The following is a 56,055-nucleotide window of genomic DNA, read 5'->3' as shown; positions in this document are numbered from 1 at the left end:
GACGGGTTGGTCTCGATCAGCATCGCCTGCTTCTCGGCAACCTTGATCGCGATGTTGGCAACGACCGCGTCGGACAGCTTCGATGCGTCCTCGATCTCCGACATCTGGACCGCGGTCTCGGAGGCGAGCTTGCGGTTGAGCTTGGCGTAATTCTCGAACTGCTCGACCACCGATCGCATCAGTGCGGTGACCTCGGCGCCTTCGACCTCGGCATCGGCGACCGTCTCGACCGTGGCGGTCAGGAAGTCGCCGCTCTCGTCCAGCGTCTCCAGCGTCGCGCGCTGCTTGCCCTCGACCAGCACGCGGACGGTGCCATCGGGGAGCTTCAACAGCTGGAGCACGGTCGCGGTCACGCCCATGGAATACAGGTCGTCGCGCGAGGGATCGTCCTCGGCGGGGTCGACCTGCGCGACGAGATAGATCTCCTTGTCCGCCGCCATCGCCGCTTCGAGCGCGGCAACGGACTTATCGCGGCCGACGAACAGCGGCACGATCATGTGCGGGAAGACGACGATGTCGCGAAGGGGAAGGACGGGGTACTGGGTCATGAACGCTCCGGTGGGTGCCTGCATGGGGGCATTGTCTGTAGCTTATATGGTGAGGATGAACCGTCCATCAATTGGTTGGTGGCGGTTCTGGGTTTTCGCGCGGTAGCCTAGCCCAACCGTTCTCCTGCGAACGCAGGAGTCCAGGGTAACGGGCCACAACGTTCGTGATCCTGGGCTCCTGCGTTCGCAGGAGAACCGAAGAGGCGGGATCGCACTTGTGTGCGGGCCCCCCAGGCGCGAGAACGCCGCATGATCTCCCGTCTCCTGCTCGCCGCCAGCGCCACCGCGCTCCTTGCCGCCGCTCCGTTGCCGAAGAAGGGCGAACCGGCGATCACCGCGCAAACGCAGCGGTCCGGTGGGGTACTGACGCCGGAGCAGACCGCGCTCCGGTTCGACAGCGCAGACCTCGCCTTCGAAGTGCTGCCCGAGACGGAGAGCCTGAACGGTATCGCCACGCTGGTCTTCACCGCCAAGGCACCCCTCACCCGGCTACCGATCGACCTCGACCGTAATCTACCCGTCACCGCGATCACGATCGACGGCGTCCCGCTCGCCACCTCGGCGTGGAGCAATCCCGAGGGTCGGCTGACGATCACGTTGCCAAAACCCGTCCCCGCCGGCGGCAAGGTGACCGCGAAGATCACGTATGGCGGCACACCACACGTCGCGGTGAAGGCGCCGTGGGACGACGGGATGGTCTGGTCGAAGACGCCGGATGGCCGGACCTGGTTCGCAACGACCGCGGAAGGCTATGGCTGCGACCTGTTCTGGCCATGCCTCGATTTCCCGACCGGCGAGCCGGCGCTGGTGACGCTGCACATCACCGTGCCGAAAGGTCTGAAGGCGCCATCGAACGGCGTGCTGCTCGGCGTCGGTACGCTGGCGGATGGGCGGACGACCTGGAACTGGCGCGCCAAGCATCCCAACACCTATTGCATCGCACTCAACGTCGGGCCGTATGAGGAGATCAGCGGCGCGTACAAGAGCCGCTTCGGCAACAGCATTCCGATGTATTACTGGTACCTGCCGGGCGAGAAGGCGCAGGCGGAAAAGCTGTTCGCGGAGTTCGCGCCGACGCTCGATTTCTTCGAGAGCATGATCGGCCCCTACCCGTTCGGCGACGAAAAGCTCGGCGTGGTCGAGACGCCGCACAAGGGCATGGAGCACCAGACGATCAACGCGTACGGCAACGGCTATGAGAAGGCGCCGGAGGGGTTCGACTGGCTGTTCCAGCATGAGTTCGCGCATGAGTGGTTCGGCAACCAGCTGACCGCCGCCAACTGGGACGATTACTGGCTGCACGAGGGCTATGGCACGTACATGCAGCCGCTCTATGGCCAGTGGCGGGAGGGGCGTGCGCGCTATGCGGCGATGATGCAGGGCGAGCGCACCTCGATCATGAACCGCAAGCCGATCACGCAGCAGCGCGTCACCACCGAGGAGGAGGTGTACGAGCTCGACAAGGGCGGCGCCGGGCAGGACATTTATTACAAGGGCTCGTGGATGCTCCACACGCTGCGCGGGTTGATCGGGGACAAGGCGTTCTTCGACGTCACGCGGCTCGCGGTATATGGCCGCGCGGATCCGAAGCCGGGGAATTTCGCGCCGCGGTTCGGGTCGACGAAGGAGTATGAGGCGCTCGTCAGGAAGGTGACGGGGAAGGACTATACGTGGTTCTTCGACGTGTATCTCCGTCAGGCGGCGTTGCCCGAACTGGTCGAGACGCGGACGGGGAATATTTTGTCGCTGGCTTGGAAGGTGCCGGGTAACGGCCCGTTCCCGCTGCCGGTCGAGGTGCAGATCGATGGGAAGACCCGGACTCTGCCGATGACGGGCGGGAGGGCGAGCTTGTCGGTCCCGGCGGGCGCGCATGTCGTGATCGATCCGGACGCGCTGGTTCTGCGGCGGAGTGTCGCGCTGGAAGACGTGGCCGCCTGGAAAGCCGCGCAAGCCGCGAAGGCCAAGCCCCAATGACCTCTCCGCCGTTCCCCCGCGAACGCGGGGGCCCAGGAATCACAAACGCCGACCCGCGTGACCCTGGGCTCCTGCGTTCGCAGGAGAACATCTGGGGATCCCGCGCGGCGGAGATGGCGGCGATCTTCATGGTTGGGGACGGCCTCATCGGCCTGCTCCAGCCGCGTCGGCACGTCGATCTCTGGAAGGACGACGCACTTGGCACCGAGAAACTGGTGAAGCCGTTCGTCGGTCGGCCCGGTCGCCGCCGCCTCTATGCGATCGTGCAGATCGCCGCAGGCCTTGCCTTGGCTGCACGCCAGAGACGATGAAGGCCGCGGGTTGGCTCCTGCCGGCGCTAGCGCTCGCCGGGTGCGGTTCGGGCCCCGACGCCGGCGCGACCGACGAGATCGCGCGGGGCAAACGCGTGTTCAGCCGCTGCACGGCGTGCCACACGATCGGGCAATATGCTGGCGATACCGACGGCCCCAATCTCTACGGGGTGATGGGCGGCCCGATCGGTGAGCGCCGCCCGCGCTTCTCGTACACCGCCGGACTGAAGGCGCCTGGCGGCAAATGGGACGCGGAGCGCATGGACCGGTGGCTGGCCAACCCGCGCCGGATGGTGCCCGGCACGACGATGGCCTTCGCAGGGGTGCCCGACCCGAAGGACCGCGCCGACGTCATCGCTTATCTCTCGACGCAAGGTCCCTGAGGTTACGGCACCACCGTCGTGAACAGATACGCGGCGAAGATCACGAGGTGGACGACGCCCTGCAACACCGTCGTCCGCCCGGTGCCAAGCGACAGCGTGGCGACGAACAACGATAGCGCGAGCAGCGTCATGCTCTTCGCATCGATGCCGAGCGCGATCGGCAGGTCGAGCACCAGCGACACGATCGCCACGCTCGGGATCGTCAGGCCGATGGTGGCCAGCGCGGAGCCGAGCGCGAGGTTGAGGCTGGTCTGCAACCGGTTGCGCCGTGCGGACTTGTACGCGGCGAGGCTTTCGGGCGCGAGTACCAGTGCGGCGATGATCACGCCGACCACGGTCAGCGGCAGGCCGGCGCCTATGACTGCGGCTTCGATCGTCGGCGATAGGGTTTTTGCGAGCAACACCACCGAGACTAGCGCGACGAGCAAAGCCGCGAAGGCGATCCCGGTCGCGCGGCCCGATGGCGGCGCGGCGTGATCGTCCTTGTCGTCGGTCGAGGGCAGGAAATAGTCGCGGTGGCGCACCGTCTGCACCAGCACGAACGTCCCGTAGAGGACCAGCGACACGACCGCGACGAAGATCAACTGCGACGATGCGTAGGTCGGCCCCGCCGTCGACGAGGTGTAGTTCGGCAGGATCAGCGACAGAACCGCCATCGCCGCAAGCACGCCGAGCGCCGCGGTCATGCCCTTCAACGTGAAGCGCTGTTCGTGATGCCGCACCGCGCCCGCCAGCAGGCAGATGCCGATGATGAAGTTGAGGATGATCATGATCGCCGCGAACACCGTGTCGCGCGCGAGGGTGGCCGCGTCGCCGGCGTTGGACAGCATCAGCGAGACGATCAGCGACACCTCGATCACGGTGACCGCGATGGCGAGGACGAGCGTGCCGAACGGTTCGCCGACCTTGTGCGCGATGACCTCGGCATGATGTACGGCGGCGAGCACGCTGCCGATCAGGACGATCACGGCCGCCGCGGTGCCGAGCGTGCCCATCTTGGCGAGCCCGATCAGGACCGCGACGAGGCCGAGGCCCGGGGCGATCAGCGTCCAGATCGGAAGCGCCAGGCGGTCCGGCATCGTCTCCGCCACGTGTTCGTTCGGTCGGTCGGCCACTTCGATCGTCATGCATGCTCCCTCGTTCCACTTGGATAACGAATGCGTGAGGGCCGATAAGGGTCCGAGTCGGGGTGATTGCGGCGCGAGGAGGATCGCGTAGGTTGCGGCGATGTTGGCTCCCGATCTTCGCGAAACGCTGGTCATGGTGGCGGAAGCGATGCGTGATGCGCAGGACCCGTGGTGGGTCATCTCCAGCGCGGCGGTGGCGCTTCGCGGTGTCGGGCCGGTCGAGGTTGGCGATGTCGATGTGGTGGTGAGCGCGTGGTCTACGTGCCTGACCGTGCGGAATTGGCCGAGATTCTCAGGCTGTTCGGACGTCCCAAGGATCTGGAGCGGGTTCGGCTTTTGACCTGAGCACCGTAGTGGCGGCGACAGCCGCACGCGGGTCACGACGTCGTCTCCGCGGACCCTACAAGGTCCCCTAGACAGAAGAGACGCCAATGGCGTTGTGGGTGAAGACGGAGCGTATCGACCGTTCTCCATGGGTCAGGTCACATCCTACCGTTCCCCCGCGAAAGCGGGGGTCCAGGAGTCACGACCGCTATCGCCTGGTACCCTGGGCCCCCGCCTTCGCGGGGGAGCTGTCAGAAGAGCGGACCACGCTCGTCGACCCAACCGAAAAAGGGCGCCGATCGCTCGACGCCCTTTCCCGTACCCCAAAACCAACCCCGCGCTTAAGCAGCGTCGCCGGTCTTCTTCTTCTCGGCGTAGACGCGGATCGGTTCCTTGCGGCCTTCGATCACGTCCTTGTCGATCATCACCTCGTCGACGCCGTCCATGCCGGGCAGGTCGAACATCGTGTCGAGCAGGATGCTCTCGAGGATCGAGCGAAGCCCGCGTGCGCCGGTCTTGCGTTCGATGCCCTTCTTGGCGACCGAGACGAGCGCGTCGTCGGTGAAGCCGAGCGCGACGTCCTCCATCTCGAACAACTTCTGGTACTGCTTGACCAGCGCGTTCTTCGGCTCCTTGAGGATCTTCACCAGCGCGTCGACGTCGAGATCCTCGAGCGTCGCGATCACCGGCAAGCGGCCGACGAACTCGGGGATGAGCCCGAACTTCAGCAGATCCTCGGGCTCGACCGACTTCAGCGTCTCGCCGGTCTTGCGCTCGTCCGGCCCGGCGACATACGCGCCGAAACCGATCGACTTGCCCTGGAGACGATCGCCGATGATCTTCTCGAGACCCGAGAACGCACCGCCGCAGATGAACAGGATGTTGGTCGTATCCACCTGCAGGAATTCCTGCTGCGGATGTTTGCGCCCACCCTGCGGAGGAACCGAAGCGGTCGTCCCCTCCATCAGCTTGAGCAACGCCTGCTGCACGCCCTCGCCCGACACGTCGCGGGTGATCGAGGGGTTCTCGGCCTTGCGCGAAATCTTGTCGATCTCGTCGATGTAGACGATCCCACGCTGCGCCCGCTCCACGTTGTAGTCGGACGCCTGGAGCAGTTTGAGGATGATGTTCTCGACGTCCTCGCCGACGTAACCGGCTTCGGTCAGCGTCGTCGCATCGGCCATCGTGAACGGCACGTCGAGGATCCGCGCGAGCGTCTGCGCGAGCAGAGTCTTGCCGCACCCGGTCGGGCCGACGAGCAGGATGTTCGACTTGGACAGCTCGACATCGGCACCCTTGGCGCCATGGTTGAGCCGCTTGTAGTGATTGTGCACCGCCACCGACAGCACGCGCTTGGCGCGCTTCTGGCCGATCACGTAATCGTCGAGGACGTCGCAGATCTCCTGCGGAGTCGGCACGCCGCCGTCCTTCTTGGACACCAGCGCGGACTTCGTCTCCTCGCGGATGATGTCGTTGCAAAGTTCGACGCACTCGTCGCAGATGAACACGGTTGGACCCGCGATCAGCTTGCGTACCTCATGCTGCGACTTGCCGCAGAACGAGCAATAGAGGGTGCTCTTCGAGTCGCCACCGCTCAGCTTCGTCATTCAATCACCTCTCGCGCATGTCGGTGCACGTGCCGTTTCCGGGGCCGCTACCGTAACGCACCCCGGAGTTCCTACAATCAAATAAACCGGCAGGGCTTACGATTCGCCCCATGCCAGTGTCGGTTAAGCGGGTTTTGCCGCATCATCCGCCGGTGCCGGACGCTTGTCGAACACCTCGTCGACCAGACCGAAATCCTTCGCTTCGTTCGCCTCGAGGAACGTATCGCGGTCCATCCGGCGCTCGATCTCCTCGATCGGCTGGCCGGTATACTGCGAATACAGCTCGTTCATGCGCTTGCGGATGCGCAGGATTTCGCGTGCCTGGATCTCGATGTCGCTGGCCATGCCCTGTGCGCCACCCGATGGCTGATGGATCATGATGCGTGCGTTGGTCATCGCGACGCGCATGCCGGGCTCGCCGCTCGCGAGCAGGAAGCTGCCCATCGATGCGGCCTGGCCGATGCACACGGTGCCGACGCGCGGGCGGATGTACCGCATCGTGTCGTGGATCGCCATGCCCGCCGTGACGACACCGCCCGGCGAGTTGATGTACATGAAGATGTCCTTCTTCGGGTTCTCGGACTCGAGGAAGAGCAGCTGTGCGGTGATCAGCGAGGCCATGCCGTCCTCGACGCCGCCGGTCACGAAAATGATGCGCTCGCGGAGCAGACGCGAGAAGATGTCGAACGAACGCTCGCCGCGGTTCGACTGCTCGATGACGATTGGAACCAGGCCTGCTTGCGTCTGCTGCAGGCCGAGCCCGGCGCTGGCCAACGGGCTCGCGAAATCGCCGGTCTCGAACGGATTGTGCATGGAAATCTCTCTTATGCCCCAGTGAACCGCTAACATCGGCTGTCCGGGAGGGGAGTTCAAGCCCGTCCTGTGCTTCCCCTCGCCCCTTCGGGGAGAGGGGGGGGCCCGCACGCACTTGCGGGTGGGAGGGTGAGGGGCGGTTGGCGGATCCCAACCTCCCCTCACCCTCCCGTCGCCGAGTGGCTCCTCCTTCCCTCTCCCCGGAGGGGCGAGGGAATCAGATGCCTGGGGCTGGGTAGGCGAGGTATGCTAGCCTTCGCACTTCGCGGCGGCCTCTTACCACGGTGTCGAGGATCAGGCCGGTGAAGACGTTGAGCGCAGCGAAGATGCCGAGGCCGGTGATCAGGATCGCAGTCGGGAAACGGGGAACCTGGTGGATCTCGATATAGGTCAGCACCAACGGGATGCCGAGGATCAGCGCGAGCAACGCAAACACGCTGCCGATCGCGCCGAAGAACCACAGCGGGCGCTCGATCCGGTACAGCGTCATGATCGTCCGCAGGATACGCCAGCCGTCGCCGTACGTGCTGAGCTTCGATTCGGAGCCTTCGGGGCGCGCGTAATAGGGCGTCTCGACCTCGCCGATCGGCATTTTCAGTTCTAGCGCATGAACGCTGATCTCGGTTTCGATCTCGAACCCGGCCGACAGCGACGGGAAGCTCTTCACGAACCGACGCGAGAACACGCGGTAGCCGGAGAGGATGTCGGTGAAACTGCGGCCGAACAGGCGCGCGAGCATGCCGGTAAGCAGCGCGTTGCCGAATCGGTGGCCGCGGCGGTAGCTTTCCTGGACCTGGCTGATGCGTGAGCCGACGACCATGTCGAGTTGCTCGTCGAGGACGCGCTTTACCAGGTTCGGTGCGGAGGCGGCGTCGTAGGTCGCGTCGCCGTCGGCCATGACGTAGATGTCCGCGTCGATGTCGGCGAACATGCGGCGGACGACCGCGCCCTTGCCCTGGATCCGCTCGGTCCGGACGACGGCACCGGCGGCACGTGCGACCTCGATCGTGCGGTCGGCGCTGTTGTTGTCGTAGACGTAGATGACGGCGCTTGGGAGCGCGTCGCGGAACCCCGCGATCGTCTGCGCGATCGCGGCTTCCTCGTTGTAGCAGGGGAGGAGGACGGCGATTCTCGGTTCGGTCATGCCCTGCCCTATTGTGTCGGAAGCTGCCTTGGAGACGCTATTTTCAGCCACCGACCACCTACAAACGCACTTCCCCGGCGGAGGCCGGGGCCCAGTTGGGGAAGGTCCATAACGGAGCTTTGCGCGCCGTTACAGCTACCTTTCCAACTGGACCCCGGCCTCCGCCGGGGAGGTGACCCGATTATGGGTTGAGTGCCTCAGTCCTGAGGCACTCAGATAGTTTTACGCCTCGGTCTTGGTCGCGGCCTTCTTGGCAGCGGGCTTCTTCGCGGCGGGCTTCTTTGCCGGTGCGTCGGCAGCTTCGGTGCCCTCTGCGTTCTCAGCGGCAACCGGCGACGATTCCGTCACGGCCGTCTCGGCTTCGACGGGAGCCGCCTTCTTCTTGGCAGGGGCCTTCTTCGCAGGCTTGGCCTCTTCCGCAGCGTCCGAGGCAGGCGCCTCTTCCGTCACGGCCGCGTCGTCGGCAGGTGCAGCCTTCTTCTTGGCGGCAGCCTTCTTCTTCGGCTTGTGATTGTCGTGATCATGCGTGTGCGTGCCGCTGGCGAAACCGTCCTCGCTCTCGATCGCGGCCTCAAGCTCCTCGCGCGTGGCTTCGCGGTCGGTGATCTCGGCCTTCTCGAACAGGAAGTCGACGACCTTGTCCTCGTACAGCGGCGCGCGCAGCTGGGCGGCCGCCATCGGCTCCTGCTGGACGTACTGCATGAACTGCTGGCGCTGTTCCGCCGGATACTGCTGCGCTGCCTGGGCGAGCAGCCGCTGCATTTCCTGGTTGGAAACCTCGACGCCGTTCGCCTGGCCGATCTCGGACAGGAGCAGCCCCAGGCGCACGCGACGCTCGGCGATCTTGCGGTAATCGTCGCGCTCGCCTTCCATCTCGGCCATCGCAGCCTCGGGGTCGGCCTCGTGCGTGGCTTCGTGCTGGAGCTGCGACCAGATCTGGTTGAACTCGGCTTCGACCATCGACGGCGGCACTTCGAAGTCGTGACCCTCGGCGAGCTGGTCGAGCAGCTTGCGCTTCATGTGCGTGCGCGTGAGGCCGTTATGCTCCTGCTCGATCTGACCCTTGAGCAGCCCCGTGAGCTGCTCGAGGCTCTCGAGACCGAGCGACTTGGCCAGATCCTCGTCGATCTTGCTCTCGCCCGCGGTCTTCACCGACTTGACGGTGATGTCGAACGTCGCCGGCTGACCGGCGAGCGACTTCTCCTGATACTCATCGGGGAAGGTCACGTTGAGGACCTTGTCGTCGCCGGTCTTCACGCCGACGAGCTGATCCTCGAAGCCGGGGATCAGGCGACCCGCGCCCAGCTCGACGCCCATGTCGGTGCCGGTGCCGCCCTCGAACGCGACGCCGTCGGCGGTCTTGCCGACGAAATCGACGGTGACGAGGTCACCCATCTTCGCCTTGTAGGTCGGCTTGGCGTCGTCCCACTTCTTCTGCTGGTCGGCGAACTTCTGGAGCTGCTCGGTGACCGCCTCGTCGGCGACGGGCACGGTCAGGCGCTCGAGCTTCAGACCGTCGATCGCGGGAGCGGGGACCTGCGGCAGGACCTCCATCTCGACCTTGACCACGGCGTCCTTGCCGAGGTCATAGCCGTCTTCCAGCTCGACCGAAGGCTGCATCGCGGGGCGAAGCTGCTTCTCGGCGACGAGCGTCTGGACGCCCTCCTGGATCGCCGCGTTCAGCGCGTCCTGGGTCAGCGCCGGGCCGTGCATCTTGCGGATGAGGTTCGCCGGCACCTTGCCCGGACGGAAGCCCGGCATCTTCATCTGCGGCGCGAGGCGCTTCAGCTCGACATCGACCTTGGCATCGATATCCTTCGCGGTGATGGTGAGCGTAAAGGCGCGCTTGAGGCCCTCGTTCAACGTCTCGACAGTCTGCATGTCCGGCCTTTGTTATAAGAGCATTCGGGATAATTCGTCGGGCGGTCGCCTCGCCTGCGCGGCGGGCTGGTGCGGGCGAAGGGACTCGAACCCCCACATCTTGCGATACTTGGACCTAAACCAAGCGCGTCTACCAGTTCCGCCACGCCCGCACAGGACATCGCCGTAGCGGGCGCGTCTATACCAACGATGCATGCCGGGGCAAGCACATAGGCAACTCCCGCTGATTACGGGCGTTAGGCATCCAGAAGGAGAGACATCATGGCTACCCAACCCCCGGCAGAATTCCCGACCCCGACGCCGCCCGTCGAGCCGACCGCGCCGCCGCCCGAGTTCAACCCGCCCGCGCCGGATATCGACGTGCCTGCTCCGGGTACGCCGTCGAACGATCCCGCACCCGTGCAGCCCGAGTTTTGAGCGTGGCCGATCCCCATTCCGGGACGAACCCCGAAACGCTGCCCGAGGATCGTGACGCGGATACCCGCAGCGATATCGAACAAGCGGTGGAGTCGCGTTCCGACGCGGTCGAGCGCGGCGAAGGCGGCGACGAGCCCGGGACGTTCACCGACAGCGGCCTGCACGACGGAGTCGGCGGGACCGGTGGTGTCGTGAAGAACCAGGACGACGACGCGCAGTAATCGTTCTTCAGCAACCATACAGGCGGGCGTGGCTATTCAGATCGTGCCACTCCCGCCAATCAGGACCCGATAATCTCCACGATCCCAACCTTCGCCGAGCACCAGAGCCTCTATATCGCGCTCGGGCTTGCCCTCTTGGTCCTGATCGTTGCGCAGCGCATCCCCGTCATCCGAACGCTCGTGAACCTGGCGATGACGCTCGTCCTCGTCGGACTGCTGTTCATTGCGGTCGACCAGCGGCGGCAATTCGACCCCTATGTCGGCAAGATCGCGCGGTTCCTGAAGATCGAGGACCAGCAGGTGGTCGGCGGCGAGGTCCGTATCCGGATGTCGCCGGATGGACATTTCTGGGCACGTGCGACGATCGATGGGGTGAGCCAGCGGCTACTGATCGACAGCGGCGCGACGATTACGGCGATTTCGGAGAAAACGGCGGAGGCTGCGGGGATCGAGGCGCGGGTTGGCGTGATGCCGATCGTCTTGCAGACCGCCAACGGGTCTATCGCGGCTAAGACGGGGACCATCGCGGATTTGCGGCTTGGCGCGATCGTTGCGCGGGATTTGCAGGTGGTGGTTTCGCCGGCGTTTGGTGAGACGAACGTGCTGGGAATGAACTTCCTGTCGCGGCTGGCGTCGTGGCGGGTGGAGGAGAACACGCTGATCTTGGTGCCGCATCATCCGCAGAAGGTGGATGCGTAGTACGCCACGCTCCCTTTCTGCTTCCGCTTCCGCTCCGACCCAACACTACCACCACCCCGGCGAAGGCCGGGGCCCAATCGGAAAGGTTGCAGTAACGAAGCGCCGCCCCTCGTTAGCAGCGTTCCCCAATTGGGCCCCGGCCTTCGCCGGGGTGGTACGTGTTGAAGCTGGCACGAACTTCACTTCTCCTGTTCCCTCGCGAACGCGGGGGTCCAGGAATCAAGCAGCGCTGCGCTCCGTTACCCTGGACTCCCGCCTTCGCGGTAGAACAGGATGTGCGGGAGAACGCATCGCCAGCCAACCGCAGGCTTACGAAGCCACCGACTCCCCAAGCGCCGTCTTGAGCAGTTCGTTCACCACGGCAGGATTAGCCTTCCCCCCCATCGCCTTCATCGTCTGGCCGACGAAGAACCCGAACAGCTTGTCCTTGCCGCCACGATAGTCCGCAACCTTGTCCGCGTTCGCCGCCATCACCTCGGCGATCACGGCCTCGATCGCCCCGGTATCGCTGGTCTGCTTCAACCCGCGATCCTCGACCACCTTCGCCGCCCCGTCGCCGGTCTCGAGCATCACCTCGAACACCTGCTTGGCGAGACTCCCCGACAGCGTGCCGTCGGCGATCAGCCCGAGCAGTTCCGCCGCCTGGGCTGGCGAAACCGGCGAGTTCCCGATGTCCCTGCCGGTCCGGTTCAATGCCCCAAACAGTTCCGACGTCGTCCAGTTCGCCGCCGCCGCCGGCTTCACGCCCGCATCGAGCAACGCATCGAACCACCGCGCCGCCTCGACCTCGGCGGTCAGCACCGTCGCCTGGTACGGCGCGATGCCGAGAGCCTCGTACCGCGCGCGCTTCGCATCGGGGAGTTCCGGCAACGACGCGCGGCACTCGGCGAGGAACGCATCGTCGAGCACCAGCGGCAACAGGTCCGGATCGGGGAAGTAGCGGTAATCATGCGCGTCTTCCTTCGACCGCATCGAGCGCGTCTCGTTGCGGTCGGGATCATAGAGCCGCGTTTCCTGGACGATCTTGCCGCCGGCTTCGAGCACCTCGACCTGGCGCTTCGCTTCCTGCTCGACCACCGCCATCACGAAGCGCACCGAATTGACGTTCTTCGTCTCGGTGCGCGTACCCAGTTCGTCGCCGGGCTTGCGCACGCTGACGTTGACGTCGGCGCGCATCGATCCTTCCTCCATGTTGCCGTCGCACGATCCGACATAGCGCAGAATCGAACGCAGCTTCCGCAGGTAAGCCCCTGTTTCCGCAGGCGAAGCCAGATCGGGCTTTGACACGATCTCCATCAGCGCGACGCCCGAGCGGTTGAGATCGACGTAGGACTGGGTCGGATGTTGGTCGTGCATCAGCTTGCCGGCATCCTGCTCGACATGGATGCGCTCGACGCCGATCCGCTTGCCGGTCGCGTCGGGGTTCTTCTCGTCGAGGCTGATGTCGATCGCCCCCTCACCCACGATCGGATGATAGAGCTGGCTGATCTGGTAGCCCTGCGGCAGATCGGCGTAGAAGTAATTCTTACGGTCGAACCGCGACCATTTATTGATCTGCGCCTCGATCGCCATGCCGGTGCGGACCGCCTGACGGATGCACTCGCGGTTCGGCACCGGCAGCATCCCCGGCATCGCCGCGTCGACGAGGCTCACCTGCGTGTTGGGCTCCGCGCCGAACGCGGTCGCCGCGCCCGAGAAGAGCTTGGCGTTCGACGTCACCTGCGCGTGCACCTCGAGGCCGACCACGACCTCCCACTCGCCGGTTTCGCCCTGGATACGATAGTCGCTCATGTTACCACCAAGCCTCTGGTCGCGCGGTAAATCCTGCTCGCTGTTCGATCGCGAGCCCTGCGTTCAGCACGCCTTGTTCGTCGAGCGGCTTGCCGATGATCTGAAGGCCGAGCGGCAGGCCCTGCTTGTCGAGACCACCCGGCACCGACATCGCCGGCAACCCGGCGAGCGACGACGGCACGGTGAAGACGTCGTTGAGGTACATCGCGATCGGATCCGCCGACTTCTCGCCGAGCGCGAACGCTGCCGACGGTGCGGTCGGCGTGAGCAGCACGTCGCACGTCTCCCACGCCTTCTCGAAGTCGCGCGCGATCAGCGTCCGGACCTTCTGCGCCTGCGTGTAATAGGCGTCGTAGAAGCCGGCCGACAGCACATAGGTGCCGATCATGATGCGGCGCTTCACCTCCGGACCGAAGCCGTCGGCGCGCGTCGCGGCGTACATGTCCTGTAGCCCCGCGCCGGTCGGCAGGTCGCGGATGCCGTAGCGGACGCCGTCATAGCGCGCGAGGTTCGACGACGCCTCGGCGGGCGCGATGATGTAATAAGCCGGCAGCGCGTATTTGGTGTGCGGGAGCGAGACCTCGACGATCGTCGCGCCGGCGTCCTTCAGCCAGTCGATGCCCTGCTGCCAGAGCGCCTCGATCTCCTCGGGCATCCCGTCGACGCGATACTCCTTGGGAATACCGACGCGCAGGCCATTGAGATTGGCAGACAATCCTGCTTCCCATTTCGGCACGTCGAGCTGCAGCGAGGTGCCGTCCTTCGCATCGAACCCGGCCATCGCCTCGAGCAGGATCGCGCAATCCTTGACGTCGCGCGCCATCGGCCCGGCCTGGTCGAGCGACGAGGCGAACGCGATCGTCCCCCAGCGCGAGCAGCGGCCATAGGTCGGCTTGATGCCGCTGATCCCGGTGAAGGCGGCGGGCTGGCGGATCGAACCGCCGGTGTCGGTGCCGGTCGCGCCGGGGCAGAGCCGCGCGGCGACTGCCGACGACGAGCCGCCCGACGACCCGCCGGGCGCGAGCGACGCATTACCGCCGTCGTTGCGCTTCCACGGCGAGATCACGTTGCCGAACGCCGAGGTCTCGTTCGACGAGCCCATCGCGAACTGGTCCATGTTCAGCTTGCCGAGCATCCCCGCGCCCGCGTCCCACAAATTCTGCGAGACGGTCGATTCATAGGTCGGCGTGAAGCCTTCGAGGATGTGGCTCGCCGCGGTCGTCGCGACGCCCTTGGTGCAGAACAGGTCCTTCATGCCGATCGGCACGCCGGCCAGCGGCTTGAGCGTCTCGCCAGCTTCGCGCGCGGTATCGGCGGCGGTGGCCGCGGCGATCGCGTGTTCGGGCGTCTCGACAAGAAACGCGTTCAACGCCTTGGCCTGGCTCACCTTTACGATGAACGCGTCGGCGACTTCGCGGGCAGTGAAACTGCCGTCGCGCACGCCGTCGCGAATGCCGGCAACGCCCAGATCGGTAAGCTCGGTCATTATTCGATCACCTTCGGCACGGCGAAGAAGCCGTGTTCGGCCACCGGCGCGTTGGCCAGCACCTGCTCGCGGATGTTACCGCCGGTCAGCGGGTCGGCGTTGACGACATCGTCGCGCAGCCGCAGCGTGTTGGGAATGACGGCGGTCATCGGCTCGACGCCGGTCGTGTCGACCTCGCCCAGCATCTCGATCCAGCCAAGGATGTTTCCGAGTTCCGGCGCCATGCGGGCGGCGTCCTCGTCGGTGATCGCGATGCGCGCAAGGCTCGCGATCCGCTTCACGGTTGCAGTATCTACGGACATGCCGTGCGGCTAGCACCGCGCGGCGCGAGGGCGCAACATCTTTGGCGTAGGTGCTTCAGGCTGGCCGATTGAAATAGGGGCGTTGGCGACTCTTCTCCCCTCCCTGGAAGGGAGGGGTCGGGGGTGGGTCGGGCTCCCCATGTTCAGACGATGGTGGCTCAAGCGGGCCTACCCACCCCCAGCCCCTCCCTTCCAGGGAGGGGAGCAGAGTTGCGACCGCGACCACCGATATGCGCGCGCGATATGTTTCCCAACCTTCCTATCCTCCCCCGCCAGGGGGAGGTGGCGCGAAGCGTCGGAGGGGGCGGACACGGAACAGAGGTTGCCCTTTCCTCCCCCTCCGTCTGGCAAGTGCCAGCCACCTCCCCCTGGCGGGTGAGGATCGTGAGGGAGCCCGTTGCAACCAGCCCCCGCTTGCGGCACGGGAGCCGGATCGCCTGCACGGAAGGTCCCGCTTGGCCCGCAAGTTTCTCTATTTCGTCGCCGCGATGATCGTCCTCGCGATCGCCGCCCTGCTCGCCTACCGCCTGTTCGGCACGCAGTTGATGCGCGCGGTCATGGTTCCGAGCGAGAATTTCCAGGCGCAGCGCGAAGCCCCGCGCAACATCTACGCGCGAAAAATCCTGTGGCTCGCCCGCCCCGACGCACCCGGCAATCCCGCGCTCTGGACGCCGCCCGGCTATACGCCCGGCAAGCCCGGCACGGGCGCGGCGATCTTCTTCATCCATCCGACATCGTACATCAACCGCGATCACTGGAACGCGCCGATCGACGATCCCGAGACCAATGCGCGCGCCGAGTTGTTCCTGCGCGGTCAGGCGAGCGCGTTCAACGAGGCCGGTGACATCTGGGCACCGCGCTATCGCCAGGCGACGTTCGGCGCGTTCCTCACCAGCGAGGCCGACAGCGAACGCGCGCTGGCGTTGGCGTATGGCGACGTCTCCGCGGCGTTCGACCGCTTCCTCAAGGAGGCCGGCCCGACCCGCCCGATTATCCTCGCCGGCCACAGCCAGGGCGCGCTCCACCTCACCCGCCTGCTCCGCGACCGCGTTGCGAGCGATCCGAAACTGAAGGCACGGATCGTCGCGGCCTATGTCGTCGGCTGGCCCGTGTCGCGCACCACCGACCTGCCGCGCATGGGGCTCGCCGAATGCCGCACCGCCGAGCAGACCGGCTGCATCCTCTCATGGGAGAGTTTCGCGGAGCCCGCCGATCCGTCGCTGATCGTCGACACCTATGACCAGACCACCGGCTTCAACGGCCAGCCACGCAAGGGCACGTCGATCGTCTGCACCAACCCGCTGACCGGCACCATCGACGCCGCTGCGCCCGCCACCGCCAATCTCGGCACATTGGTCCCGTCCGCCGACCTCAAGACCGCGACCATGGCGATCGGCAGCGTCCCCGCGCGCTGCGCCGACCGCGGTTTCCTGCTGATCGGCGAGGGCCCGAACCTCGGGCCGTACGTGCTGCCCGGCAACAACTATCACGTCTACGACTACAGCCTGTTCTGGGCGAACATCCGCGCCGACGCCAACCGTCGCCTGAAGGCTTTCGCGCAATGATCACGCTTTCCGCCGCGCAGTTCCGCGACGCGCTCCCGACCGGCGGCCGGCTGATCGGCCTCGACGTCGGCACCAAGACGATCGGCACCGCGCTGTGCGACGCCGGCTGGTCGTTCGCGAGCCCTGCCATGCTCATCCGCCGCACGAAGTTCCAGAAGGACAAGGCCGCGCTCGCCGAGATCATCAAGGCGCAGGCCGTGGTCGGGCTCGTCATAGGCCTGCCGATCAACCTCGACGGCAGCGAAAGCCCCCGCTCGCAATCGACGCGGGCGTTCGCGCAGAATCTCAAGGACATGGGCCTCCCGATCCTGCTCCAGGACGAACGCTGGTCGACCGTCGCCGTCACCCGCACGCTGATCGAACAGGACGCGAGCCGCGCCAAGCGCGCCGAACTCGTCGACAAGATGGCCGCCGCCTATATCCTGCAAGGCGCGATCGACGCGCTGGTAACCGCGCAGATCTAGCGGGCGACGCGGTAGAGCGTGGACTCGCCGTTGGTCCATATCACGCGCAGGTCCGCCGCCTTTGCTGCGCCCGGCGGAAACCCCAGCGTCCAGACATGCGTGAATGCCGCACGCGGAAAATGTGCGATGGCGGCGGTGAAATTCGAGCCGATCACCGCACACTCGCTCGGCAGGACGAGTTGCGTCGGGTCGGCGGTGAACGGTGCGGCCTGCGCGTAGCGAATGCGCAGGAGTTGCTGGCCGGCCAGGGCCCATTGCGTGTTCGTGAACACGTCGCGCCGGACAATCGCCATGCCGGGCAGCGAATCGCGCCGGAGATCGGACCAGACGCCGCCGCACGGTCGGCTGACGAGCGCGAGCACCGCCGCGCCCCGCGGAATCGATGGGATCGCCGCGAGTTCGCGCTCCTGCTCGGTCGAGCGCTCGATGAAGCTGACGGTCGTGCCGGCAAGCCGAATCATCAGGAACGCGGTTCCGATGATGGCCAATATCGGGGCGAAACGAACGGAATCGGTCGGGTTCGATGCGGGCGGTGCGATCGCGATGACCGCCAGCATGAGTGCTGCCGGGGCCATCCGCATGTCGACATAGGCGCCGCCCATCATCAACCGCGGCAATATCGCGAACGCCGCCAGGCATGCGAGGGCCGGCCACCCGAGCATCGCGGAAAAGCCGAGCCGCGGGCTGCGCGCTGCGACGTACAAGATCGCCACCAAGACGCCGAGCGAGGCGAGGTCGTAGACCATCCATCGGTCGCGAAGGATCGACGCGACCCACAAGGCTTTGGCGGGCACGTCGAACCAGTCGGCCGCGCCCAAGCCGGCAGCGTCGCTCCCGGGGGGCGGGTGCAACGCAGAGGCGATCATGACGATCAGCGGCACTGCGAGCGGCAGGCAGCGAACCGCCACCGTCACGAACGCCGCGATCCAGGGCCGTCGATCACACCGCAATCTGGCGATTTCCGCCGCTGCCGCCATCAACCCGAACATGCCCCAGCCGAAGCTGTGCGCGATCCAGAGCGCGAAGGCGATCGGCACGAATACGACCGCCCTCAAGACCAATCGCTCCTGCCGTCCGAGCCGAACCCACAACGCCAGCGCGCAGAACGCCAGCGCTTGCGAGAGCGCGAAATTGACGAAGCCGAACTGGAACGGCCATGCATAGGCGAGCGGCAGCGCGAAGATCGCGGTCGGCGGTATCCGCCCATGCACCTCGCGTGCGGTCCACAGCAGTCCGGCGACGGTCAGCATCGGAATCGCGATGACCGCCAGCTTGGTCGCCGGTTCGAACCCGAACAATCGCGTGAGCGCCGGCACCAGCAGGTCCATCCCGAGGTTCGGGATCAGCGCCCAACGATAGGCGTAATAGCGCTGAAGATCGGGCGAGGTCGGCAGCGCCATCGCGATATGCCACCGCCCCATATGCCCCGGCAGGTCGCCAAGGGGTGGCAGCGCCGGCCACAGCAGAGGCACCGCCGACAGCAGGACGGCAGATAGGGCGAACCACCGCGTATCCCACCAGCGGCGCGTCGTTCTTGCCTCGGCGTCCTGCATCATGCCCCCCCTGTTCGCCCGAGCCATCCCATGATCGCGCTAAATTCGGGTTAACCATGCGGTTGCGGCGAAGCGTCGCGCGGCGCTTGCCCCCTGCCCCCGCGGCCACTATCCCGCGGCTTTAATGCGAACCTCAGATCACCGCCCCGCCGCCCTCATCGAAGGCGGCGCCGTCTTCCCGCACCGGCATCTCACCGGCATCGACGGGCTTCAGCCACACGAGATCGCGTTCCTGCTCGACGAGGCGGAGACCTGGGTCGGCGCGAACAGGACGCATGCGACGCCCGACAAGCGGCTTGCGGGTCTCACGCAGATCAACGCGTTCTTCGAGAACTCGACGCGGACTTTGCTGTCGTTCGAGATCGCCGGCAAGCGGCTCGGGGCGGACGTCGTCAACATGCACGCGGCGCAGTCGAGCGTGAAGAAGGGCGAGACGCTGATCGACACGGCGATGACGCTGAACGCGATGCGCGCCGACGTGATCGTGATCCGGCATATGTCGTCGGGCGCGGTGCGGTTGATCGCGGACAAGGTGGACTGCCCGGTGCTCAACGCGGGGGATGGGCGGCACGAGCACCCGACTCAGGCGCTGCTCGATGCGCTCACGATTCGCCGCCGCAAGGGCTCGATCGCAGGGCAGCGCGTCGTCATCTGCGGCGACCTGCTGCACAGCCGGGTCGCGCGGTCGAACATCCTCGCGCTGACCGCGCTCGCGGCCGAGGTTCGCGTCTGCGCGCCGTCGACGCTGATGCCGCCGATGATCGAGCGGATGGGCGTCACCGCCTTTTCCGATTTCGATAAGGCCTTGGAGGGCGCCGATGTGGTGATGATGCTTCGGCTCCAGAACGAGCGAATGGACGGCGCCTATGTGCCCTCCACGCGCGAATATCGGCTACGCTACGGGCTGACGCTCGACCGGCTGGCGAAGGCCGCGCCCGACGCGCTGGTGATGCACCCCGGCCCGATGAACCGCGGCGTCGAGATCGACTCCGCGGTCGCCGATCATGCCCGCTCGGCGATCACCGAGCAGGTCGAGATGGGGGTCGCGGTCCGCATGGCCTGCCTCGACGTGCTGACCCGAAGAGCGCGCGGCGTGGAGGGCTGGGCATGATTCTCGCACTGACGAACGCGACGCTCGCCTGCCCCGTCGGCGGCATGACCAAGGGCAATGTGCTGGTCCGCGACGGCGTGATCGTCGCGACCGGCATCGTCGATATTCCGTCGGACGCAGAGGTCGTCGACTGCGGCGGCAAGACCGTGGCGCCGGGGATCGTCGATCTCGGCGTCGCGAAGGTCGACCGTGCCGCGTTCCGTGCCGGCGGGATCGTCCGGATCGGCCTGATGCCCGACCAGTCGCCGGTGCTCGACGATCCCGGCATCGTCCAGCGCGCGGCGCTGATCGGCAAGCCCGACCTCTGGATCCACCCGATCGCCGCCGCCACGCGTGGGCTCGAAGGCCATGACCTTGCCGAGATGGCGATCTGCGTTTCGGCGGGGGCGAAGGCGGTCGGCACGGGCAAACACTGGATCGCCGACAGCGGCGTGATGCGGCGCGTGCTCGCCTATGCGCGCGACCTGGACGTGACGGTCGTCGCGCATGCGGAGGATGGCGGGCTGACCGCCGGTGCGGTCGCGACCGAGGGCGAGACGGCGACGCGGCTCGGCCTTCCCGCCGCGCCTGCGGTGGCCGAAGCGCTGGCGATCGCGCGCGACCTGATGCTCGCCGAGGATACCGGCGCGCGTATCCATATCCGCCAGGTGACGACCGCGGCGGGCTTCGACCTGATCCGCGCGGCCAAGCGTCGCGGCGTTGCCGTCACCTGCGGGATCACGCCGGCGCATCTGCATCTGTCGGAGATCGCGGTCAGCGATTTCCGGTCGTTCGCGCTGCTGTCCCCGCCGTTGCGTGCCGAGAGCGATCGACGGGCGGCGCTGGACGCGATCGCCGACGGGACGATCGACGTGCTGTGTTCGGGACACGAGCCGCGCGGGCCGGAGGAAAAGCGGCTGCCGTTCACCGATTCGAGCAGCGGGATGGCCGGTGCGGAGACGTTGCTGCCGCTGGCTCTGATGTTGGTCCGCGACGAGCTGCTGACGCTCGAACGCCTGTTCGCGCTGCTGGCGCGCAATCCGGCGCGGGTTTTGGGGCTCGATACGGGCACGCTGGAGGCGGGCAAGCCGGCCGACCTGATGCTGTTCGATCAGCAGGCGCCGTGGCAGGTCGTCGGGGAGGAGTTCCTGGCCGAGGCGGGGAATACGCCGTTCGATGGCTTGCCGGTCCAGGGGCGCGTGTTGCGGTTGTGGAAGGGTGGCCGCGAGGTTCGGTGAGGGGCCCCCACACGACCAACAGTGCACTCTCACGACCAACAGTGCACCACCCCGGCGAAGGCCGGGGCCCAAGTGGCAAGGCCGGAGTAACGGCACGCGGCGCTTCGTTATTATCGTTTCCCACTTGGGCCCCGGCCTTCGCCGGGGTGGTAGGAAGGGGGATCCAGAAGCGCTCGCTACGCCGCTCTGTTACCGCGACGCCATCTGCATCCCGGGCTTGCGCAACCACTGCGCCATCGCGTCGCCCGCACCCTGGCGGACGAAGCAGGCGCCGCCCTTGGCGCGGTACTGGCGACACATCGTATCCGCCGCCGACCGGCTGAATCCGCCGACCGAGAGGCGATAAAAGTCCTCGCCATTCGCCTTGAACATCATGCCGTTCGGCGAATGCCCGGCGAGCATCGCAAACCGGCGCGAGGCACGGCCCCAGGCGTCCCTGGCCACGCCCGCGCTCTCGAACGCGCCGAGTTGGACGTACCAGCTGCCGGTCGCCGGTGCCTTCACTTCATAGGCCGCGGTCGCCATGCCACGTCCAGTCGACGCGGGCGTCGATGCGAGCCTGACGGGACCAATCTGCGGGCGAAGCATCATCGTCGGCAGCGCCTGGACGACCTCCTGCCGCGGTCCGAACGACACCTTCGAAAATCCAGTGGTCGGCACGGAGACGACCTCGACCGGTACGGCTTCGGCGGGCGCGACCGAATCTACCGCCGCCAAGGCTTGCTCGGGAGCACCCGGCACCACCGGTACCGGAGTATTCAACGCCAGCGCGACCGGCTGGCCGGCGTCCGCCACCGCGCGCACGCCGAGCAGGCTCGCCACCTGGTCCGACGCGGTCGCCGGCTGTGCAAACAACGCCCATTGCTCGAGCCGCGCATCGACATCGGCCGGCGCCATGTCCGCCGCGGCGACCATCCTCGCCTCCTGCCAGCGGCCCGCCAGCGCGAAACTCAGCGCCAGATTCTGCCGGACCTTCGCATTCGTCTCGGGCGACCGCGCGACCTCGGTCAGCAGCGCGATCCCGCCCGCCGTATCCCCCGCCAGCGACAGGGCCAGCCCGCGATCGGGCGCCGGGATGATCGCCGCGTGCGCCGCCAGCGTCTGCCGGGCCGCCTGCCAGTCGCCCGTCGCGACCTGCGCCAGCGCGAGGTTCAGCGCCGCCTTGCCGTTGGTCGGCGACAGCTGGAGCGTATCCGCGAACGCGCGCGAGGCCGACGTGAAACGGCCGCCCTGCAGATAGCTCTGGCCGAGCAGCATGCGGTATTCCGCCGACTGCGGCATCAGCGCGACCGCGCCCTCCGCATAGCCGATCGCCACCGGCCCCTCGTGCCGGGCGAGCGCGGTCCGCGCCTTGCCCGCGTTCGTCGCCGCGCCCTTGGCCGCCAACGCATCGCTGCGGTCGCTTGCAGAGGCCATGCCACCGCCATTGGCCGCACATCCGACCATCGTACCGCCGAGCAGGAGGGCGGAGATGCCGCCGAGGAGAAGTGCGCGCGTGTTCATCGGGATGATCCCTGTTTCAACGTTTTGACGTAGCCGGCGGCAGCTGCGCGACGAGCGCATCCACCTCCGGTACCGTATGCAGAAAGGCGTCGAGCGCCTGCGTGACGAGCTGTTGCGACGAACGGCCGGTGACGGCGCTCGCCAGCCGCAGCCGGAGATGCCGGTCGGTATCGAGCCGAAGCGTGAAGGCGGCCTTTGCGCCCCCGGTCTTGGACACCGTCTCGCGCCCGATCCGCGCCACGGTCGCCTTCGACATGGATGCGACCGGCCGTTCGATCTCGACCTTCAGCGCCTCCCGATCGACCAGCACCTGGGGCTGCGGACCGCCCATGTCGTTCCAGCCGAGATCGTCGACCGCGCCTGTTGCCGGGGCGTCGAGATCCTGCTGGCGCATCGCCGGGCGCGCCGTGCCCTTGCGCGCCAGCAGCGAGGACGTGAGCGACGGGAGTGATCCGGGCCGTGCCATGGGGTCAACCGATGCCCCGGCGGCCGAAGCCCCCAGCGGCGGGACGCTGGCCGACCGCAGTCGGCACGCTGAACACGGTACGGCGGAAATTCTTCTCGAGCCGGTCGCAGACATAGGTCCACAGCGCCTCGATCTCGGCGGTCGACTTGCTGCGGGCATCGAGTTCCATGACCGTCCGGCCGTCGATCATCGAGACGGCGAAATCGGTGCGCTGATGGACGATGACCGGCGCGACCGTCCCGTGCTGCGACAGCGCCAGCGTGGCGTCGGCGGTGATCCGCGCTTTCGGCGTCGCGGCGTTGACGACGAAGATCAGCGGCTTGCCGGCGCGTGCGCACATGTCGACGGTGGCGCCGACCGCACGCAGATCGTGCGGGCTCGGCCGGGTCGGGACGACGATCAGCTCGGCGACCTGGATCACGCTCTGGATCGCCATCGTGATGGCAGGCGGGGTATCGATCATCGCCAGCTTGAAGCCTTGCTGGCGGAGAATCTCGAGATCGGCGGCGAGGCGCGACACGGTGGTCTGCGCGAAGGCGGGCTCCTCGGCGGTGCGTTCGTTCCACCAGTCGGACAGCGAACCCTGCGGATCGATGTCGATCAGCACCACCGGACCGTGGCCCGCACGCTCCGCCTGGACGGCGAGATGACCCGTCAAGGTCGTCTTCCCCGATCCTCCTTTCTGCGATGCGAACGCTAGAACGCGCATAAGTCCCCGACCCCCGGTATTCGCGAACGGCGTGCCATGCGGGGGTCTAAGAAGCGGTTAACGCGACTTCATAACGACTTAGGTTCGAGCAATATTCAGCCTATTGCCGCGCGCCCTTTGCCTTGCGCGACGAACGGCGGCATGGTGGCGGCGAGACGACATGGGGTAATGCGATGACGGTTGGGCGTAAGCTTCTGGTGGGTGCGATCGCACTGAGCGGCCTGTTCGCCGCCATCCCCGCTTATGCCGATGTGAAGGCCGGCGTCGACGCCTGGGCCAGGGGCGATTACGTGCGCGCCGTCGGCGAATGGCGGCCACTTGCGGTCGCCGGCGACGCCGATGCACAGTTCAACCTGGCACAGGCGTACAAGCTGGGACGCGGTGTGCCGCTCGATCCCGGCCTGGCCGAAAGCTGGTTCCGCAAGGCGGCGCTACAGGGGCATCTGCAGGCCGGCGACAATTACGGGCTTGCGCTCTTTCAGGCGGGCAAGAAGACCGATGCGCTGCCATGGCTCGAAAAGTCCGTCGCGCGCGGCGAGCCGCGGACCCAGCTCGTGCTGGGGACGATGCTGTTCAACGGCGACGGCGTGCCGCGCGATTTCCCCCGCGCCTATGCGCTGATGACGCGCGCGTCCGCATCCGGGTTGCAGTCCGCCTCGCAGACATTGGCGCAGATGGACCAGTATATCTCGCCCGCCGACCGCGAGAAGGGTACCGCGCTGGCGCAGAAATATGCGTTGCAGGCGACGCCCGCCGTGCCGTCGCGCTCGACCGTCGGAGGAGCCGGCTCGCGGGTCGACGTGCCGGCATCGCGGGTGGCCGAGACGCCGCGGCCCACGCGCCTGCCGCCGAGTTCGCTGCCCGCCCGCGTCCCCGCGCCGACGCGCGAGCCTGCGCCCCAGCCGACGACGCCGAAACCGGCGCCGGTGAAGGCGGTTGCCGCGAAGCCCGCGCCCTTCAAGGCGACCGGGAAATGGCGGGTGCAGCTCGGCGCGTTCCGCGACCAGGGCAATGCCGAGACGCAGTGGAACACGGTGCGCGGCAGGCTTCGCGGTGCGCAGCCCTTCTACACGAAGGCCGGCAAGGTGACGCGGCTCCAGGCTGGCGGGTTCGCATCGAAGGCGGACGCGGCGCGCGCCTGCTCGGCGGCACGCGTGCCCTGCGTGGTCGTCGCGCCCTGATTTGCGAGGCTGAAACGCGGCGATATTCATGACGATACTCGTGACGGGGATGTGCGAATGATCCTGCTGAGCTTGGCGCTGGTATCCGCGTCGCCGACCTGCGCGGAGATCAGGCAGCAATGCCGTGCGTGCCCGACCGAGGGCAGCGTCAAGGGATGTTCGACGGTCGGCATCGCCTGCCAGCCGACCCGTCGTATCTGCGAGCCCGCCGCGCCGACGAACATCGCGACCCGCCCGCCCCCCCGCCCGGACCGTGGCGTCGACAAAAAACGCCGCTGAAACAGCGCCTTTCACCTGTGCTAACGGGCAACATTGCGCGGCAGGGATCGAAATAGCCGGACCGGTCGTTTCGTTTCGACATCGACCGGGAGCTAGATGCATGATTTCGAAGACCTTGGCGCTGGCACTTGCCGGCGCAACGCTGTTGGCCGCGTGTTCCGGCGAGCAGCCTGTAACGACCAATACCGACATAATGACCGAAAACGGCGTATCGTTGCGCAACCTCGCCGAAACCGAGGTGGCCGTGCCCAAACCCGCGCAACTGACCGTCAAGGGCCGGTTGATCCCTACCCCGTCCGACCCGACCTCGCGCCATTTCCTGTTGCGCGAGCGCAAGGCCGTCGGCGGCACGATCATCGCGATCCTGCGGCAGGAGCATGCGGGCAAGGTCGCCTATGCGCGGACCGAAACCGATTGCGCGAACCGCCTGTTCCACGTGCTGGGCGTCGGGCCGAACCGCGCGCTGGTCGAGACCAACATCGCGCATGACGGCCCGCTGCGGCCGATCAAGGGGCTGCCGTTGCGCGAGGAACTGGCGACGTATGTTTGTGAGGCGAGCGGTACGCCTTTGGCAAAGGGGTAAACGCACTTCTGCGCCTCTCCCTGGAAGGGAGGGGTTGGGGGTGGGTCGGCCGGCTCGAGTCACTGGGGTTCGAACACGCGGAAACCCACCCACCCCCTGCCCCTCCCTTCCAGGGAGGGGTGAAGTTCTAGACCGTGACCCAGTCACGTCGCGCGATACCCTGCGCATAGAGAAGCGCGGTCAGATCCCCGTGATCGATCCGCGCAGCAGCCGCCGCCGCGACGATCGGCTTGGCATGATACGCCACACCCAGCCCGGCCGCCTCGATCATCGCCAGATCGTTCGCGCCATCGCCGACTGCGAGCGACTCTTCGACCACGATCCACCGCTCGGCGATCGCCGCATGCAACGTCGTCAGCTTGGTGTGCGACCCGACGATCGGCTTCGTCACCGTCCCCGTCAGCACGCCGCCCTCGATCTCCAGCACGTTGGCGATCGCGCGGTCGAAGCCGATCTCCTTCGCGACCGGCCTCGCGAACCGTGTAAACCCGCCCGACACCAGCACCGCCAGGGCCCCCCGCGCGCGCATCGTCCGGACCAGCGCCTTCGCACCCGGCATGATCGTCACACGCTCGGCGAGGCAGCGTTCGATGTCGCTCTCGGCCAGGCCCTTCAGCAGCGCCACGCGCGCGTCGAGCGCCGCCTCGAAATCGAGTTCGCCGCGCATTGCGCGCTCGGTGATCTCGGCGATCTGCGGTTTGATCCCGGCATAGTCCGCGAGTTCGTCGATGCATTCGACGGTGATCATGGTGGAGTCCATGTCGGCGACCAGCAGCGTCTTGGTCCGCGTAAGGCTGGACTGAACGACCACGTCCGCCCCGACGAACGCACCCTCCAGCGCGACCCGCGCCGCATCCGGCGCCATCGCGAAAATCAGGTCCGCCGCCGCGCCCTCGTCGATCCAGCCGCTTGCGCCCGGTGCGCAGCCGGCGTCGCGCAGGCGGTCCATCGCGGTCGAAATATCGCCTGCGGTCAGCGTGCCCGAGGCTATAAGCGTTGCCGTGAACATAGAACATCTCCCGAAGGTCGCGCTCATCGCAGGGCCGACCGCGAGCGGCAAGTCCGCGCTCGCACTGGCCATCGCCGCGCGCCACGACGGCGTCGTCATCAACGCCGACTCCGCGCAGGTCTATGCCGACCTCCGCATCCTCACCGCGCGGCCGTCGGTCGAAGAAGAGGCGAGCGCCCCGCACAAACTGTTCGGCCATGTCGACGCCGCCGATGCGACCTACTCCGCCGCGCGCTGGGCCGCCGAGGCGACGCAGGCGATCCGCGATACGCTGGCCGAGGACAAGCTGCCGATTCTGGTCGGCGGCACCGGCCTCTATATCCGCACTCTGCTCGACGGCATCGCCCCCGTCCCCGCGATCGACCCAAGCCTTCGCGAGCAGGTCCGCGCCCTCCCCGTCGCCGAGGCGCACGCCGCTCTCAGGCAACTCGATCCGCAAGCCGCTGCCAAGTTGAACCCTGCCGACACCACGCGCGTCGCTCGCGCGCTCGAAGTCGTGCGCGGCACAGGCCGCACGCTCGCCGACTGGCAGAACGAGAAGGTCGGCGGGATCGGCGACACGATCGATGTCCGCGCGCTGATCCTGATCCCCGACCGCGACTGGCTCAACGCGCGCATCGACCAGCGTTTCGCCGAGATGGCGGAAACCAGCCGCGACGAAATCACCGCACTCCTCGCCCGCCCCGACATCCCGCAGGACGCCCCGATCCGCCGCGCGATCGGCGTTCCCGAGATCGCCGCGCTGGTCCGAGGCGAGACGTCAGAACCCGACGCCATCGCCGCCGGATCGCTCGCCACGCGGCGCTATGCCAAGCGCCAATACACATGGCTAAGGCACCAGCCGCCTGCCGACTGGACCCGCACCGAAGCCCTCGACCTGCCAACGCGCCTGCAGCAATTTGAAACTATATTGCTCAAATGATGTTTGACACGCATCTTTTATATCGGTAGCCGGCCCCTCCACGAGACGCTAAAGGCAGCGTTCTCGCAAAGGATGATATGAAATGACCGAGAAGAGTGGAGCCGATATCCTGATCGAGGCGCTGTGCGATCTCGGCGTGGAGGTCGTCTTCGGCTATCCGGGCGGTGCCGTGCTGCCGATCTACGACGCGTTGTTCCGCAGCGGCCGGATCAAGCACATCCTCGTGCGCCACGAACAGGCCGCGACGCATGCGGCCGAGGGTTACGCCCGCTCGACCGGCAAGCCCGGCGTGGTGCTGGTCACCTCGGGCCCGGGCGCGACCAACGCGGTCACCGGGATCACCGACGCGCTGATGGATTCGATCCCGATGGTCGTGATCACCGGCCAGGTGCCGACCGCGCTGATCGGCACCGACGCGTTCCAGGAGGCCGATACCGTCGGCATCACGCGCCATTGCTCGAAGCATAATTACCTCGTGAAGGATCCCGCCAAGCTTGGCGACGTGATCCACGAGGCGTTCCACATCGCCACCTCGGGACGTCCCGGCCCGGTGGTCGTCGACATTCCCAAGGACGTGCAGGTCGCCACCGCGCGCTACAAGAAGCCCGGCCCGATCCAGCACAAGACCTATCGCCCGCAGGTGAAGGCCGACCAGGCGCAGATCGAGCAGCTCGTCGACATGCTCGCCGCGGCCGAGCGTCCGATCCTGTATACCGGCGGCGGCATCATCAATTCGGGCCCGGCCGCGAGCCAGCTGCTGTGCGAACTCGTCCGCATCACCGGCGCGCCGGTGACGTCGACGCTGATGGGCCTCGGCGCGTACCCTGCGAGCGGCGAGCAGTGGCTCGGCATGCTCGGGATGCATGGCACGTACGAAGCCAATATGGCGATGAACCAGGCCGACCTCGTCGTCGCGCTCGGCTCGCGTTTCGACGATCGCGTGACGGGGCGCCTCGACGCGTTCAGCCCGAACTCGCGGAAAGTGCATATCGATATCGATCGCTCGTCGGTGAACAAGACCGTGCGCGTCGATCTCGGGATCATCGCGGATGTCGGTCATGCGCTCGAGGACATGGTCCGGATCTGGAAGAGCCGCCAGCATCCCAAGCCCGACACCACCGACTGGCAGCGTCGGATCGCCGGCTGGCGCGCGGTGAAGTGCCTCGATTTCCCCGAGAACGATCCGAACGAGATCATGCCGCAGCGCGCGATCCGGGCGTTGTTCGAGGCGACGCAGGCCCAGTCGCCGATCATCACGACCGAGGTCGGCCAGCACCAGATGTGGGCCGCGCAGCATTTCGGGTTCGAAAAGCCGAACAAGTGGCTGACCAGCGGTGGTCTCGGCACGATGGGCTATGGCCTGCCCGCGGCGATCGGCGCGCAGCTCGGCAACCCGAACGCGCTGGTGATCGACATTGCCGGCGAAGCGTCGATCCAGATGAACATCCAGGAGCTGGCGACCGCGTCGCAATACCGGTTGCCGGTAAAGATCTTCATCCTCAACAACCAGTATATGGGCATGGTCCGCCAGTGGCAGGAGCTCACCTATGAGAGCCGCTATGCCGAGAGCTATTCGGATTCGCTGCCCGATTTCGTCAAGCTCGGCGAGGCGTATGGCTGGAAGGGTATCCTGATCGAGACGCGCGACCAGCTCGATGGCGGGATCGCCGAGATGCTGGCGCATGACGGCCCGGTGATCGTCGATTGCCGCGTGTCGCAGCTGACCAACTGCTTCCCGATGATCCCGTCGGGTGCTGCGCATACCGACATGATCCTGCAGGCGAACGAAGTGTCAGGTACGATGGACGACGAAGCGAAGGCACTGGTGTGATGGTGCTGTCGTTTCTTCCCCCCTCCCGTAAACGGGAGGGGCCGGGGGTGGGCTCGCGCTCAATCCCGGCCGGCATCGCCTGCGGTCATCCGCGCGCCCACCCCCTACCCCCTCCCGCAAGCGGTAGGGGGGGAGACTGAACCATGCACATTTCCCAGGAAAAGGCCGAGCGGCATACGCTCGCCGTCATCGTCGACAACGAACCGGGCATCCTCGCCCGGATCGCCGGCCTGTTCACCGCACGCGGCTATAATATCGAGAGCCTGACGGTGAGCGAGATCACCGCCGACAAGTCGGTCAGCCGGATCACCATCGTCACCTCGGCAAGCGCGGCGACGATGGAGCAGATCATCGCCCAGCTCGACCGGCTGGTACCGGTGCACAAGGTCACCGACCTCACCGCGATGGGCGCACACGTCGAACGCGAACTTGCGCTGGTGAAGGTGCGCGGTACGGGCGATCACCGGATCGAGGCGCTGCGCCTCGCCGACGTCTACCGCGCGCGCGTGGTCGATGCGACGACGTCGAGCTTCGTGTTCGAGGTCACCGGCGGCATCGACAAGATCGACAAGTTCGTCGAACTCATGGGCGAAGTCGGCCTGATCGAAGTCGCCCGAACCGGCATCGTCGCGATCGCCCGCGGCAAAGAGCCGGCCTGAGTTTCACTACCCGACTTCATCAACACCTAGTTCGATCACCCGCCCCCCATCCGTCACCCCAGCGAAAGCTGGGGTCTCCCCCGGCTCCTGTCCCGCAAGAGCCGCATGAGATACCAGCTTTCGCTGGCATGACGGGATTTGCCGCTGGCGTGGCGAATATACGGGCTTCGACGCTTCAAGTTTTAACGCTTCCAGAAAGGACCTTTCCAATGCGTGTCTATTACGATCGCGACGCCGACCTGAACCTCATCACCGACAAGAAGATCGCGATCGTCGGTTACGGCTCGCAGGGCCATGCCCACGCGCAGAACCTCCGTGATTCGGGCGTCAAGGACGTCGCGATTGCCCTGCGCGAAGGCTCCGCCACCGCCAAGAAGGCGATCGAGGCCGGCTTCGCGGTCAAGTCGAACAAGGAAGCCGCCGCCTGGGCCGACATCGTCATGATCCTCGCCCCCGACGAGCATCAGGCCGCGATCTACGCGAGCGACCTGCACGACAACCTCAAGCAGGGCGCGACCATTGCGTTCGCGCACGGCCTCAACGTGCATTTCGGCCTGATCGAGCCGCGCGCCGATCTCGACGTCATCATGATCGCACCCAAGGGCCCCGGCCACACCGTGCGCAGCGAATATGTCCGCGGCGGCGGCGTCCCCTGCCTGATCGCGATCGACCAGGACAAGTCCGGCAACGCGCATGACATCGCGCTCGCTTATGCGTCGGGCGTCGGCGGCGGTCGCTCGGGGATCATCGAGACCAACTTCCGCGAGGAATGCGAGACCGATCTGTTCGGCGAGCAGGCCGTGCTGTGCGGCGGCATCACCCACCTGATCCAGGCCGGGTTCGAGACGCTGGTCGAGGCCGGCTATGCGCCCGAAATGGCGTATTTCGAGTGCCTCCACGAGACCAAGCTGATCGTCGACCTGCTGTACGAGGGCGGCATCGCCAACATGCGCTACTCGATCTCGAACACGGCCGAATATGGCGACATCACCACGGGTCCGCGGATCATCACGGCGGAGACCAAGGCCGAGATGAAGCGCGTGCTGGCCGACATCCAGTCGGGCCGGTTCGTGAAGAACTTCATCCTCGATAATCGTGCGGGGCAGCCTGAGCTGAAGGCGGCAAGGAAGCAGGCGCTGGCGCATCCGATCGAGAAGATCGGATCGGAACTGCGCGGGATGATGCCTTGGATCGGGAAGAATGCGCTGGTTGATCGCGAGCGCAACTGAGCGAAGCGAATGCGCGCGAGCGCGGCCGGCACGACGGAGCCTGCCCATAGGGCACGGCTTCGCCGGGTCCGACGGGTTGGCGTACGGAAAGTGACTAGCTCGAAGTCACGCCCAACCCATACCCACCCCGGCGAAGGCCGGGGCCCAGTTGGGGGACGTTGCTAACGGACGACGACGCTCCGTTACCTCGACCTTTCCAACTGGGCCCCGGCCTTCGCCGGGGTGGCGGCGTTTTGGGGGAAGAGTCATTCGCAGCCTATTCTGTTCCCTCGCGAACGCGGGGGTCCAGGGTCTCGGGCGGTGATCGTGGTTTAGCTGGGCCCCCGCGTCCGCGGGGGAACTAGTGCAGCCGCTGTCCTTACCCCGCGCGCCCACCTCACAGACCCAATACCGAAACACACCGTTGGCATAACGTCATTTGACGCGCCCCCTCACCTCGGCCAGCATCGCGCGATCAACAGGAGACCCCGCATGCGCCTAGTCCTAGCCACCATCCTCGCCCTCACCGCCGCCCCCGTTCTCGCCCAGAACGCCGCAATCCCCGGCGCCCCCGTCAAGGCACGCGTCGCTGCCGGCACCTACGCCGTCGATCCCAACCACACGCAGGTGACGTGGCAGGTCAACCACATGGGCTTCTCGATGCTCGAAGGGCAGCTCGGCGCATCGGGGGGCAGCATCACGATCGATCCGGCCAAGCCGAACGCGACCAAGGTCGAAGTCTCCTTCGCGATCGACCAGCTTTCGGTCACCTCGGCACCGTTCGCGGGCCATCTCAAGTCGAAGGATTTCTTCGACGCCGCGACCTACCCCACCGCCAAGTTCGTCTCGACCAAGGTCGTCGCGACCGGCGACAAGGCGACGATCACCGGCGATCTCACGCTCAAGGGCGTCACCAAGCCCGTCGTGCTCCAGGCGACCTTCATCGGCGCGGGCGCGAACCCGATGAACAAGAAGCTGAACTTCGGCTTCCGCGCGACGACCTCGATCAAGCGCAGCGACTTCAATATCGGCGCCTACGCCCCGGTCGTATCGGACAAGGTCGACCTGACGATCAACGCCGCCTTCTCCGCGCAATAATATACCAAAATGCCTATCGCGCTGGACACGGCACGTGTCGGCGCGATAGGACGCCATCAATGACGCACGGCCGCCTCCTGCTGCTTCGACTTACGCGCCCTTAGGCGCGCCGATCGTTTGCGCGGTGGCCATGCCCCGCGCCTCGCGCCTAAGGGCTGACCCGAACGCTCCCGACGACACGAGAGACTGGCCATGCTGCGCGACCCATCGACCAAATACCGACCCTTCCCGCAAATCGACCTGCCCGACCGCCAATGGCCGTCGAAGACCATCGTCAAGCCGCCCCGCTGGCTCTCGACGGATCTGCGCGACGGCAACCAGGCGCTGATCGACCCGATGGACGCGGAGAAGAAGACGCGCTTCTTCGACCTGCTCTGCAAGGTCGGGCTGAAGGAGATCGAGGTCGGTTTCCCGAGCGCGGGCGCGACCGAGTTCGACTTCATCTCAGGCCTCGTGAAGACCGGCCGCATCCCCGACGACGTGTCGATCCAGGTGCTGACCCAGTCGCGCCGCGACCTGATCGAGACGAGCTTCGCCAGCTTGGTCGGAGCGAAGACTGCGATCGTGCATCTGTATAACGCGGTCAGCCCCGCGTGGCGGAAAATCGTGTTCGGGATGGACCGCGCGCAGGTGAAGCAGATCGCGATCGACGGCGCCAAGGTGCTGCGCGACGAGGCCGCCAAGCAGCCGAACGTCCGCTGGCAGTTCGAATACAGCCCCGAGACCTTCTCGACCGCCGAACTCGATTTCAGCCTCGAGGTCTGCGAGGCGGTGATGGACGTCCTGATGCCGACGCCCGAAAACCCGATCATCTTCAACCTGCCCGCCACCGTCGAGTGCGCGACGCCGAACATCTATGCCGACCAGATCGAATGGTTCGGCCGCCACATCCGCAACCGGGACTCGGTCGCGATCTCGCTGCACACGCATAACGATCGCGGCACCGGCGTCGCGGCGGCGGAACTCGGCATGATGGCGGGCGCCGACCGGGTCGAGGGCTGCCTGCTCGGCAATGGCGAGCGCACCGGGAATTGCGATCTCGTGACCGTCGCGCTCAACATGTACACGCAAGGCGTCGACCCGAAGCTCGACCTGTCGGACATCGACGGCGTCGTGAACACGGTCAATTACTGCACCAACATCCCGGTGCACCCGCGCACGCCCTATGCCGGCGATCTGGTCTTCACCGCGTTCTCGGGGTCGCATCAGGACGCGATCAAGAAGGGGTTCGCGGCGCATGAGGCGAAGAACGATACGTTGTGGGAGGTCCCCTATCTCCCCATCGATCCCGCCGATCTCGGCCGCAGCTACGAGGCGGTGATCCGCGTCAATTCGCAGTCGGGCAAGGGCGGCGTCGCCTGGGTGATCGAGCAGGACAAGGGGCTGAAACTCCCCAAGCGCTTGCAGGCGGACTTCAGCCGCCACGTCCAGGCCTATGCCGACGAGACCAGCCGCGAGCTGAACGCGGCGGATATCTGGGGCCTGTTCGAGCGCACGTACATGCCGCAGCCAGCCGATCGGGTGGAGTTGCGCGACTATGAGGAAAGCGGTGCCTCGGGGCAGCGCGTCTTCATCGGTCGCGTCGCGATCGACGGCGAGGAGCGGTCGATCTCGGGGCGTGGCAACGGCCTGATCTCGGGCGTGATCGCGGCGATCGCGGAGTCGACCGGGCCGACGCTCGACGTGGTCGATTACAACGAGCATGCGATCGGCCACGGTGCGGACGCACAGGCCGCCGCCTATGTCGAATGCCGCACCGCCGAGGGAAAGACGGTGTTCGGCGTCGGCATGGACACCGACATCGCCACCGCCTCGGTCCGTGCGGTCCTCAGCGCCGCCAACCGCGCCTGACCTCGCCAAGGACGGCCACCGGCTGAACCGGTGGCCGCTTCCTCTTACGCCAACTTCGCCAGCAATGCCTGCGCCGCCTTCTCCGACGACGCAGGGTTCTGCCCGGTGATCAGCAGGCCGTCCTCGACGACATGCACGCCCCAGTCGGCGGTCTTCGAATAGTTGCCACCCTGCTGCCCGAGCATGTCCTCGACGAGGAAAGGGACGATATCGCTGAGCCCGACCGCTGCCTCCTCGCTATTGGTGAAGCCGGTGACCGTCTTGCCCTTGACGAGCGACGTGCCATCGGCCGCCTTCACGTCGCGCAGCACGCCGGGTGCGTGGCAGACCAGCGCGACGGGCTTGCCCGCGCCGATGGCGTCCTCGATCAGCGCGATGGAGGCCGGATCGTTGGCGAGATCCCAGAGCGGTCCGTGCCCGCCCGGATAGAACACCGCGTCATAATCGGCGATCCGCATCTCGGCGAGCTTGCGCGTATCAGCGAGTGCGGCGGTGGCCTCCGCATCGGCCTCGAACCTCCGGGTCGCGTCGGTCTGCGCGTCGGGCTTGGCGCTGCTCGGATCGAGCGGTGGCTGGCCACCCGCTGGCGACGCGAGCGTGATATCCGCGCCGGCGTCCTTGAACACGTAATAGGGTGCGGCGAGTTCCTCGAGCCAGAAGCCCGTCTTGCGGCCGGTATCGCCGAGATCGGCATGCGAGGTGAGGACGACGAGAATGTTCAATTTCGGTCTCCGGATCGGGGATTACGGGGAGAGAACGAACCGGCTCCAGGATCGGATCGACATTCAGCATTTTAAAGGAGAGGTCGCCAAAAATTGCCTGTCATCCCGGACTGGTGAAATATCCGGCCGACACGTGAAGAGCACGTGAAGAGCGTCATCCCCGCGGAGGCGGGGACCCAGATGCTCAAACGGTCGCGATCAAGTCGCGAGGTTTGCCAGTATGGGTTCCCGCCTGCGCGGGAATGACGGTTGAGTATGACCCCCGCTAGATCCCTCGCTCCCGCACGATCCGGCAACCGATCGCAGCGTCCGGGTAGACGTCGGTTTTCATCGTCTCGATCTCGACCCGCCTCACCCGTTCGTCACCCAGGCACAACGCCGCGATCCCCTCGCACAGCGTCTCCTGCAACTTGAACGGGCGTTCCGCCACCATCGCCAGGATCCCCGCGCGGACGAAATCATAATCGAGCACTTCCTCGATCGCATCCTCGCCGAGCGGCGCCGGATACACCACCCTCATCTCGACCGAAACGACCACGCGCTGCGGCGCCACCTCGTGCGGATGGATGCCGAGCCGCATCATGACCTCGAGCCCGTCGAGGATCGTCGTGAATTCAGCCATGTCGCGCCCCATGATCCCGATCGAACATCACGTCGCCGTCGCGGCGCAAAAACCGCTGCCCGCAATCGACGAATATATTCTGCCCCGTCACGCTCTTTGCGGTCAGCAGCCACGCCACCGCATCGGCCACTGCCTCTGCGCCGACCGGTCGCCGCAACAGATTTTCGCTCGCCACCGCCGCGAACTCCGCGTCGGTCTGGTCGCCGCTCGGCAGCGTCAGCCCCGGCGAGACCGCGTTGACCGCAATGCGCGGGCCCAGCGCCTGCGCCAGCATCGTCGTCGCACCCTCCAGCGCAATCTTCCCGCAGCTGTACGAGAAGAAATCGGGGTTGAGGTTCGCGACCTTCTGGTCGAGCACATTCACCACCGCGCCGTCCGCCACGTCGTCCTGCGCCGCCAGCGCCGAGGCGAGCAACACCGGCGCACCGCAATTGATCGCGCCAAGGTCGGCGAACAGCATCGGATCGACGCTGGGCGGCCGATCAAATTCGAACCGTGAGGCGCAGTTGACCAGTCCGTCTATCGACCCGCCGATCGCAGTCCGCGCCGCCGCGAACAGGTCGCCGATCGCGCCGAGGTCACTCAGGTCGCCCGCCACCGCCGCGGCACGACCGCCCTCGCCGATGATTTCCGCCACCAGCGCCTCGGCCTCGTCCCGCGAATGCCCCTGGTGCACGACCACCGCATGACCATCCGCCACCAGCCGCTGCACGATCGCCGCGCCCAGCCGCTTCGCCCCGCTCGTGACCAGCACGGTCCGCATCAGGCGCGCTGTCCCATCAACGCCAGCACTTCCTTGCGGCTGCGTTCGTCGTCGCGGAACACGCCCATCATCCGGCTCGTCACCATCGTAACCCCCGGCGTCCGGACGCCGCGCGCGGTCATGCACGCATGGCTCGCCTCGATCACCACCGCGACGCCCTGCGGCTTCAGGTTGTCCCAGATGCAGTCCGCCACTTCCGCGGTCAGCCGCTCCTGCACCTGCAACCGCCGCGCGAACCCGTGGAGCACGCGCGCGAGCTTCGAGATGCCGACGACATGGTTGCGCGGCAGGTAAGCGATGTGCGCCTTGCCGATGATCGGCGCCATGTGATGCTCGCAATGCGACTGGAACGGGATGTCCTTCAACAGCACGATCTCGTCATAGCCGCCGACTTCCTCGAACACGCGGTCGAGATGTTTCGCGGGATCGTCGCCATAGCCCGCGCAATATTCCTTCCACGCACGTGCAACACGCCGCGGCGTATCGAGCAGCCCCTCTCGCGTCGGATCGTCGCCCGCCCAACGGATCAGCGTACGGATCGCCGACGCTACGTCTTCGGGCACAATCAGCTTGCCGTCGGGGCCCACCACATCGTCAGCACCCGCCTGCCCTGCGGACCCGCCCAGTTCATCCCGCATCGCAACACCCTTTATCAGCATACCCAAACATCAGAACATGGGTCCTCTTTTGCAACTGTTTCATTTCGGCCACTTGCCGTAAATCCCCGTTTTCCGGGCACGAAAAAGCGTTGACGATTGATTTTTTTAATCGTTACTTCGCCATACCTGAAAAACTAAATCGTGAATCGGCAAAGACCGGCACGATCGGGGAGAGGACTGCCATGGCTAAGTTCGAATTGCTCGCCGCTTCGGCGATGATACTCCTGTCGATTGCGCCGGCAATGGCGCAGACGGCCACCACGACAACGGCTGAAAACACCGCACCCACCAATGGGCCCGGTCAGGAGGCCCCCTCTACGCAGACGACCCAAGACGTCTCCACCGCGCCGCCGACCGATCCCTATGGTGCGCAGGATATCGTGATTACCGCCCAACGCCAATCGCAGCGTTTGCAGGTTGTTCCGATTGCTGTGAGCGCTTTTACCGCTGACAACATCGCCAAGCAGCAGATCGTCAACCCGAGCGCGCTCCAGCAGACGCTGCCCAACATCACTTTCACCAAGACCAACTTCACCACGTCGAGCTTCACGATCCGCGGGATCGGCGATCTGTGCACCGGCGCGACCTGCGACACCGCGACCGGTATCCACGTCAACGACATGCCGCTTGTGACGACCCGCCTGTTCGAGAGCGAGTTCTTCGATCTGGAGCGGATCGAGGTTCTCCGCGGTCCGCAGGGCACGCTGTTCGGCCGCAACGCGACCTCGGGCGTGGTCAACTTCATCTCCGCCAAGCCCGACCTCACCGGCGTGCATTCCGCCGCCGAGTTCGAATATGGCAATTACGATTCGAAGCGCGTGCGGGCGATGATCAACCTGCCCTTCACCGACACGCTCGGCATCCGCGTCGCCGGCACCTATCTCAACCGCGACGGCTATACCAAGAACCTGTACGACGGTCGCGACATCGACGGACGGGATCTGTATTCGGTGCGCGGCACGCTGTCGTGGGAGCCGAGCAGCAGCACCCGGATCGACCTGATAGGATCGTATTTCCGCGAGAAGGACGATCGCTCGCGCTTGCAGAAGCAGCTCTGCCACCGCGATCCGACCGGCATCCTCGGCTGCCTTCCCGACCGCCTCGCCAACGAGACCGCGAACGGCAATTCGACGCTGGCGGCGGTGCTCAGTTCGAGCGAGTTCTTCGCGGTCAACAACCCCGCGCTGGGACGCTTCGGGCTGCAGAGCCTTTACGGCCAGGATACCTATGCCGGCGTGGTCAACCCATCGGACGTGCGGACCGTATCGCTCGACTACAGCCCGACCTATTTCGCCGAGGAGGAGCAATATACCGCGAAGATCTTCCACGATTTCGGCCCGGTCAGCCTGAACTTCACCGGTGGCTACACGCGCAACGTCGTCGACAGCACCGCCGACTACAACCTCGCGGTCGAGAACCCGCTGACGAACAATGTCGGGCTCGCCACGCTCAATGCACTCGCGCGCACCGGATCGCCGTTCGCGTTCCTCAACGGCGTGCGGCAGGCGCTGATCCCCAACGGCCCCGCCGGCGGCGTGTGCCAGTCCGCCGCCGATCCGAACAATGTCGGCATTTATGGCGGCAACTCGATCGGGTGCTATGCGCAGAGCCTCGACTTCGATCGCTCGCGCCAGAAGAGCCGCCAGTTTTCCGCCGAAGCGCATCTCGACAGCAATTTCGACGGGATGTTCAACTTCCTGCTCGGCGGCATCTATGTCGACAGCAAATCGACCAACACCGACTATTTCGTCAACGCGTTCGGGCTGGATTATGCCTCGGGCATCCTCGGCTCGGCGAGAGCGTCTGCAGACCCGAGAATACCGGCTGGCAACGGCTATTTCCTGTCGACGCCGTTCTATCGCAACAGCGACGTAGAGTTCCGCCTGAAATCCTACGGCATCTTCGGCGAGACCTATTTCAAGTTCACCGACAAGCTGAAGCTGACGGTCGGCCTGCGCTACAACCATGACGAGAAGACCGACCAGGCGCGCAACCTCGCGCTCAACGTGCTGACGCCGATCGGCGCGACCGGGATCGAGCAGGGGCTGGATTACGGCACGGTCGATTTCGACCCGAACCTGCCGGGGCGCCAGGAGTTCGCCAATGCACAGGTCAGCTTCTCGCGACTGACCGGACGGGCGGTGATCGATTACCGGATCACCGAGAACAACCTGCTCTACGCGTCCTACTCGCGCGGGTATAAGTCGGGCGGGATCAACCCGCCGCTGTTGCCGATGTTCAACGTCAGCAGCACGTTCCTGCCCGAACAGGTCAACGCGTACGAGATCGGCTCGAAGAACACCTTTGGCGGCGGCCAGTTCAGGCTGAACCTCACCGGCTTCTATTATCAGTACAAGAATTTGCAGCTGAGCCGGATCGTCGCGCGGACCTCGGTCAACGACAATGTCGACGCCGATATCTACGGCGTCGAGGCGGAGGCGATCATGAGCCCTGTGCCGGCGTTCGTGGTCAACATGAACGCCAGCTACCTCCATTCGAAGGTCTCGAGCGACAAGTTCCTGGTGAACCCGCGCGACGTATCGGGCGGTCGTGCGGACGCGGTGATCATCAAGGACATCACCAATGCGTCGAACTGCGTCGTCGTGCCGAACGTCGCGGGCAATGCGGCACTGGCGAACGGCTATGTCGCGCTGGTCAATCGCGCGATCGGCCTGCGCGCACCGACCGCGATCCCGACGATCTCGGCGACCGGCGCGTTCGGGATATGCTCCGCGCTGGGGGCCAACGCCGCGGCGAGCGGCGTGTCGGTGCTCGACGGCGTGACCACCAACATCCGCGGCAACCGCCTGCCCCAGGCGCCGACCTACAAATGGTCGGTCGGCGCGCAATACACGATCGACTTCGCCAACGGCATGAGCCTCGTGCCGCGTGCCGACCTCAACTATACCGGCGGTCTCTCGGGCAGCATCTTCAACACCCAGATCGACCGGATCCCGGGGTATGAAGTCGTCAACATGCAGGTCCAGCTCAACGCCCGCGAAGACCGCTTCTACGTCCGCGCCTATGTGCAGAATCTGACCAACAACGATGCGACGACCGGACAATATGTGACCGACCAGTCCGCCGGGCTGTTCACGAACATCTTCACGATCGAACCACGCCGGTATGGCGTCGCGGCCGGGTTCAAGTTCTGAAGGCGCGCGGGGCAAGTCCACAGGACAGGACGGCTAACTGATCCTCCCCCGCCAGGGGGAGGTGTCGCGAAGCGACGGAGGGGGAGGACACGGAACAGAGGTTACACCTTACCTCCCCCTCCGTCTGGCAAGAGCCAGCCACCTCCCCCTGGCGGGGGAGGATTGGTCAATCGGACATCGATACGACCGTCCTACGCATCACCGTCATCCTGACGAAAGTCAGGACCCAGAGCCAACCAGCGCAACGCTCGTCACCCCGGGCCCTAACTTTCCTCAGGACGACGTGGGGATGCAGCGACGGTCTGGTTCACGCATAATTCGGACTACGTTGGTCCTCGCCCTCGCCCTTCCCAGGGAGAAGACGCCGCGGGCCCCTTCCCTCTCCCATCGGGAGAGGGAGAGACGCCGAAGGCGGCGAGGGTGAGGGCACGGCCTGCACACCGACAGCCTCGAACCATCGAAACCGCGGTCAGCGCCCCAACCGCTCCGCATGCCACGCCACATGGTCCGCCATGAACGTCGAGATGAAGTTATAGCTGTGATCATACCCCGGCTGCATCCGCAACGTCAGGTCTATCTCAGCCGCCTCGCACGCCGCCGCCAGCAACTCCGGCTTCAACTGCTCGACCAGAAAACCATCCGCATCCCCCTGATCGACCAGGATTTCGGCCAGCCGCGCGCCATCCTCGATCAGCGCACACGCGTCATACGCGCGCCACGCCGTCCGGTCCGCGCCGAGATAGCCGCCAAGCGCCTTCTCGCCCCAGGGACACTGCAGCGGCGCGACGATCGGCGCGAACGCCGACACGCTCCTGAACCGATCCGGGTTGCGCAACGCGATCGTCAGCGCCCCATGGCCCCCCATCGAGTGGCCAAAGATCCCCTGCCGCGCCAAGTCCGCCACCGGAAACTCCGCCGCGATCAGCGCCGGCAGCTCGTCCTCCACATAGGACCGCATCCGGAAGTTCGCCGCCCAGGGCTCCTCGGTCGCGTCCACATAAAAGCCCGCGCCCTTCCCGAAGTCGTAAGCGTCGTCATCCGGCACGTCGTCCCCGCGCGGCGACGTATCCGGCGCAACCAGGATCACGCCCAGTTCGGCACACGCCCGCCGATACTCGCCCTTGTCCATCACGTTCGCATGCGTGCACGTCAGCCCCGACAGGAACCACAACACCGGCAACCGCGCCCCCTCGTCATGCGGCGGCACATACACGGCAAAGGTCATGTCGGTGCCGGTCGCGGTCGAGGCGTGGCGGTACACGCCCTGAATGCCGCCATACGCCTTGCTGGTAGAGACGGTTTCCATCACGCGACCCGGTGCAGCGCGCAGATCTTGTTCCCCGACGGATCGCGCAGATATGCGAGGTACAGCTTCCGCCCGCCGGTCGCTTCCCGCACGCCCGGCGGATCCTCGCAAGCCGTCCCGCCATTCGCGAGGCCCGCAGCGTGCCAGGCATCGGCCGCCACCGTCGAGGCGGCCGCAAACCCCATCGTGCTGCCGTTGCCGTGGCTCGCCGGCTGACCGTCGATCGGCTTGGTCAGCAGGAAGCGCCCGCCGTCATGCGCGTAAACCACCCGCCCCCAGTCATCGACGACGCCCTCGGGAACGCCGAGCGCACCCAGGGCTGCATCGTAGAACGCTTTAGACGCCGCGATATCGTCGGCGCCGAGCATGATGTGCGTGAACATGGGCGCGCGCCTCAATAGATCACGACGGAGCGGATGCTCTCGCCGGCGTGCATCAGGTCGAAGCCCTTGTTGATCTCGTCGAGCGTCAGCCGGTGCGTGATCATCGGATCGATCTCGATCTTGCCGTTCATGTACCAGTCGACGATCTTCGGCGTATCGGTCCGCCCGCGCGCGCCGCCGAACGCCGTCCCGCGCCAGTTGCGCCCGGTGACCAACTGGAATGGCCGCGTCGAGATCTCCTTCCCCGCCTCGGCCACGCCGATCACGATCGAGGTGCCCCAGCCGCGGTGGCACGCCTCCAGCGCCTGCCGCATCACCGTCGTGTTGCCGGTCGCGTCGAACGTATAGTCCGCACCGCCGTCGGTCAGCGCGACGATGTGCTGGACGATATCGCCCCCAATGATGGAGGGGTCCTTGGGGTTGGCGAAGTGCGTCATGCCGAAGCGACGCCCCCATTCCTCGCGGTCGGGATTGATGTCGACGCCGACGATCATGCCCGCGCCGGCGAGCCGCGCGCCCTGGATCACGTTCAGCCCGATCCCGCCGAGCCCGAACACCACGACCGTATCGCCCGGCTGGACCTTCGCCGTGTGCACCACCGCGCCGACCCCCGTCGTCACCCCGCAGCCGACATAGCACGACGTGTCGAACGGCGCGTCCTCGCGGATCTTCGCGACCGCGATCTCGGGCAACACCGTAAAGTTCGAGAAGGTCGAGCAGCCCATGTAATGGAAGATCGGCTGGCCCTTGTAGCTGAACCGCGTCGTCCCGTCGGGCATCAGCCCTTTCCCCTGTGTCGCGCGGATCGCGGTGCACAGGTTGGTCTTCTGGCTGAGGCACGACTTACACTGGCGGCATTCGGGGGTGTAGAGCGGAATCACATGATCGCCGACCGCGACGCTGGTGACGCCCGCACCGATTTCCCGGACGATGCCGGCACCCTCATGGCCCAGCACGCTCGGAAACAACCCTTCCGAATCAAGCCCGTCGAGCGTGTACGCGTCGGTATGACAGATGCCCGTCGCCATGATTTCGACGAGCACTTCGCCGAATTTCGGCCCTTCGAGGTCGAGTTCGACGATCTCGAGCGGTTTTTTTGCCTCGAATGCGACAGCGGCGCGGGTCTTCATCGATCGGTCTCCTTGATTGCCGCCCTGATGCCTTCGCGGCTTCGCCTCCGCAAGGCGCAGCCGATGCAACCAAAGTGCCGCTCGGTCGCTTGATCCTTGAATTTCAAGGAGATGGCGCGATGAAAGATCCGAAGAAGGGCGACGAGGTCACCTGGAAATCGCACGGCGGCGAGGCGCACGGCACGGTCGAGAAGAAGCAGACGACCGACACGAAGATCAAGGGCCACACCGTAAAGGCCTCCAAGGAGGAGCCGCAGTTCATCGTAAGGAGTGACAAGGGCGGCAAGGCAGCGCACAAGGCGGACGCGCTCACCAAGGCGTGACCACGCGCGCAGTGCCTAACGCACGCGCGCAACAGGAAGGAATGCTTATGGCTACAGCTCCCAAGACCGGCGGCATCCACGCCCCCGTCCAGCCCTCTCCCGAGCTCGGCGAGATCGTCGGCAACGACAAGCTGCCGCGCAGCGAAGTGATCAGCAAGGTGTGGGTCTACATCAAGGCTCACAACCTGCAGAATCCCGAGAACAAGCGCGAGATTCTGGCTGACGAGAAGCTGAAGAAGGTCTTCGGGCGTGACAAGTGCACGATGTTCGAGATGAACAAGTACATCTCGCAGCACGTCAAGGCCTAACCGCCCGCACTGCACGGCAAGCGGCGACGGGGCATCGACAGCGATACCCGTCGCCCTTGATCGCTCCCCGACCGCGATCTTGATCGCAACCCGACCGCGATCTTAATCGCAACCCGACCGCGATTTTCATCGCACCTCGATCGTGATCGGCCCTTCGACGGTAGGAAGTCTCCGCTAAGGGTCCGGCACCATGCCGACCGACCGGACGCAAGCCCCGAGCTTTCCACGCTCACCCGAGCTTGATCGTCCCCCCCGACCGGCGTAATGCGCCGACGATGCCCCCGTAGCTCAGCCGGATAGAGCGACGGTTTCCTAAACCGTAGGCCGCGTGTTCAAATCTCGCCGGGGGCACCAGCTTTTCGTTGCGGTCAAAGGTGTTTATCCGTCCGGCACATGCGTGCATGGAGGCAGGATGCTCTCGACCGCGATGCGCTCCGACCCCGCCGACACCCTGCCCCCCGATTTCGTGGTGATCGACGTCGAGACCGCGTGTTCGCGGGTCAGCAGCATCTGCCAGATCGGCATTGTCGGCTTTCGCGACGGGCGCGAGATCTTCGACTACGAGACGCTGGTCGACCCGCGCGACGAATTCCACCTGTTCAACACGCGGATCCACGGGATCGCCGAGCATCACGTCGTCGGCCAGCCGACATTCGCCGACGTCCACGACATCGTCCACGGCCATCTGTCGGGAAGGACGACGGTCGCGCATTCCTATTTCGACAAGGGCGCGCTCGCAGCAGCCTGCCGCGTGCATGACCGCCCGGCCATCGAGACTCGGTGGCTCGACAGCGTCCGGGTCGCGCAGCGCGCCTGGCCCGACCTGCCGAGCCACCGCCTCGGCGGCCTCGCGCAATATCTGGGGATCCCGCACAAGCATCACGACGCGCTCAGCGATGCACGCGCGGCCGGCTGGGTGATCGTCAAGGCGATCGACCATACCGGCATCGCGCTTGACGAATGGCTCGCCCCGCCGCGCAAGCCCGGTCCCGCCCCGCGGCCCGCACCCTCTGGACCGCTCAGCGGCGAACGGATCGCAATCCTGGGCGAGCCGCGCGATGGTGCGCTGGCCTGCCGGATCGCCGCGCTGGGAGGCCGGATCGTGTCGGCGGTCGGCAACACCACGACCGCGCTGGTGATCGCCGGGCGCGCGCCGTTCGCCTATTCGATCCGCAACAGCGGCGCGTATCGCCGGGCCGAGCAATATCGCCGCCTCGGAGGCAAAATCCGGATCGTCTCGGAACAGGATCTCGCGTTGCCCGAGGTGGCACCGACGGCTGCCGAATAGCATCGGCACACTTAGGGACGATCGACATTCAGTTTGGTGGTAGCGCGGCAGTGGCCAAGTTGCTTCGTCACGCCGGACTGGTTCGGTAGTTGTCCCCATCCGACATGTAACCATCGTCATCCCCGCGGAGGCCCCATGTGCTCATGCGTCGGCGATATTGCCGCAAGGCTTGCCATTATGGGTTCCCGCCTGCGCGGGAATGACGGCGACATACGCGAAAGGTATAGTCACCGACTGGTTCCGGGGTCCACCGTTCCGCAAGCCGAATTCTATCGATTTTGCGGAACCGTGGATGCCGGAAAACAAAGCAGATTTGTCGCGCTGAACGGAATGTCGATCGGCCCCAGGTCCTTCCAGGCTACGCTACCGACCGGAGCGACGATGTCGGCGTCGATCGGCAAATCGTCTCTACGCGCCTGGCGGATAGCCCGGACCTTGGCACGAACGCCGCAAGCTGCGACGCTGTAGGGCAATCGGACATGGAGGTTGGCATGCGGCGGATATCGACGGCTTTAACGCTCGGACTAATCGCGATACCGGCGATCGCGGTCGCGCAGCGGGCGCAGGTCGATACCGGTACGATCGCAGGCACGCGCATCGCTGCCCCGACCGGCGTCGATGCGTATCTCGGCATTCCCTATGCCGCGCCGCCGATCGGCGCGCTCAGGTGGCAACCACCGAAGCCTGCCGCTCGGTGGAGCGGCGTGCGAAAGGCGGACGCATTCGGTGCACGCTGCATGCAACAACCCTTGTTCGCCGACATGAAGTTTCGCTCGCCCGGCATCGCCGAGGACTGCCTGACGCTGAACGTGTGGGCGCCGGCCGGTACGAAACCCGGCGCGAAGCTTCCCGTGCTGTTCTACATCCACGGCGGCGGCGCGATCGCGGGCGATGGGTCAGAACGCCGCTATGACGGCGCAGCACTGGCGCGGCAGGGCATCGTCGTCGTGACGATCAACTACCGGCTGGGCGCATTCGGCTTCCTCGCGACCAGCGACCTCGTCGCGGAATCGCCGACGCACACCGCGGGCAATTACGGCCTGCTCGATCAGGCCGCTGCGCTAGCCTGGGTCCGTCGCAACGCCGCCGCATTCGGAGGCGACCCGGCCCGTATCACGATCGGCGGGGAAAGCGCCGGATCGATGTCGGTCAGCGTGCTGATGACCTCGCCGCTGACCCGCACGCAGTTCGCCGGCGCGATCGGCGAGAGCGGCGGGGTGATGCCGCCGAGCTTCCGCCCCAAGTCGCTGGCGCAGGCGACCGCGAATGGTGACGCATTCGTGCGCGCGGCGGGTGCGAATTCGATCGCAGACCTCCGCGCGATGCCGGCCGACGCATTGCTCGCCGCGCAGGGGACCCAGCGCCTCCGCGCGGACTTCATCGTCGACGGCCAGTTCCTCACCGAGGCGCCGATCGACACCTATGCAGCAGGACGAGCGGCGAGCGTACCGTTGCTGGTGGGGTCGAATTCGCAGGAGGGCAGTTGGACCGGCGTCCTGAATGGCCAGCCGCCGACGGTCGCAAATTACCGCGCCGGTATCGCCCGGCTCTACACCGATGCCGATGCCCTGTTCGCGCTGTACCCGGCGCGGACCGATGCGGAGGTGCCGGCCGCTGCGACGAAGCTGGCGAGCGACACGTTCCTCGGCGCATCGACCTGGAAGTGGTTCGACCTGCATCGCCGGACCCGGCAGCCGACCTATTATTACCATTTCTCGCATCCCAGGCCCGCGGCGCTGCCACCGCTGACCAACCCCGAGGTTCCGCCGATGGGCGCGGTGCACAGTGCCGAGATCGAATATGCGCTCGGCAATCTCGATACGAACCCGGCCTATGCGTGGACCGCGAACGATCGGCGCATATCCGCGGTTTTCCAGGGCTATTTCGCGGCGTTCATCAAGACCGGCAACCCGAACGTGACCGGCCTGCCGACCTGGCCCGTCGCATCGCCCGGCAATGGCGCGATCATGCGGCAGACCGTCGATGTGCAGACGCGCGCGGAGCCGTTTACCGATCAGGCGCGCTACGAGGCCGCGGTTCCCCTGCTCGAGAACCGCCGGCCCTGACCGCGCAAGCTGGCGTCGCGCGGTGCGTCAGACCTGGTCGAGAAACACCACGCCGGGCACCGCCAGCGTCTGCCTGGTGGCGGTCAGCCGGCCGTCGCTCTCGACCTTGAAGATCGCGACCGTGCCGGAGCGCTCGTTGGCGACCACCAGCCGCCGCTGCGCATCGAGCAGCAGGAACGCGCGGGGCCAGTTGCCACCGCTCGCGATGTGCTGGAGCGGGCTTGGCACGCCCGCGGAATCGAGCGCGAACACCGCGAGGCTGTCATGCCCACGGTTCGAGACGTAGATCCGCCGTCCGGCGCGGTCGATCGCAATATGCGCGGCCTGCGACGCGCCGCGATGCCCGGCCGGCAGCGTGGAGACGCTGTGCCGCGTGACGAACCGCCCGTCCGCGCCTGCGTCGAGCATGATCAGCGTGTTCGACATCTCGCAGACGACATAGGCGATCGGGCGCGTCGGGTGGCGCACGAGATGCCGCGGCCCGGCGCCTGCCGGCGCGCGCCATGCAACCACCGGCTCCACGAGTGTCCGCGCGCGCGGATCGAAGCGATAGGCGAAGATCGCGTCCGCGCCGAGATCGACCGAATGCAGCCAGCGCCGATCCGGGCTGAACCCGACCCAGTGCGCGTGCGGTCCGTCCTGCCGATCATGGTTCGGGCCGCTGCCGGTATGGCGGAACAGCGTCGGCTGACCGGGCACGCCGGTCCGTCGGTCGAGCTGGCAGAAGGAGACGCTGCCGCTCGAATAGTTGGCGATCGCAAGGCACGCGCTGGTCCGGTCGATCGCGACATAGCAAGGATCGGCGCCAGCGGTCGGCACGATGCCGCGCCGTGTCCAGCCCGGCGCGTAGGCCGCAATCTCGCCGGCCGCATTTTCGCGAACGAGGTAATAGGCACCGCCCGGGCCACCACCGGCGCCGAACGAGGCGTCCGCGATCCCGGCGACTGGTGCTCCGACCTGCCATTGGTCTCGGCGCGGATCATACTCGACCGGGTACAAGCCCTTGCCGCCCTCGCGCGCGTACGTCCCGGCGATCAGCGTGACTGCACCCGATGCGGACCGCCTGGCGACCGCCGGGAAGGCGATCGTCGCCGCCATTCCGGCGAGGGCGGACCGTCGTGTCGTCGTCCAGTCGATCATCGTCGGTCCTCGGCTAGCAGCGGCATCGATGGCGGTTCATGCGTCATGCCCGACGCGGAGGCAACGCGGCGTGCGCCGAAGCGCGGCTTTGGCTGGTCGCGCGGTCAGGGCTCGACGGCGTAAAGCGCGTGGTGCGTGAGGATGAACAGCGTCCGTCCGTCGGCGCCGCCGAAAATCAGTTGCAATGGGCGTTCGGGCACGTCGATCCGCCCGGTCTCGCGGCCATCGGCGGCGTGGACGAAGACCTGCCCGTTGGCCAGATAGACGCGTCCGTCCGGTCCGACCGCGACGCTCTCGCCGCCGCGATTGGCGAACGGCTTCAGGCCGGTGACGCTGCCGCCTGCGCCGAGCAGCCCGCTATAGGTCTTCGCCTCGGAGCCGTTGCTGACGAACACGCGCGTGCCGGGCCTGGCCTTGACGAAGCCGGAGGTGTCGAGCGCATCGGAGAAGCGCCAGCCGAGATGGTTCGGCGGGCCCTGCTGGACGGTGCGATAGGCCGGCATGACGAGCGATCCGTCGGGCGACACATATTCGCGCGCCTTGGGTACGGCCATGTCGCGCGCGAACATCTTGCCGAGCGTGGTGAACTGGTAGGTCGCCGGATCGATCTGGTCCTTGAACTCGCCATTCACCCAATAATTCCCCGGCACCGCCACGCTCGCACTGCGGTGCGTCGCGACCGGGGTTGGTGCGATCACCGCGAGACTGTCGGGATCACCCGGCTTCAGGCTGTAGACCGTGCCCGCCGCACCATCCGACGACAGCACCATCAGACCGCCCGATCGATCGACCGCGAGATTGACCGGATCGACCGGTGCGTCGCCGGCGACAGACAGCCCCTCGTCCGCCGACCAACCATAGATGCGATGGGTATCGTGCTCGACGAAGTAGAGCTTGCCCTTCGCATCCACCGCCGCGCCGGCGATCGAGTAGAAGCCGTCCTGCAGCTTCCGCACGACGGGGCCGCCCACGGTCGCGACCGGTGTGGCGCCGCGCTTCACGTCGAGCACGGCGAACTCCCGCTCGCGCACCTCAAGGCCCGTGGTCATGTCCTGGACCGCGTTCTCGTAGGGAAATTTGCTCGCGCGCAGATCCGTGCTGCACCCCTCCGCGTCGCAGAACGGCAGTCCGCTCTCCGCGTTCACATGGACGTTGCGAAAGCGGATATCGTCGGAATTATAGAGTCTGACTGCGCTTGGTGCGGGTTGGAGCGAGCGGGTGACGCGGTAGCCGTGATAGTTGGCGAACAGGATGTTGCTCGAATTGCGCACTTCGATCGACACCGCATTCCGGCTCTCGCCCGCTTCCTCCTCGGTCTGTGGCGCGAGGAACTCCCAGTTCTTCACGCCGTCCAGTACGATCTCGGCGCGCATATGATGCTCCGCGGACATCTCGTACACGTGGCCCGGCGTGCTCGTGTTCGAGACGTGGAGCCCTGCTGCGGCGAAGGTGTTGGGCGTCCAGAGATTGCTGAACGTGCCGCCCCCGCCATCGGTGACCGACAGGCTGGCATATTGCCCGTCCCAGCGTTTGCGGGGATCGGCGTCGGCGGTGTGGTTGGCGTTGTAGGGATCGATGCGCACGCCGTCGGGGCCGTTGGAGCCGTGCCCGCCATGGAACCGCACATCGTCGACCAGCGACTTCGCGCCAGCCTTCCACAGCAGCGCAGTCGCGCGCGGGTTCACGCCACCGGTGAACAGGCCGATGCCCGATACGATCGCATCGCCGCCCTTCGCGCTCTCGACCAGCCCCTTGGCCCGACCGATGCCGCGGAAGGCAGGCGTATCGTCGGCGAGCACGATCTGCGTCAGGTCGGGGTGGAGGCCGATCAACACGCTGTCCGGCCGCAATCTGAGCGTGTTCGAGACGCGGTAGAAGCCGCTCGGGAAGTACACGACGCGGTGCGTATCGATCGCGGTCTGGATCGCCATCGTGTCGTCGCTGGCGTTGTCGCCCTTCGCGCCCGCGCTGCGTACGTCGAACCACTGCGCGACCGGCGGCAGCGACCGGATCGCGGGCTCCACCCGCTTGGGCATCACCGCGATCGGTGCGGCATCGACGCGCGTCTCGTAAACGCCCGGCGCGCCCAGTCCGGGCAGCATCAGGCCGTAGGAGAACGCCTTGACCCGGTATTTCGCGCCCGATCCCGCCAACGTCTTCCCGCTGTCGCGGAACCGGGCGAACACCGGCACGCCGCTGGCAGTCGCGTTTTCGAAGCCGATCTGCGTGTAGGCATTATCCTCGTTGCTGATGACGATCGCGGCCTTGGAGACGTTCTCGAACCGTACGTCCCTGCCCCACAGCCAGTCGCCATAGCCGCGGTCGATCTCGATCCCGACCGGCACGTTGCGGATGCTGGTGTTGACCAGCGTCAGCCCGGCCTCGTGCTCGCGGATCGCCGCGTCGCGCTGCCCGTCGAACGTCGAATCGAGCAGCGTGTATTGCCACGCGGGCGAGGTCTTTTCGGCGAGAATACCGTAGCGACCGCCGAAGAACCGCAGGTCCTGGCCGACATTGCCGACCTGATAGATGCCGGCGAGCCCCGATCCGATATGGAAGTCGATATGGCTGAGATACGCGTGCTGCGCCAAGTGGAAGCGCACCGCGGTCGCGGCGGGGTTGCCGTCGCCGATCTCGAAATCGACGTTGCTCATCGCCGAATAGAAGGTGCCGGAGTTCGCATCGCCGATCGTCGCATCGAACGGCACGCTGGTCGGCGGCGGCACCGGTACCTTCGGCGGTGCAGCGCGGCTATCGGCACGCGAGCCGGTGAAGAACAGCATGTTCGCCACGCCGGTCTGGAAGCCGGGGGTCGCCGCACCGAGCGTGATCACCGGCCGCGTCTTGCCGATCCCGAACAGGCGGACGCCCGGCCAGATGAAGACCGTCCGCGATATCCGGTAGCGGCCGGCGGGGAGGAAGACGATCCCCTCGCCGCCCTTGGCACTCGCCGCGGCATCGATCGCACGCTGGAGCGCCGCGGTATCGTCGGCCACGCCGTTGCCTTGCCCACGCACCGTCACCGCGCGGGGATCGGCGGGTGCGGTCAGGAACGCCGAGCGCGACTCGGCAGATGCCGATGCCGATGCCGATGCCGGCGCCCACGTGATCGCCAGGGCGGCGGCAAGGACCGCGATACCGCGCGTATTCGCTGGCTGGGCGTGGATCATGAAACGGACTCCTGCATCGGTCGTTTCGAATAGGGCATCCGTCCATCACGGACGATCACGACCAAGGTCGTAATAGGCGGCGCACCGCGTTTCCCGGATAGAGGGACCCGCGGCGCGCGTCTGATGATACCGACCGACCCCGTCCTGCCATGGAGAGCCCGTGTCTTCCCTCGACGAAACAGTACGAATGCCATCCGCCGCAGCCCGTTATGCGATCGTCGTCATGGGGGTCAGCGGCAGTGGCAAATCGACGATCGGGGCCGCGCTGGCCGCACGTCTCGGATGCCGATTCCTCGAAGGAGACGCCTTCCATACGCCGCAAAGCGTCGCGAAGATGCGGGCGGGGCAGCCACTCGACGACCAGGATCGCTGGCCCTGGCTCGACCGTGTCGCCGCCAGCCTGCGCGATACGGCCGATAGCGACGGCGTTGCGGTCGGGGCCTGCTCCGCGCTGAAGCGTATCTATCGCGACCGGCTGTCCCGGATGGCGGGTATCCCGCTATTGTTCGTATTTCTCGACACCACCGACCAGGACGAACTGTCGCGGCGGCTGGCGCATCGTTCGGGGCACTATATGCCCACCAGCCTCATCGCGAGCCAGCTCGACACGCTGGAAAAGCCCCAGGCCGACGAGCGTGCCCTTACCCTGTCCGCTGGCCTGTCGCCCGATCGTGCCTGCGACGTCGCGCTGGACTGGATCCTGCGCGAGAGACCTGTCCACCACGAAGAGCGCCTCGGGAGGGCTGTCTAATGGAACTCGGAAGACGTGATCTGCTCGTTGCGGCGGCGACGCTGGCGGCGACGTCGAGCGCAGCCTGCGCGGCGCCTCCGCGCAAGCTGGGCTATGCGATCGTCGGACTCGGTTATTACGGGCTCGAGACGATCCTGCCGCAGTTCGTCAATTGCGAGCATTCGCGCGTGACAGCACTAGTCAGCGGCGACCCGGCAAAGGCGCGCGCGACCGCGACCAAATACGGCGTACCCGAGCGGTCGATCTATACCTATGCCGACTTCGATCGCATCCGCGACAATCCCGACGTCGACATCGTCTATGTCTGCCTGCCCAATTCGATGCACGCCGAATACACCATCCGCGCGGCGAAGGCCGGCAAGCACGTGATGTGCGAGAAGCCGATGGCTGTATCGGTCGCAGAGTGCGAGGCGATGATCCGCGCGTGCAAGACCGCCGGCAAGAAGCTGATGATCGGCTATCGCTGCCACTTCGAACCGTTCAACCTGGAGGCGATGCGGCTGGCGAAGTCCGGGGCGGCGGGCAAGATCCGCTATGTTCGCTCGGAGCATGGTTTCGTCCAGCGTGACCCGAACAAATGGCGCCTGAAGCGCGAGATGGCAGGCGGCGGGTCGCTGATGGACATGGGTATCTACAGCCTTCAGGCCGCACGCTACATGACCGGCGAGGAGCCGATCGCGGTCACCGCACGCGAATCGACCGATCGCCGCGATCCGCGTTTCCGTGAGGTCGAGGACATGATCGAATGGACGCTGGAATTCCCGTCCGGCGCGATCGCCGGATGCCAGTCGATGTACAGCGCCAACCAGAACCACGTCCTGCTGATGGGCGACAAGGGTCGCGTCGAGCTGGAACCGGCGACGCGCTATGACGGCAACCAGTTGTGGACCGGACGCGACGGTCGCGAGACTGCGATCACCAGTCCGCCGCCGGGGCCCGGCAAGACGCAGTTCGCCGGGCAGCTGGATCATCTGGCGGAGTGCATTCTAGACGGACGCGAGCCGATCGTTTCCGGTGAGGAAGGCCTGCGCGACATGCGGATCGTCGAGGCGATCTACCGGTCCGCGCGCGAAGGCCGGACGGTGAAACTGTGATGCGGGCGTTGCTTGCGGCCGCGGTCGCGATGATAGCAACCTCGGCCCTCCCCGCGCAGACCACCAGCGATCCGACGAGCTTTGCCGGATCGGCCGATGTTCGCGCGCGGATCGTTGCGCTCGAAAAGACGATGAAGCCGGGTCAGGGGTTCGCCATGGCGCCGCTGGTGCAGGCGGACGGAACGAGCGCCGCGCTCGAATTTTGGAAGGCGCCGGGCAAGCCCGCGGTGCATCCCGACGAAGCCGAATATGCGACGGTGATGGTGGGTTCGGGGACGCTGGTCTCGGGCGGTACGCTGGTCGCGCCCAAGCTGCGGTTTGCGGGGCTGGTCGAAGGCGACCGGATCGAGGGCGGGACGACGCGCAAGCTCGCGGTCGGCGACGTGTTCCTGATCCCGGCGGGGGTGCCGCACTGGTTCGGCATCGACGGGAAACTGGTGATGCTTGGGACGAAGATCAGGACGTCAGGTCAGCGGAAGCCGAGCCAGTAGAGCAGGCCGATATTAACCGCGAGCAGTGGCAGCGCGGTCGGTATCTGCGCGCGAATGACGGCGTTCTTGTCCTTGAGCTCGAGAAGCGCGGCGGGGACCAGATTGAAGTTCGCCGCCATCGGCGTCATCAGCGTGCCGCAGAACCCGCTAAGCATACCGATCGCGGCGACTACGGCCGGATCGCCGCCATAGTGGCGTACGAGCAACGGGATACCGATCGCCGCAGCTATCACCGGGAACGCCGCGAACGCGTTGCCCATCACCATCGTGAACAGCGCCATGCCGAGCGTGTAGGCGAGCACTGCACCGATCAGGCTGCCCTCGGGGATTGCGTGACCGGCCAGACCGCCAACCACATCGCCGACACCGGCCAGCGCGAACACCGCGCCGAGGCTCGCCAGCATCTGCGGGAGGACGGCGGCCCAGCCGATCGCGTCCATCAACCTGACGCCTTCCGCGAGCGGCGTGGCGATGCGGGGGCGGAACCAGAGTTGCATGGCGACCAGCGCGATCAGGACGCCGCAGGTGAGCGCCACGAGCGTCGCCTGCTTCGGGTCGACGAGGCTCGGGATCGCGCGGAATAGAACTGTGCCGCCGAGTGCCGCGGCGGGGATGATCAGCGCGGGCAGGAATATCCGGTTGCCGAGCCGCGCGGCTTCGGCGCGCCGTTCGTCGTGCGTGGTGGTGGCACGCCCGCCCCGCCCCATCGCGCCCGACCCCGCGATCGCGACAAGGGCGAGGACGAGGAGGCCGTTGCCGATGTCGCCGAGCTTTCCACCAAGCAGGAAGCTGATCGCCAGCACCGCGTAGAAAGCTGCGTTACCAAAGCGCTTCGGGTTGGTGCGGTCGGTCGCGCTCAGGATCGCGAACGCCGCGAACATCAGGCCGGCGACGCCGTAGATGAAGCCGGTGCCGATCACTGCTTACGCGCCAGTCGGCGGTCGAGCAGCCAGAGGCGGAAGCCGTGGATCAGGAACGCGGCGATCGCGGTCGGGATCGCCCACATCGACAGGTGGAGCGGCTGGATGACGATGCCGTATCCCTCCAGCACGCCCTTCATCAGCAGGATCGATCCGATCGCGATGAAGATGTCCTCGCCGAAGAACAGTCCGATGTTGTCGGTCGCCGCCGCCATCGCGGGGATGCGGTCGCCACCGGGCACGATGCCCTGCGCTTCGGCAGCGGCTTCGGCCATTGGCGCGACCAGCGGGCGAACGCTTTGCGCAGGGCCTGCGATCGAGGTCAGGCCGAGGGCTGCGGTAAGCTGGCGGAACAGCAGGTAACCGATCAGCAGCCGGCCGACCGTCGCGCCTCGGAGCTTGGCGATGGCGAGCCGCGCGCGCTCCTGCAGGCCGTGGCGTTCGAGCAGGCCGATCACCGGCAGGACGATGTAGATCACGGTAACGTAGCGGTTCTCGTTGAACGCCTTTCCGAACGCGGCGAGGATCGCGAGCGGGGAGATTCCAGCGGCAAGTCCGGTAACGAGTGCGGAGACGGCGACGACGAGCAGCGGGTTGAACCGGAGCAGGAAGCCCGCGACGATCACCGCGATGCCGCACAGGACCAGCATGCCGTCTAGCGCGCCTGTTTGGCGAGGTCGGCGTCGAACGCGACCCTGGCCTTCGCGACGATCTTTGGGAGCAACGTCGGATCGACGAACGCGGCCGTGTCGCCGGCCTGGCGGCGTTTGCCGCGGGCGATCACGTCGGCCAGTTCGGGATGCGACGGCAGGACGATATCGGCATGCAGCGAGCCGAGCATCGCGATGCTGTGGCGGTAGTCGGCGACGATACCGGGATAGGCGCGGTTGCCGATCAGGCGGTTGCCGGCGACGCTGACGCTGCACGGGAAGACGACGGCGAGCGGGCGTGGCCTGGCGGGGATACGCATCGTCCAGGTCGTGCAGCCGGGCGTGTGGCCGGGTGTCGCGCGCGCGGTCAGCGCGGTGGTGCCGAGGGTTACCGTCTCGCCGTCTCGGACACCGCGGTCGACATGGACGGGTGGGAAGCGGATGACGCCGTAGTTCGTCTCGCCGGGCGGCACCCCGGTTTCGAGTGCGCGGACGTCGCCAGCACCAGCGACGACGCGCGCGCCGGTCGCCCGCTTGAGCGCGGCCACGCCAGCGGCATGGTCGAAATGCGCGTGGGTGACGAGGATCAGCTTCACGTCGCGAAGCCGGACGCCGGCCTTCTCGATGTTACGCCCGATCATGCCTGCATTCTCGGCGAGCGTGCCGTCGATCAGGATCGCGCCTGCGCTGGTCTTGATCAGATACGCCGCGATGCCTTCGCTGCCGACATAGGTGATCGGGCCGGCGATGGGGAACGGCGTCTGCGGCCGCGTCCACGCAGGGGGGTCTGCGGCGCCGAGCAGGAGTGGTGCGCTGGCGGCAATCGCCAGTGCGCCGACCAGTGATTTAGTGCGGCGACCTAACGATCCTCCCCCGC

The 56,055-nt window shown here is 66.4% G+C and carries 54 protein-coding genes and 2 tRNA genes (2 of these 56 running past the window's edge); 29 read left to right on the top strand and 27 right to left on the bottom strand.

Translation table 11 applies throughout. The features are described from left to right. A protein-coding gene (lon, locus tag NLI89_RS04860; protein WP_254685988.1) for an endopeptidase La crosses the window boundary here: on the bottom strand, window positions 1–548 show its 5' end (the start). Its footprint begins 1,846 nt before the window's first position; 548 of the gene's 2,394 nt are visible here — the first part of the coding sequence; the start codon lies at window positions 546–548; its stop codon lies off the left edge, out of view. Between the two features lie 249 nt (window positions 549–797). On the opposite strand from lon, the gene NLI89_RS04855 reads away from it, so the two are divergent. From NLI89_RS04855 to NLI89_RS04845, 3 genes are all read left to right on the top strand, one after another. After that, window positions 798–2,522, top strand: coding sequence for a M1 family metallopeptidase (locus NLI89_RS04855; protein WP_254685987.1), 1,725 nt, complete (start codon window positions 798–800; stop codon window positions 2,520–2,522). A gap of 113 nt (window positions 2,523–2,635) precedes the next feature. After that, the gene (locus tag NLI89_RS04850; RefSeq protein WP_254685986.1) at window positions 2,636–2,833 is read left to right on the top strand and encodes a hypothetical protein; all 198 of its coding nucleotides are present in this window, start codon (window positions 2,636–2,638) and stop codon (window positions 2,831–2,833) included. Continuing rightward, window positions 2,830–3,216, top strand: coding sequence for a c-type cytochrome (locus NLI89_RS04845; RefSeq protein ID WP_254685985.1), 387 nt, complete (start codon window positions 2,830–2,832; stop codon window positions 3,214–3,216). The genes NLI89_RS04850 and NLI89_RS04845 overlap by 4 nt, the downstream gene beginning before the upstream one ends. 2 nt (window positions 3,217–3,218) lie before the next feature. Here NLI89_RS04845 and NLI89_RS04840 read toward each other — a convergent pair whose 3' ends face one another. After that, window positions 3,219–4,343 (bottom strand): calcium:proton antiporter, encoded by a 1,125-nt coding sequence (locus NLI89_RS04840; RefSeq protein WP_254685984.1) that lies wholly within the window; start codon window positions 4,341–4,343, stop codon window positions 3,219–3,221. A 100-nt stretch (window positions 4,344–4,443) separates the two neighbouring features. Here NLI89_RS04840 and NLI89_RS04835 point away from each other — a divergent pair, with 100 nt between their 5' ends. Continuing rightward, entirely contained in the window at window positions 4,444–4,683 is a 240-nt protein-coding gene (locus NLI89_RS04835; RefSeq protein WP_254685983.1) for a hypothetical protein, read from the top strand. A gap of 325 nt (window positions 4,684–5,008) precedes the next feature. On the opposite strand, the gene clpX is transcribed toward NLI89_RS04835, so the two are convergent. The 5 genes from clpX to NLI89_RS04810 all read right to left on the bottom strand — a co-directional run bounded on the left by clpX (window position 5,009) and on the right by NLI89_RS04810 (window position 10,264). Beyond that, window positions 5,009–6,274: an ATP-dependent Clp protease ATP-binding subunit ClpX gene (clpX, locus tag NLI89_RS04830; protein ID WP_056048170.1), complete on the bottom strand. Its 1,266-nt coding sequence runs from the start codon at window positions 6,272–6,274 to the stop codon at window positions 5,009–5,011. Between the two features lie 123 nt (window positions 6,275–6,397). Beyond that, entirely contained in the window at window positions 6,398–7,087 is a 690-nt protein-coding gene (locus tag NLI89_RS04825; protein ID WP_031396413.1) for an ATP-dependent Clp protease proteolytic subunit, read from the bottom strand. A gap of 217 nt (window positions 7,088–7,304) precedes the next feature. Then, window positions 7,305–8,231 (bottom strand): glycosyltransferase family 2 protein, encoded by a 927-nt coding sequence (locus tag NLI89_RS04820; protein WP_254685982.1) that lies wholly within the window; start codon window positions 8,229–8,231, stop codon window positions 7,305–7,307. Window positions 8,232–8,453: 222 nt separating this feature from the next. Further along, window positions 8,454–10,112 carry a trigger factor gene (gene tig / locus NLI89_RS04815; RefSeq protein WP_254685981.1) on the bottom strand — a complete coding sequence of 553 codons (1,659 nt, stop codon included), beginning with the start codon at window positions 10,110–10,112 and terminating at the stop codon, window positions 8,454–8,456. A gap of 67 nt (window positions 10,113–10,179) precedes the next feature. Further along, window positions 10,180–10,264 (bottom strand) — tRNA-Leu (locus NLI89_RS04810). A 109-nt stretch (window positions 10,265–10,373) separates the two neighbouring features. Here NLI89_RS04810 and NLI89_RS04805 point away from each other — a divergent pair. From NLI89_RS04805 to NLI89_RS04795, 3 genes are all read left to right on the top strand, one after another. Further along, window positions 10,374–10,529: a hypothetical protein gene (locus NLI89_RS04805; RefSeq protein WP_192145012.1), complete on the top strand. Its 156-nt coding sequence runs from the start codon at window positions 10,374–10,376 to the stop codon at window positions 10,527–10,529. Between the two features lie 2 nt (window positions 10,530–10,531). Continuing rightward, window positions 10,532–10,750 carry a hypothetical protein gene (locus NLI89_RS04800; protein ID WP_254685980.1) on the top strand — a complete coding sequence of 73 codons (219 nt, stop codon included), beginning with the start codon at window positions 10,532–10,534 and terminating at the stop codon, window positions 10,748–10,750. Window positions 10,751–10,885: 135 nt separating this feature from the next. Next, the gene (locus tag NLI89_RS04795; RefSeq protein WP_254685979.1) at window positions 10,886–11,449 is read left to right on the top strand and encodes a retropepsin-like aspartic protease family protein; all 564 of its coding nucleotides are present in this window, start codon (window positions 10,886–10,888) and stop codon (window positions 11,447–11,449) included. A 309-nt stretch (window positions 11,450–11,758) separates the two neighbouring features. Here the strand turns inward: NLI89_RS04795 and gatB are convergent, their stop codons facing one another. The 3 genes from gatB to gatC are packed head-to-tail and all read right to left on the bottom strand — an operon-like array spanning window position 11,759 to window position 15,028. Further along, window positions 11,759–13,240, bottom strand: a complete 1,482-nt coding sequence (gene gatB / locus NLI89_RS04790) for an Asp-tRNA(Asn)/Glu-tRNA(Gln) amidotransferase subunit GatB (RefSeq protein WP_254685978.1) — start codon at window positions 13,238–13,240, stop codon at window positions 11,759–11,761. A gap of 1 nt (window position 13,241) precedes the next feature. Then, window positions 13,242–14,726 carry an Asp-tRNA(Asn)/Glu-tRNA(Gln) amidotransferase subunit GatA gene (gene gatA, locus NLI89_RS04785; RefSeq protein ID WP_254685977.1) on the bottom strand — a complete coding sequence of 495 codons (1,485 nt, stop codon included), beginning with the start codon at window positions 14,724–14,726 and terminating at the stop codon, window positions 13,242–13,244. Continuing rightward, window positions 14,726–15,028: an Asp-tRNA(Asn)/Glu-tRNA(Gln) amidotransferase subunit GatC gene (gene gatC / locus NLI89_RS04780; protein WP_031396405.1), complete on the bottom strand. Its 303-nt coding sequence runs from the start codon at window positions 15,026–15,028 to the stop codon at window positions 14,726–14,728. The genes gatA and gatC overlap by 1 nt, the downstream gene beginning before the upstream one ends. Window positions 15,029–15,483: 455 nt before the next feature. Between gatC and NLI89_RS04775 the strand changes: the two genes are divergently transcribed. After that, the gene (locus tag NLI89_RS04775; RefSeq protein ID WP_254685976.1) at window positions 15,484–16,593 is read left to right on the top strand and encodes a DUF3089 domain-containing protein; all 1,110 of its coding nucleotides are present in this window, start codon (window positions 15,484–15,486) and stop codon (window positions 16,591–16,593) included. Then, window positions 16,590–17,057, top strand: coding sequence for a Holliday junction resolvase RuvX (gene ruvX / locus NLI89_RS04770; RefSeq protein WP_254685975.1), 468 nt, complete (start codon window positions 16,590–16,592; stop codon window positions 17,055–17,057). The genes NLI89_RS04775 and ruvX overlap by 4 nt, the downstream gene beginning before the upstream one ends. Here the strand turns inward: ruvX and NLI89_RS04765 are convergent. Next, complete coding sequence (locus NLI89_RS04765) at window positions 17,054–18,613, bottom strand: hypothetical protein (protein WP_254685974.1); 1,560 nt, start codon at window positions 18,611–18,613, stop codon at window positions 17,054–17,056. The genes ruvX and NLI89_RS04765 overlap by 4 nt on opposite strands. A 121-nt stretch (window positions 18,614–18,734) precedes the next feature. Between NLI89_RS04765 and NLI89_RS04760 the strand changes: the two genes are divergently transcribed. Continuing rightward, entirely contained in the window at window positions 18,735–19,721 is a 987-nt protein-coding gene (locus tag NLI89_RS04760; protein WP_187504352.1) for an aspartate carbamoyltransferase catalytic subunit, read from the top strand. Next, window positions 19,718–20,938, top strand: coding sequence for a dihydroorotase (locus NLI89_RS04755; protein ID WP_254685973.1), 1,221 nt, complete (start codon window positions 19,718–19,720; stop codon window positions 20,936–20,938). Before NLI89_RS04760 ends, NLI89_RS04755 begins: the two co-directional genes overlap by 4 nt. Window positions 20,939–21,127: 189 nt before the next feature. Here NLI89_RS04755 and NLI89_RS04750 read toward each other — a convergent pair whose 3' ends face one another. The 3 genes from NLI89_RS04750 to NLI89_RS04740 are packed head-to-tail and all read right to left on the bottom strand — an operon-like array spanning window position 21,128 to window position 23,616. Continuing rightward, window positions 21,128–22,441 (bottom strand): SPOR domain-containing protein, encoded by a 1,314-nt coding sequence (locus NLI89_RS04750; RefSeq protein WP_254685972.1) that lies wholly within the window; start codon window positions 22,439–22,441, stop codon window positions 21,128–21,130. Between the two features lie 16 nt (window positions 22,442–22,457). Beyond that, window positions 22,458–22,907 (bottom strand): hypothetical protein, encoded by a 450-nt coding sequence (locus NLI89_RS04745; RefSeq protein ID WP_254685971.1) that lies wholly within the window; start codon window positions 22,905–22,907, stop codon window positions 22,458–22,460. A 4-nt stretch (window positions 22,908–22,911) separates the two neighbouring features. After that, entirely contained in the window at window positions 22,912–23,616 is a 705-nt protein-coding gene (locus NLI89_RS04740; RefSeq protein ID WP_254685970.1) for a ParA family protein, read from the bottom strand. 173 nt (window positions 23,617–23,789) lie between these two features. Between NLI89_RS04740 and NLI89_RS04735 the strand changes: the two genes are divergently transcribed. From NLI89_RS04735 to NLI89_RS04725, 3 genes are all read left to right on the top strand, one after another. After that, complete coding sequence (locus tag NLI89_RS04735) at window positions 23,790–24,797, top strand: SPOR domain-containing protein (RefSeq protein ID WP_254686022.1); 1,008 nt, start codon at window positions 23,790–23,792, stop codon at window positions 24,795–24,797. Window positions 24,798–24,854: 57 nt separating this feature from the next. Further along, window positions 24,855–25,076: a hypothetical protein gene (locus NLI89_RS04730; RefSeq protein WP_254685969.1), complete on the top strand. Its 222-nt coding sequence runs from the start codon at window positions 24,855–24,857 to the stop codon at window positions 25,074–25,076. A gap of 100 nt (window positions 25,077–25,176) precedes the next feature. Further along, window positions 25,177–25,659, top strand: a complete 483-nt coding sequence (locus NLI89_RS04725) for a hypothetical protein (RefSeq protein WP_254685968.1) — start codon at window positions 25,177–25,179, stop codon at window positions 25,657–25,659. A 127-nt stretch (window positions 25,660–25,786) separates the two neighbouring features. On the opposite strand, the gene serB is transcribed toward NLI89_RS04725, so the two are convergent. Beyond that, window positions 25,787–26,668 carry a phosphoserine phosphatase SerB gene (serB, locus tag NLI89_RS04720; protein WP_254685967.1) on the bottom strand — a complete coding sequence of 294 codons (882 nt, stop codon included), beginning with the start codon at window positions 26,666–26,668 and terminating at the stop codon, window positions 25,787–25,789. On the opposite strand from serB, the gene miaA reads away from it, so the two are divergent. The 6 genes from miaA to leuA all read left to right on the top strand — a co-directional run bounded on the left by miaA (window position 26,661) and on the right by leuA (window position 34,237). Next, window positions 26,661–27,590 carry a tRNA (adenosine(37)-N6)-dimethylallyltransferase MiaA gene (miaA, locus tag NLI89_RS04715; protein ID WP_254685966.1) on the top strand — a complete coding sequence of 310 codons (930 nt, stop codon included), beginning with the start codon at window positions 26,661–26,663 and terminating at the stop codon, window positions 27,588–27,590. The two genes, serB and miaA, sit on opposite strands and share 8 nt — an antisense overlap. 82 nt (window positions 27,591–27,672) lie before the next feature. Further along, window positions 27,673–29,421, top strand: a complete 1,749-nt coding sequence (locus NLI89_RS04710) for an acetolactate synthase 3 large subunit (protein WP_254685965.1) — start codon at window positions 27,673–27,675, stop codon at window positions 29,419–29,421. Between the two features lie 143 nt (window positions 29,422–29,564). Continuing rightward, window positions 29,565–30,080, top strand: coding sequence for an acetolactate synthase small subunit (gene ilvN, locus NLI89_RS04705; RefSeq protein ID WP_254685964.1), 516 nt, complete (start codon window positions 29,565–29,567; stop codon window positions 30,078–30,080). Between the two features lie 209 nt (window positions 30,081–30,289). Further along, window positions 30,290–31,309, top strand: a complete 1,020-nt coding sequence (gene ilvC, locus NLI89_RS04700; protein ID WP_254685963.1) for a ketol-acid reductoisomerase — start codon at window positions 30,290–30,292, stop codon at window positions 31,307–31,309. A 471-nt stretch (window positions 31,310–31,780) separates the two neighbouring features. Further along, a complete protein-coding gene (locus NLI89_RS04695) occupies window positions 31,781–32,386 on the top strand; it encodes a YceI family protein (protein ID WP_254685962.1) in 606 nt (201 codons plus the stop codon). Window positions 32,387–32,578: 192 nt separating this feature from the next. Beyond that, window positions 32,579–34,237, top strand: coding sequence for a 2-isopropylmalate synthase (leuA, locus tag NLI89_RS04690; RefSeq protein ID WP_254685961.1), 1,659 nt, complete (start codon window positions 32,579–32,581; stop codon window positions 34,235–34,237). A 44-nt stretch (window positions 34,238–34,281) separates the two neighbouring features. Here the strand turns inward: leuA and NLI89_RS04685 are convergent, their stop codons facing one another. From NLI89_RS04685 to folE, 4 genes are all read right to left on the bottom strand, one after another. Then, window positions 34,282–34,959 carry a type 1 glutamine amidotransferase domain-containing protein gene (locus tag NLI89_RS04685; RefSeq protein WP_254685960.1) on the bottom strand — a complete coding sequence of 226 codons (678 nt, stop codon included), beginning with the start codon at window positions 34,957–34,959 and terminating at the stop codon, window positions 34,282–34,284. Window positions 34,960–35,224: 265 nt separating this feature from the next. Further along, entirely contained in the window at window positions 35,225–35,581 is a 357-nt protein-coding gene (locus tag NLI89_RS04680; protein ID WP_254685959.1) for a dihydroneopterin aldolase, read from the bottom strand. Further along, window positions 35,574–36,344 (bottom strand): SDR family oxidoreductase, encoded by a 771-nt coding sequence (locus NLI89_RS04675; RefSeq protein ID WP_254685958.1) that lies wholly within the window; start codon window positions 36,342–36,344, stop codon window positions 35,574–35,576. The genes NLI89_RS04680 and NLI89_RS04675 overlap by 8 nt, the downstream gene beginning before the upstream one ends. Continuing rightward, window positions 36,344–36,982, bottom strand: a complete 639-nt coding sequence (gene folE / locus NLI89_RS04670; RefSeq protein WP_254685957.1) for a GTP cyclohydrolase I FolE — start codon at window positions 36,980–36,982, stop codon at window positions 36,344–36,346. The genes NLI89_RS04675 and folE overlap by 1 nt, the downstream gene beginning before the upstream one ends. A gap of 203 nt (window positions 36,983–37,185) precedes the next feature. On the opposite strand from folE, the gene NLI89_RS04665 reads away from it, so the two are divergent. Continuing rightward, a complete protein-coding gene (locus NLI89_RS04665; protein ID WP_254685956.1) occupies window positions 37,186–40,158 on the top strand; it encodes a TonB-dependent receptor in 2,973 nt (990 codons plus the stop codon). Between the two features lie 469 nt (window positions 40,159–40,627). Here the strand turns inward: NLI89_RS04665 and fghA are convergent, their stop codons facing one another. From fghA to NLI89_RS04650, 3 genes are read right to left on the bottom strand one after another with little or no spacing between them, the layout of a single operon-like run. Beyond that, window positions 40,628–41,464, bottom strand: a complete 837-nt coding sequence (gene fghA, locus NLI89_RS04660; protein WP_254685955.1) for an S-formylglutathione hydrolase — start codon at window positions 41,462–41,464, stop codon at window positions 40,628–40,630. Beyond that, window positions 41,464–41,847, bottom strand: a complete 384-nt coding sequence (locus NLI89_RS04655; RefSeq protein ID WP_254685954.1) for a VOC family protein — start codon at window positions 41,845–41,847, stop codon at window positions 41,464–41,466. The genes fghA and NLI89_RS04655 overlap by 1 nt, the downstream gene beginning before the upstream one ends. An 11-nt stretch (window positions 41,848–41,858) precedes the next feature. Beyond that, window positions 41,859–42,977: an S-(hydroxymethyl)glutathione dehydrogenase/class III alcohol dehydrogenase gene (locus NLI89_RS04650; RefSeq protein ID WP_254685953.1), complete on the bottom strand. Its 1,119-nt coding sequence runs from the start codon at window positions 42,975–42,977 to the stop codon at window positions 41,859–41,861. Between the two features lie 119 nt (window positions 42,978–43,096). Between NLI89_RS04650 and NLI89_RS04645 the strand changes: the two genes are divergently transcribed. The 5 genes from NLI89_RS04645 (at window position 43,097) to NLI89_RS04625 (ending at window position 46,962) form a co-directional block, all read left to right on the top strand. Then, complete coding sequence (locus tag NLI89_RS04645) at window positions 43,097–43,300, top strand: DUF2945 domain-containing protein (RefSeq protein ID WP_056482645.1); 204 nt, start codon at window positions 43,097–43,099, stop codon at window positions 43,298–43,300. A 47-nt stretch (window positions 43,301–43,347) separates the two neighbouring features. After that, the gene (locus tag NLI89_RS04640) at window positions 43,348–43,608 is read left to right on the top strand and encodes an SWIB/MDM2 domain-containing protein (protein ID WP_031394799.1); all 261 of its coding nucleotides are present in this window, start codon (window positions 43,348–43,350) and stop codon (window positions 43,606–43,608) included. A 277-nt stretch (window positions 43,609–43,885) separates the two neighbouring features. Beyond that, window positions 43,886–43,962 (top strand) — tRNA-Arg (locus NLI89_RS04635). Between the two features lie 58 nt (window positions 43,963–44,020). Then, window positions 44,021–44,896 carry an exonuclease domain-containing protein gene (locus NLI89_RS04630; protein WP_254685952.1) on the top strand — a complete coding sequence of 292 codons (876 nt, stop codon included), beginning with the start codon at window positions 44,021–44,023 and terminating at the stop codon, window positions 44,894–44,896. Window positions 44,897–45,387: 491 nt separating this feature from the next. Then, a complete protein-coding gene (locus NLI89_RS04625; protein ID WP_254685951.1) occupies window positions 45,388–46,962 on the top strand; it encodes a carboxylesterase/lipase family protein in 1,575 nt (524 codons plus the stop codon). Window positions 46,963–46,989: 27 nt separating this feature from the next. On the opposite strand, the gene NLI89_RS04620 is transcribed toward NLI89_RS04625, so the two are convergent. After that, window positions 46,990–48,102, bottom strand: a complete 1,113-nt coding sequence (locus tag NLI89_RS04620) for a lactonase family protein (protein WP_254685950.1) — start codon at window positions 48,100–48,102, stop codon at window positions 46,990–46,992. 104 nt (window positions 48,103–48,206) lie between these two features. Further along, window positions 48,207–51,272 carry a glycosyl hydrolase family 28-related protein gene (locus tag NLI89_RS04615; protein ID WP_254685949.1) on the bottom strand — a complete coding sequence of 1,022 codons (3,066 nt, stop codon included), beginning with the start codon at window positions 51,270–51,272 and terminating at the stop codon, window positions 48,207–48,209. A gap of 187 nt (window positions 51,273–51,459) precedes the next feature. Between NLI89_RS04615 and NLI89_RS04610 the strand changes: the two genes are divergently transcribed. The 3 genes from NLI89_RS04610 to NLI89_RS04600 are packed head-to-tail and all read left to right on the top strand — an operon-like array spanning window position 51,460 to window position 53,608. Next, window positions 51,460–52,023: a gluconokinase gene (locus NLI89_RS04610; RefSeq protein WP_254685948.1), complete on the top strand. Its 564-nt coding sequence runs from the start codon at window positions 51,460–51,462 to the stop codon at window positions 52,021–52,023. Beyond that, on the top strand, window positions 52,023–53,117 hold the full coding sequence (locus tag NLI89_RS04605; RefSeq protein WP_254685947.1) for a Gfo/Idh/MocA family protein: 1,095 nt from the start codon (window positions 52,023–52,025) through the stop codon (window positions 53,115–53,117). The genes NLI89_RS04610 and NLI89_RS04605 overlap by 1 nt, the downstream gene beginning before the upstream one ends. Continuing rightward, entirely contained in the window at window positions 53,117–53,608 is a 492-nt protein-coding gene (locus NLI89_RS04600) for a cupin domain-containing protein (RefSeq protein ID WP_254685946.1), read from the top strand. Before NLI89_RS04605 ends, NLI89_RS04600 begins: the two co-directional genes overlap by 1 nt. Here NLI89_RS04600 and NLI89_RS04595 read toward each other — a convergent pair. The 3 genes in view from NLI89_RS04595 to bla are tightly spaced (at most 5 nt apart) and all read right to left on the bottom strand, a layout consistent with a single transcriptional unit that may run on beyond the window. Beyond that, window positions 53,587–54,528, bottom strand: a complete 942-nt coding sequence (locus NLI89_RS04595) for a DUF979 domain-containing protein (RefSeq protein WP_254685945.1) — start codon at window positions 54,526–54,528, stop codon at window positions 53,587–53,589. The genes NLI89_RS04600 and NLI89_RS04595 overlap by 22 nt on opposite strands. Then, window positions 54,525–55,178 (bottom strand): DUF969 domain-containing protein, encoded by a 654-nt coding sequence (locus NLI89_RS04590; RefSeq protein ID WP_254685944.1) that lies wholly within the window; start codon window positions 55,176–55,178, stop codon window positions 54,525–54,527. The genes NLI89_RS04595 and NLI89_RS04590 overlap by 4 nt, the downstream gene beginning before the upstream one ends. Before the next feature lie 5 nt (window positions 55,179–55,183). Next, on the bottom strand, window positions 55,184–56,055 hold the 3' portion of the coding sequence (bla, locus tag NLI89_RS04585) for a subclass B3 metallo-beta-lactamase (protein ID WP_254685943.1). It continues 58 nt past the right edge of the window; the window shows 872 of its 930 coding nt (coding positions 59–930); its start codon lies off the right edge, out of view; the stop codon is at window positions 55,184–55,186.

This window comes from Sphingomonas faeni (assembly GCF_024273235.1).
GTDB classification, from domain to species: domain Bacteria; phylum Pseudomonadota; class Alphaproteobacteria; order Sphingomonadales; family Sphingomonadaceae; genus Sphingomonas; species Sphingomonas faeni_A.
This window is presented reverse-complemented; position numbering and strand designations above follow the sequence as displayed.

Coding starts and splice junctions, on each gene's coding strand:
- NLI89_RS04605 (WP_254685947.1), top strand. CDS start 52,023: ATGGAACTCGGAAGACGTGATCTGCTCGTTGCGGCGGCGACGCTGGCG.
- NLI89_RS04695 (WP_254685962.1), top strand. CDS start 31,781: ATGCGCCTAGTCCTAGCCACCATCCTCGCCCTCACCGCCGCCCCCGTT.
- NLI89_RS04620 (WP_254685950.1), bottom strand. CDS start 48,102: ATGATCGACTGGACGACGACACGACGGTCCGCCCTCGCCGGAATGGCG.
- NLI89_RS04735 (WP_254686022.1), top strand. CDS start 23,790: ATGACGGTTGGGCGTAAGCTTCTGGTGGGTGCGATCGCACTGAGCGGC.
- ilvC (WP_254685963.1), top strand. CDS start 30,290: ATGCGTGTCTATTACGATCGCGACGCCGACCTGAACCTCATCACCGAC.
- clpX (WP_056048170.1), bottom strand. CDS start 6,274: ATGACGAAGCTGAGCGGTGGCGACTCGAAGAGCACCCTCTATTGCTCG.
- NLI89_RS04630 (WP_254685952.1), top strand. CDS start 44,021: ATGCTCTCGACCGCGATGCGCTCCGACCCCGCCGACACCCTGCCCCCC.
- NLI89_RS04835 (WP_254685983.1), top strand. CDS start 4,444: ATGTTGGCTCCCGATCTTCGCGAAACGCTGGTCATGGTGGCGGAAGCG.
- ilvN (WP_254685964.1), top strand. CDS start 29,565: ATGCACATTTCCCAGGAAAAGGCCGAGCGGCATACGCTCGCCGTCATC.
- NLI89_RS04590 (WP_254685944.1), bottom strand. CDS start 55,178: ATGCTGGTCCTGTGCGGCATCGCGGTGATCGTCGCGGGCTTCCTGCTC.
- NLI89_RS04745 (WP_254685971.1), bottom strand. CDS start 22,907: ATGGCACGGCCCGGATCACTCCCGTCGCTCACGTCCTCGCTGCTGGCG.
- NLI89_RS04640 (WP_031394799.1), top strand. CDS start 43,348: ATGGCTACAGCTCCCAAGACCGGCGGCATCCACGCCCCCGTCCAGCCC.
- gatC (WP_031396405.1), bottom strand. CDS start 15,028: ATGTCCGTAGATACTGCAACCGTGAAGCGGATCGCGAGCCTTGCGCGC.
- gatB (WP_254685978.1), bottom strand. CDS start 13,240: ATGAGCGACTATCGTATCCAGGGCGAAACCGGCGAGTGGGAGGTCGTG.
- NLI89_RS04665 (WP_254685956.1), top strand. CDS start 37,186: ATGGCTAAGTTCGAATTGCTCGCCGCTTCGGCGATGATACTCCTGTCG.
- tig (WP_254685981.1), bottom strand. CDS start 10,112: ATGCAGACTGTCGAGACGTTGAACGAGGGCCTCAAGCGCGCCTTTACG.
- NLI89_RS04730 (WP_254685969.1), top strand. CDS start 24,855: ATGATCCTGCTGAGCTTGGCGCTGGTATCCGCGTCGCCGACCTGCGCG.
- NLI89_RS04675 (WP_254685958.1), bottom strand. CDS start 36,344: ATGCGGACCGTGCTGGTCACGAGCGGGGCGAAGCGGCTGGGCGCGGCG.
- NLI89_RS04600 (WP_254685946.1), top strand. CDS start 53,117: ATGCGGGCGTTGCTTGCGGCCGCGGTCGCGATGATAGCAACCTCGGCC.
- ruvX (WP_254685975.1), top strand. CDS start 16,590: ATGATCACGCTTTCCGCCGCGCAGTTCCGCGACGCGCTCCCGACCGGC.
- NLI89_RS04760 (WP_187504352.1), top strand. CDS start 18,735: ATGCGAACCTCAGATCACCGCCCCGCCGCCCTCATCGAAGGCGGCGCC.
- NLI89_RS04680 (WP_254685959.1), bottom strand. CDS start 35,581: ATGGCTGAATTCACGACGATCCTCGACGGGCTCGAGGTCATGATGCGG.
- NLI89_RS04765 (WP_254685974.1), bottom strand. CDS start 18,613: ATGATGCAGGACGCCGAGGCAAGAACGACGCGCCGCTGGTGGGATACG.
- NLI89_RS04710 (WP_254685965.1), top strand. CDS start 27,673: ATGACCGAGAAGAGTGGAGCCGATATCCTGATCGAGGCGCTGTGCGAT.
- NLI89_RS04845 (WP_254685985.1), top strand. CDS start 2,830: ATGAAGGCCGCGGGTTGGCTCCTGCCGGCGCTAGCGCTCGCCGGGTGC.
- NLI89_RS04855 (WP_254685987.1), top strand. CDS start 798: ATGATCTCCCGTCTCCTGCTCGCCGCCAGCGCCACCGCGCTCCTTGCC.
- NLI89_RS04755 (WP_254685973.1), top strand. CDS start 19,718: ATGATTCTCGCACTGACGAACGCGACGCTCGCCTGCCCCGTCGGCGGC.
- NLI89_RS04850 (WP_254685986.1), top strand. CDS start 2,636: ATGGCGGCGATCTTCATGGTTGGGGACGGCCTCATCGGCCTGCTCCAG.
- NLI89_RS04655 (WP_254685954.1), bottom strand. CDS start 41,847: ATGTTCACGCACATCATGCTCGGCGCCGACGATATCGCGGCGTCTAAA.
- NLI89_RS04645 (WP_056482645.1), top strand. CDS start 43,097: ATGAAAGATCCGAAGAAGGGCGACGAGGTCACCTGGAAATCGCACGGC.
- NLI89_RS04820 (WP_254685982.1), bottom strand. CDS start 8,231: ATGACCGAACCGAGAATCGCCGTCCTCCTCCCCTGCTACAACGAGGAA.
- NLI89_RS04615 (WP_254685949.1), bottom strand. CDS start 51,272: ATGATCCACGCCCAGCCAGCGAATACGCGCGGTATCGCGGTCCTTGCC.
- NLI89_RS04610 (WP_254685948.1), top strand. CDS start 51,460: ATGCCATCCGCCGCAGCCCGTTATGCGATCGTCGTCATGGGGGTCAGC.
- NLI89_RS04825 (WP_031396413.1), bottom strand. CDS start 7,087: ATGCACAATCCGTTCGAGACCGGCGATTTCGCGAGCCCGTTGGCCAGC.
- leuA (WP_254685961.1), top strand. CDS start 32,579: ATGCTGCGCGACCCATCGACCAAATACCGACCCTTCCCGCAAATCGAC.
- NLI89_RS04725 (WP_254685968.1), top strand. CDS start 25,177: ATGATTTCGAAGACCTTGGCGCTGGCACTTGCCGGCGCAACGCTGTTG.
- NLI89_RS04740 (WP_254685970.1), bottom strand. CDS start 23,616: ATGCGCGTTCTAGCGTTCGCATCGCAGAAAGGAGGATCGGGGAAGACG.
- folE (WP_254685957.1), bottom strand. CDS start 36,982: ATGCGGGATGAACTGGGCGGGTCCGCAGGGCAGGCGGGTGCTGACGAT.
- NLI89_RS04650 (WP_254685953.1), bottom strand. CDS start 42,977: ATGAAGACCCGCGCCGCTGTCGCATTCGAGGCAAAAAAACCGCTCGAG.
- serB (WP_254685967.1), bottom strand. CDS start 26,668: ATGTTCACGGCAACGCTTATAGCCTCGGGCACGCTGACCGCAGGCGAT.
- fghA (WP_254685955.1), bottom strand. CDS start 41,464: ATGGAAACCGTCTCTACCAGCAAGGCGTATGGCGGCATTCAGGGCGTG.
- NLI89_RS04805 (WP_192145012.1), top strand. CDS start 10,374: ATGGCTACCCAACCCCCGGCAGAATTCCCGACCCCGACGCCGCCCGTC.
- gatA (WP_254685977.1), bottom strand. CDS start 14,726: ATGACCGAGCTTACCGATCTGGGCGTTGCCGGCATTCGCGACGGCGTG.
- NLI89_RS04840 (WP_254685984.1), bottom strand. CDS start 4,343: ATGACGATCGAAGTGGCCGACCGACCGAACGAACACGTGGCGGAGACG.
- NLI89_RS04625 (WP_254685951.1), top strand. CDS start 45,388: ATGCGGCGGATATCGACGGCTTTAACGCTCGGACTAATCGCGATACCG.
- NLI89_RS04750 (WP_254685972.1), bottom strand. CDS start 22,441: ATGAACACGCGCGCACTTCTCCTCGGCGGCATCTCCGCCCTCCTGCTC.